The following is a 57671-nucleotide window of genomic DNA, read 5'->3' as shown; positions in this document are numbered from 1 at the left end:
TATTTTAACTCCAGGTGCAGAAGGTATGAAGGGAGCAATCGCTAAGGCAACTGAATTGGCAGCTCAGCCAGGTTACTTTATGCCGATGCAATTTGAGAACTTAGCGAATCCAGCAGTTCATGAAGTGACAACTGGTCCAGAGATTCTAGAAGCTTTTGATGGAAAAGGCCCTGATGCTTTTGTAGCAGGTGTAGGAACAGGTGGTACGTTAACTGGAGTAGGACATGTTTTAAAACAAGCTAATCCAGATGTTCTTATTTATGCAGTAGAGCCGGCAGAATCACCTGTTTTAGCTGGTGGTTCACCAAGTCCACACAAAATTCAAGGAATCGGTGCTGGCTTTATCCCAGAAGTATTAGATCGAACAGTTTATGATGGAATTTTAGAAGTAGCCAGTGAAGAAGCTTTACTAATGGGTCGTGAAGTTGCCGCTAAAGAAGGTATTTTAGTAGGGATTTCATCTGGTGCTGCAATTAAAGCCGCTATTGAGGTAGCTAAGAAACTAGGTAAAGGTAAATCTGTTTTGGCCGTCGTTCCAGATAACGGTGAGCGTTACCTTTCAACAGCGTTGTATCCAACTGTAGAAGGCGAATAAATGAAATGTACTATAAGAAGCTAGAATGAACCTATTCTTAGCTTCTTTTTTATAGAAAAAATTAAAATAATAAGCAAGAATGTTTTCGTAGTTTGTGAAGTATGATATGATACGAGTTGTAAAATTGATAAAATGCTAATTAAAAACAAGTAAAGTAGAACTTTACATATAAATAGAAAAGAGGAACAAATAATATGTGGAAAATTGGAGATGTTGAGATTCCTAATCGAGTAGTAGTTGCTCCAATGGCCGGAATCAGTAATGCAGCTTTTCGAGTGACAGTCAAAGAATTTGGTGCTGGTCTTGTTGTCTGTGAAATGATTAGTGACAAAGGAATTCAAACTCGTAACAAAAAAACTTTAGATATGTTGCATATTGAAGAAAATGAATATCCATTAAGTGTTCAAATTTTTGGTGGAGATAAAGCGAACTTAGTTGAAGCTGCAAAATTTGTTGAAGCCAATACTCAAGCCGCTATTATTGATATTAATATGGGGTGTCCAGTAAACAAAATAATTAAAGCTGAAGCTGGAGCAAAATGGCTATTAGATCCAAACAAAGTTTATGAAATGGTAGCAGCTGTTGCCGATGCTGTTAAGATTCCTGTGACAGTTAAGATGCGTATTGGCTGGGACTCAGATCATGTCTTTGCTGTTGAAAATGCATTGGCAGCTGAACGTGCAGGAGCAGGAGCGGTAGCGATGCATGGAAGAACGCGTGTCCAAATGTACGAAGGTCAAGCAGATTGGGATGTTTTACGACAAGTGAAGCAAGAGTTAACAATTCCTTTTATGGGGAATGGAGATGTTAGAACTCCGATGGATGCCAAAAGAATGTTGGATGAAGTTGGTGCAGATGGCGTGATGATTGGGCGAGCTGCTTTAGGTAATCCGTGGATGATTTATCAAACTAAACACTATTTAGAGACAGGCATTTTATTACCTGAACCATCGGCAAGAGAAAAGATAAAAACAGCTAAATTACATTTAGAACGTTTGGTAAATTTAAAAGGTGAAGTTATCGCAACCAGAGAATTTCGTCAACATGCTGCATACTACCTAAAAGGCATTTCTCGTGCGGCAAAAACTAAAGTTGCCGTTAATCAAGCAACACGTCCAGAAGAAATGGCGCGAATCTTAGATGATTTTGTTGATGCGACCGAAGAACGCGAAATGAAATTAGCGAAATAATTAAAATGTGAGGAATTAATGGAGAAATCCGCTTAATTTCCTTGCTTTTTTTTGATTATATTGGCATTATTAAGAGTAATGAAAGAAAAATGAATCTAACTAAGAAAATTGCGGATAAAGGTTATGTAAAAAATAACTATAAACCCCAGTTCGATAATTAAGTAGAAATGGAGCGGTAAAAATGAGTAACGAAACAAACCAACAAGAAGAATTAAACGATCAATTAAAAGTGCGCCGCGAAAAAATGGAGCAATTACGAGAAAAAAATATTGATCCATTCGGTGAACGCTTTGAAAGAACGCATTTATCAAGCGAATTACATGAGGCTTATGATCGTTTCACTAAAGAAGAGTTAGTGGAACAAAAAGAAACGGCAACAGTTGCAGGTCGGATCATGACAAAGCGTGGCAAAGGTAAAGTTGGATTTGCCCATCTCCAAGATCGTAAAGGCCAAATCCAAATATATGTACGTAAAGATGCAGTTGGTGATGATGCTTATGATATTTTTAAAAATGCTGATTTAGGTGATTTTATTGGTGTAACAGGTGAAGTCATGAAAACTGATACTGGTGAAGTGACAATTAAACCAACATCATTGGTTCAGTTATCAAAAGCCTTACGTCCATTACCAGATAAATATCATGGCTTAACAAACGTTGAACAACGTTACCGTCAACGCTATTTAGATTTAATTAGTAATAAAGAAAGTTTTGATCGTTTTACAAAACGTAGTGAGATTATTCGTGAGGTCCGTAATTACCTAAATGAGCAAGATTATTTAGAAGTTGAAACTCCAACATTGCATAACTTAGCTGGTGGAGCAGCAGCTCGTCCATTTATTACACATCATAATGCATTAGATATGGAATTGTATTTACGCATTGCCTTAGAGTTACATTTAAAACGTCTAATTGTTGGTGGTATGGAGAAAGTCTACGAGATTGGTCGAGTATTCCGTAACGAAGGTGTTGATACAACCCATAATCCTGAATTCACCATGTTAGAAGTCTATACAGCATATACAGACTATAAAGATGTAATGGATTTAACGGAAGGTCTTATTAAAACTGTAGCCAACCGTGTGTTAGGTACTGGTGAAATCACTTATGGTGAAGTAACCGTTGATTTAGATACTAAATGGAAACGTCAGCACATGCTAGATGCAATCAAGGAATATTCAGGTGTTGATTTTTGGCCTGTAATGTCAGATGAAGAAGCTCGTGCTTTAGCAAAAGAGAACAATGTTACTATTACAGAGCATATGCAGTATGGTCATGTAGTTAACGAGTTTTTTGAAACATTTGTTGAAGAAAAATTAATTCAACCAACATTCATTTATGGTCATCCAGTTGAAATTTCTCCATTAGCTAAGAAGAATCCACAAGATGGACGTTTCACAGACCGCTTTGAAGTGTTTATTGTTGGAAATGAATATGGTAATGCCTTTACTGAATTAAATGATCCTATTGATCAAAGAGAACGTTTTGAAGCACAAATGCGTGAACGTGCAGGTGGAAATGACGAAGCGCATCAATTAGATGAAGATTTCTTAGAAGCGCTTGAATATGGAATGCCACCAACTGGCGGTTTAGGAATTGGGATTGATCGATTGGTTATGCTGTTAACAGACGCATCGGCTATTCGTGATGTTTTACTCTTCCCAACAATGCGCAATCACTAAAATAAATAGTTAAAGAATGGAACGTGTTAATCATTTTTGATTAATGGGTTCCATTTTCTTATCTTATATAGAAGAAAGCAGGAAAATATTTTTTATAAAATGAAAAATGCCACTCCTTTTAGTTAGTTTTTAACTAAAAAAGGAATAAAGTAGCTATTTTTGCGGTGCTTTTAATAAAAATGAATATTCACTCTGAAATGCATAAATATTTAAAAGCATACAAAGAGTAATCCCAACTTATTCTTGTTCGGTTTTAAAGGATGTAAGCGTTGTGTAAAATATAAAAAAAACTAGATTTTCAGTTTTAAAAATTAATTTAATTTATTTACCAAAAAGTGTTGACGAAACTTGCTGTAGCTGTTATATTTATACATGTCGCCGGGACGTAACAACGTCTCGACGGAAAACGAAATTAAAAAAAGTTTTAAAAAGTGTTGACAACAAATTAACCATGTGTTAATATTTAGAAGTTGTCAAAACGACAAACGAAACAACTTAGACCTTTGAAAACTGAACAAAGTAAGACGAACCAAATGTGTAGGATGACTCAACAAGGTTGAGTCAAATAAGCAAGAAAGTGAATAATTATTCGCTAGCAAAACTAATGAGCTTCAAGCATCATTTTATATGAGAGTTTGATCCTGGCTCAGGACGAACGCTGGCGGCGTGCCTAATACATGCAAGTCGAACGCACGAAGTTGAAGAGCTTGCTCTTTAACCAAGTGAGTGGCGGACGGGTGAGTAACACGTGGGTAACCTGCCCATTAGAGGGGGATAACATTCGGAAACGGATGCTAATACCGCATAGTTTCAGGGATCGCATGATTCTTGAAGGAAAGGTGGCTTCGGCTACCACTAATGGATGGACCCGCGGCGTATTAGCTAGTTGGTGAGGTAATGGCTCACCAAGGCAATGATACGTAGCCGACCTGAGAGGGTGATCGGCCACACTGGGACTGAGACACGGCCCAGACTCCTACGGGAGGCAGCAGTAGGGAATCTTCCGCAATGGACGAAAGTCTGACGGAGCAACGCCGCGTGAGTGAAGAAGGTTTTCGGATCGTAAAACTCTGTTGTTAAAGAAGAACAAGGATGAGAGTAACTGCTCATCCCCTGACGGTATTTAACCAGAAAGCCACGGCTAACTACGTGCCAGCAGCCGCGGTAATACGTAGGTGGCAAGCGTTGTCCGGATTTATTGGGCGTAAAGCGAGCGCAGGCGGTTCTTTAAGTCTGATGTGAAAGCCCCCGGCTCAACCGGGGAGGGTCATTGGAAACTGGAGAACTTGAGTGCAGAAGAGGAGAGTGGAATTCCACGTGTAGCGGTGAAATGCGTAGATATGTGGAGGAACACCAGTGGCGAAGGCGACTCTCTGGTCTGTAACTGACGCTGAGGCTCGAAAGCGTGGGGAGCAAACAGGATTAGATACCCTGGTAGTCCACGCCGTAAACGATGAGTGCTAAGTGTTGGAGGGTTTCCGCCCTTCAGTGCTGCAGCTAACGCATTAAGCACTCCGCCTGGGGAGTACGGCCGCAAGGCTGAAACTCAAAGGAATTGACGGGGACCCGCACAAGCGGTGGAGCATGTGGTTTAATTCGAAGCAACGCGAAGAACCTTACCAGGTCTTGACATCCTTTGACCACTCTAGAGATAGAGCTTTCCCTTCGGGGACAAAGTGACAGGTGGTGCATGGTTGTCGTCAGCTCGTGTCGTGAGATGTTGGGTTAAGTCCCGCAACGAGCGCAACCCTTATTACTAGTTGCCAGCATTTAGTTGGGCACTCTAGTGAGACTGCCGGTGACAAACCGGAGGAAGGTGGGGATGACGTCAAATCATCATGCCCCTTATGACCTGGGCTACACACGTGCTACAATGGATGGTACAACGAGTCGCAAGGTCGCGAGGCCAAGCTAATCTCTTAAAGCCATTCTCAGTTCGGATTGTAGGCTGCAACTCGCCTACATGAAGCCGGAATCGCTAGTAATCGCGGATCAGAACGCCGCGGTGAATACGTTCCCGGGTCTTGTACACACCGCCCGTCACACCACGAGAGTTTGTAACACCCGAAGCCGGTGAGGTAACCTTTTAGGAGCCAGCCGTCTAAGGTGGGATAGATAATTGGGGTGAAGTCGTAACAAGGTAGCCGTATCGGAAGGTGCGGCTGGATCACCTCCTTTCTAAGGAATATTACGGAAATCCCACACATTCGTTTTTACTTTGTTCAGTTTTGAGAGGTCTAACTCTCAAAACGATTCATCTCTATTCATTAGAGGTCAATCACATTTTGTTCTTTGAAAACTGGATACTGTTTAAAAAGTAATTAAAGTAAGAAACCGAGAAAACACCGCGTTTTAAATGAGTTTTTTAATTAGTTCTTATCGTAAGATAATGAATAAAATCATTGACTAACATCATGAGATTCCTTCGGGAATACCATCGATAAAAATTTTGTGCTAATGCGAAGCAATTCGAGGAAATGAGTGTTTGAGAAACGGAGCGTACTAGCGTACGTGAGTATCACAAAACACGAAATTAACGAAGAAGTGTGAAGTAGTAGTGCCAAAATTAGGTTAAGTTAATAAGGGCGCACGGTGGATGCCTTGGCACTAAGAGCCGATGAAGGACGGGACTAACTCCGATATGCTTTGGGGAGCTGTAAGTAAGCTTTGATCCAAAGATTTCCGAATGGGGGAACCCAGCATTTTTTATAGAATGTTACTGCTAGCTGAATACATAGGCTAGTAGAGGTAGACGCAGAGAACTGAAACATCTAAGTACCTGCAGGAAGAGAAAGAAAATTCGATTCCCTGAGTAGCGGCGAGCGAAACGGGAAGAGCCCAAACTAAAGAGCTTGCTCTTTGGGGTTGTAGGACACGACATTAAGAGTCATAAATGAGTTTTGTAGAAGAAGCGATCTGGAAAGGTCCGCCGAAGAGGGTAAAAGCCCCGTAATCGAAACAAAGTTCACTCTGTTGTGTATCCTGAGTACGGCGGAACACGAGAAATTCCGTCGGAATCCGCGGGGACCATCCCGCAAGGCTAAATACTCCTTAGTGACCGATAGTGAACCAGTACCGTGAGGGAAAGGTGAAAAGAACCCCGGAAGGGGAGTGAAAGAGCTCCTGAAACCGTGTGCTTACAAATAGTTAGAGCCCGTTAATGGGTGATAGCGTGCCTTTTGTAGAATGAACCGGCGAGTTACGATTACATGCGAGGTTAAGTTGATAAGACGGAGCCGTAGCGAAAGCGAGTCTGAATAGGGCGAATGAGTATGTGGTCGTAGACCCGAAACCAAGTGACCTACCCATGTCCAGGTTGAAGGTGCGGTAATACGCACTGGAGGACCGAACCCACGTATGTTGAAAAATGCGGGGATGAGGTGTGGGTAGCGGAGAAATTCCAATCGAACTTGGAGATAGCTGGTTCTCTCCGAAATAGCTTTAGGGCTAGCCTCGGAATTAAGAATCATGGAGGTAGAGCCACTGTTTGGACTAGGGGCCCTTCTAGGGTTACCGAATTCAGATAAACTCCGAATGCCATTGATTTATATCCGGGAGTCAGACTGCGAGTGATAAGATCCGTAGTCGAAAGGGAAACAGCCCAGACCACCAGCTAAGGTCCCAAAGTTACTATTAAGTGGAAAAGGATGTGGGGTTGCTTAGACAACTAGGATGTTGGCTCAGAAGCAGCCATCATTTAAAGAGTGCGTAATAGCTCACTAGTCGAGTGACCCTGCGCCGAAAATTTACCGGGGCTAAATAGTACACCGAAGCTGTGGATAGAACCTTAGGGTTCTATGGTAGGAGAGCGTTCTAAGGGCGTCGAAGCTAGACCGTGAGGACTAGTGGAGCGCTTAGAAGTGAGAATGCCGGTATGAGTAGCGAAAGACGGGTGAGAATCCCGTCCACCGTATGACTAAGGTTTCCTGGGGAAGGCTCGTCCTCCCAGGGTTAGTCGGGACCTAAGCCGAGGCCGATAGGCGTAGGCGATGGACAACAGGTTGATATTCCTGTACCAGTTTCTTTTGTTTGAACAATGGAGGGACGCAGGAGGCTAAGAAATGCGCACTGTTGGATATGTGCGTCTAAGCAATGAGTCTTGAGGTGAGTTAAATGCTTGCTTCTATACGGACAAGTTGTGATGGGGAGGGAAATTACAGTACCGAAGTTTCTGATGTCACACTGCCAAGAAAAGCTTCTAGTTAGAAAGAAATTGCCCGTACCGCAAACCGACACAGGTAGTCGAGGAGAGTATCCTAAGGTGTGCGAGAGAACTCTCGTTAAGGAACTCGGCAAAATGACCCCGTAACTTCGGGAGAAGGGGTGCTGATCGAAAGATCAGCCGCAGTGAATAGGCCCAAGCGACTGTTTATCAAAAACACAGGTCTCTGCAAAATCGAAAGATGACGTATAGGGGCTGACGCCTGCCCGGTGCTGGAAGGTTAAGAGGATTGGTTAGCTTCGGCGAAGCTAAGAATTGAAGCCCCAGTAAACGGCGGCCGTAACTATAACGGTCCTAAGGTAGCGAAATTCCTTGTCGGGTAAGTTCCGACCCGCACGAAAGGCGTAACGATTTGGGCACTGTCTCAACGAGAGACTCGGTGAAATTATAGTACCTGTGAAGATGCAGGTTACCCGCGACAGGACGGAAAGACCCCATGGAGCTTTACTGCAGTTTGATATTGAGTGTTTGTACAGCTTGTACAGGATAGGTAGGAGCCATAGAAGTCAGGACGCCAGTCTTGATGGAGGCATTGGTGGGATACTACCCTTGCTGTATGACCACTCTAACCCTAGCCACTAATCGTGGCTGGAGACAGTGTCAGACGGGCAGTTTGACTGGGGCGGTCGCCTCCTAAAGAGTAACGGAGGCGCCCAAAGGTTCCCTCAGAATGGTTGGAAATCATTCGTAGAGTGTAAAGGCAGAAGGGAGCTTGACTGCGAGACCTACAAGTCGAGCAGGGACGAAAGTCGGGCTTAGTGATCCGGTGGTTCCGCATGGAAGGGCCATCGCTCAACGGATAAAAGCTACCCTGGGGATAACAGGCTTATCTCCCCCAAGAGTCCACATCGACGGGGAGGTTTGGCACCTCGATGTCGGCTCATCGCATCCTGGGGCTGTAGTCGGTCCCAAGGGTTGGGCTGTTCGCCCATTAAAGCGGTACGCGAGCTGGGTTCAGAACGTCGTGAGACAGTTCGGTCCCTATCCGTCGCGGGCGCAGGAAATTTGAGAGGAGCTGTCCTTAGTACGAGAGGACCGGGATGGACACACCGCTGGTGTACCAGTTGTTCTGCCAAGAGCATCGCTGGGTAGCTATGTGTGGAAGGGATAAACGCTGAAAGCATCTAAGCGTGAAGCCCCCCTCGAGATGAGATTTCCCATCACGTAAGTGAGTAAGACCCCTGAGAGATGATCAGGTAGATAGGTTGGAAGTGGAAGTACAGCGATGTATGGAGCGGACCAATACTAATCGGTCGAGGACTTAACCAAGAAATAAACGGTGAAGAACGTTTCCAAACAATTACTTTTTAAACAGTTCCAGTTTTGAGAGATCAAACTCTCTACAATTAAATAATTGAATCGCAGTTTAGTGTCGATGTAACCATCAACCTAAACAAGCATTTTTTAACAAATTGCAAGCTAATCAAGGATGTAACTGAGCGAACCCCGGAATGCACTAGTGTGCATGAGGAGTGGAGTAAAGGAAACAGACGCAGAGTAGCGCCGTAAGTTGTAAAAAAATTGTGTGGTGGCGATAGCGAAAAGGATACACCTGTTCCCATGCCGAACACAGCAGTTAAGCTTTTCAGCGCCGAGAGTAGTTGGGGGTTTCCCCCTGTGAGGGTAGGACGTTGCCACGCAAAAGATTCAATCGAAAAAAAGGACTATTGAAAAATAGTTCTTTTTTTATGCAAAATTTTAAAAATGATCATTATGTAGAATTTCTTATTACTTTTCTCAACTATTCGAATTATGATACAATACTAATTGATAACTATAAGACTATATTTAGTGATTGTAGCAATTTATTTACAAGAAAACTGAGTACTCTGAACACGGCATCCTTACAGCGCTGTTTACCGATTGCTTTGGCTGGCAGCTACATCTGAAAAGCATAAAAACCTTGATTTTTATTGAAACTTAAAGTTTTTTGAAGTAATCAATAGAGTTTGACTTATGGTGATATATGAACAGTTTATTAAATAGGAGAAATTATAGATGGAAAAAAATACAATTATAGAAAAAGTTTGTTACACGGATTTAGTTTTTGAGCGAGTAAATAAAAAGCTTAGTAAGACTATGACACAAAATGAAATAAAATTCTTAGTGCTAGCTACTTTAAATGATAACAGAAGTCAATTTGAAAAAATAGGTAAAAATTACTATGTATCTAATATGCCAAAAGGAATAAAATTAGTCATTAACTCTTCAACGTACCGTTTGATAACTGTAGATAAAATTTAACTAATGAGGAGTACTATAAAATTACATATATAAAGAATGTAAGTGTTAGTTTACTTGTCTTTGCTTTGTTGTTGAGCTGTCAAAAATCTCTAATGGTAGTAGAACCAACTTTGGTTAGTTAACGGTAGAGATCAAATAGGATTACCTAAAATGATTCAGCTAATGTCGGAAGAAAGCACACTACCTTTTTATGGTGCGAGTGGTTTGTTAACTATTTTAACTGAAACTTGTTATGTCATTGAAGCAATTTCACTTACAAAAAATAAAAGACGTTTCAGTTAATATTAACTGAGGCGTCTTTTTATGCGTATTCTAGTATAAGGGCTTGTTTTTGTAATTGACGCAAATAATTTGAAATTGTTCCAGTATAGATATGAGTAAAAATAGCTAATTCTTGTAAATCTTGAGGTGTAACCATATGTGGCTTTTTGCTAAATTCATAAAGACCACTATCTTCTAAAATAGTCGCTATAAATTCGGAACAAAAGAAGGCTCGATTACGTTGATAATCTATATTTACGGCTAAAGTAATTAAACCTAATAAATTATACCGCAAGTCTTCTTTATGTTGATGAAAATAGTTTATTTGTTCTTGAATATGTTTGTATTCATCCAAGGTGATTTCACAAGAATAAATTGAGCAACGAGCACTTAAAAAGAAATCATGTGAAATATCTTCTCGAACAAAACCCCCAATAAACGGGTTATTTAAGTCTTTTCGACCAAAACTAGCTAAATCATTCAAAGAAGGCATCAGAGCAATCGAAGCGTGATTGTAGCTAGCTCTAGTATATAATTTAATCGTTTTTGATAATAAACTACTTGTTGCAGTTAAAACTAGGTATAAATGCATGAATAATGGTCATCTCCTGTTCATTCATTAATTAAATACTACTATTTTTTTATTATACAGTAAAACACAGCATATATATATGGCACTTAGGTCTGATTATTAAAAATTGATGTAAATATGAAAAAATAATGAATGAAAGAAAAAGAATTTTTTAGAGATGAGAATAGCGAAAATAAAGAGTTTTCTTATTTTTTTTGATATATGAAGAAATTTTTGATAAATTAAGATAAAAAAAACACAGCGTTTCATTTCTTTTTATGATATATTTGTGTTATCTTAATGGAATAATTGTTTATTTTATTTGTTTTTAATCCTTTAAAATCAAAGGTAATTTGAAACCGATGGAAAAATCATTATTTTAAAAGTGTTATTTAGTGACCGTAAAACAAAAACAGATAGGAGAAACAATATATGAGCCAAATGCAATTAAAATGTTTTATCGAGATTATGCTTAATTTAATTGAAGAGAATGAATGGGAAGATACCTGTGAAATATTAGGCATTGAGGATCAAGATGAGTTTCGTATTATTAATGAAATGCGTCAGGATCAAATGAATATCTTCACTGAAACAGCATCTGCCTATATGGAAGTGTGCATGAAAAAGCATGACGGAATTGATTACGAAGATGAACATTTTAAAGAAATGACTTTGCATGAATGGCTAATTCACAATCGTCCAGAAGTTCCATTCTTATATATTTAAATTTAAAAGAAAAAGCAGCGCCTAATATGGCCTGCTTTTTTTAATTGTCTTCTTCGAAAAGTGTTCCTTTTTTTATTTGAACTAATTGGGAATGATAGATGCCCAGGTTTCCTGAAAATAAATAGCTAATAACACAAATTAAGAATAAATAAGGCAAACTAGCTGTTCCAAAAAGCTCTAAGCCCATGACAAAACATGCAATGGGAGTGTTTGTTGCTCCAGAAAATACACCGATAAATCCTAAACCTGCTAAGAATGATACTGGAAGAGCTAGGAAAGGTGCTAACGTGCTTCCTAGAGTAGCCCCAATGACAAATAGTGGTGTAACCTCTCCTCCTTGAAAACCTGCTCCAAGGGTCACAGATGTGAAAATTAATTTAATTAGAAAAGATAAAGGTGGAAGGTCGCCATTAAATGATTGTTCTAACATCGGTAAACTCAATCCTAGATAAGCACGACTGCCAATAACGATGACTAAGATGATAATTATGATCCCACCAAAAAAACTTTTAAAAATAGGGTTAGGAAACCATTCACTAAATTTTGTTTTTAGATAAGCCGTTAGTCGACTAAAAAGACGTCCAGTTAAGCCGAATAAAATTGCTGCCAAAATTAATTTTAAGATTAGGAGTGGTGTGCTAGTTGGAATTAGTCCCATTTGATAAATGTGATGAGTGGCGCCAAGAGCTAGTGTAACCCAGTTTGCTACTAAAGCAGACCATAAGCTAGGAAATAGTGCTTCTTCGCGGAAATAGCCTAATACGAGCACTTCCATAGCAAATAAAGTTCCAGCTATAGGTGTGCCAAAAACAGAACTAAATCCTGCACTCATTCCACAGATAATGAGAATGCGTCTCTCTTTAGCATTAATTTTAATGATTCGCCCGACAAAATCTGCAGTAGCACCACCCATTTGTACAGCAGTTCCTTCGCGACCAGCAGAACCACCAAAAAGATGCGTGGCTAAGGTTCCTATCAATGTTAAAGGGATTAGGCGTAAAGGGATTTTTTCTTCCCCACCAATCGCTTGCTCAATGACTAAATTATTGCCTTTATGGGCATTCTTTCCAAAGTCTTTATATAAATAACTAATAAAAGCCCCGGCTAAAGGCAGTAAAAAAAGTAACCAAGAGTAATGTACTTGTAAAGCTGTTACTTTTTCTAAAGATTTTAAGAAAAAGGCAGATAAAGCGCCTGTTAAAGTACCAACAAAACCAGCGTAAATAAACCACTTAATCAGGTAAAAGAGAATTTGAGTAAATTCTAACTGTTTAATTTTATGACAAATTGAGTGCACGATAATTCTCCTTCTTTCCATCTAAGTAAATAGAATGAACAAATTCATCTTATTTTACCACAAATTATTCTATTAGTAAGATAAAGTCAAAAAAGACTATTGAAACTAACCAAATAGTCTTTTTATTAACTGGTGCGTTTTAGAAATGCTGAAGGTGGCAAACCATAATATTTTTTAAATAACTTGCTAAAATAATAGGCATCATTATAGCCGACTAAATTTGCCGCTTCTTTAACTGTGATATCTTTTTCATTTTCCATTAATTCTTTTGCACGATTTAATCGTAATTTAATCAGATAATTGATTGGTGATTCTCCAGTTTCTTCTTTAAAGACTCGAGAAATATACGTTGGGCTGATATACAATGTTTGAGATAAAGAACTTAGGCTAACTTCCTCTGTATGATGATTTTCTAAATAATGAATAATGTCATTGACGATGGTTTGCTTTTCTTGCTCTTCATAGGAAAGTTTTAGAGCATTGATTTCTAATTGACTAGAGTCGGCATCACGTAAAATATAGATAATCAATTTCATCACCAATGCTTTTAACATCAAGTCATATCCCGCTTCACCTTTGGCTTTTTCCATTAAAATTTCTTGGCATACATCAAAAAATTCTGTTTTAAATTTTGTTAAATGAAGAATAGATGTGTTAAAAGGAAAATGATCACGTGAAAATCCTTGAAGTGCGAAATTGCGAAAACCAATGTGTATTTGTGTACTTTCCATTCCTTTTTGATAACGCTCATGATGATAAACACCAGGATTAAACAAGAGTATTGTTTCTTTTTCTAAAAAAACGGTTTCATCATTGATTACATAATCTACGGCACCATCAATAATAATCGACAATTCGAGAAAGTCATGATGGTGGTGTTGTCCTTCTGAAGGACCATTATTGTAACAATCAAAGATATATAAAATTTCTGGGTTAAATGTTTTTGTATTTAGTTGTAACATCCCCTATTCACCTCTTTCAAGCGCTTTCTATTATACGTTAAAAAATGAGGAACCGCAACAGAACTAGTCTATATATCTAGGTAAATAGAAGGTGATATAACTGAATATGTCTCGTTTTTTGATGTGAATAGGCAAGCTAAGTCTCTTAAATTGTCCTCTTTTATTTTAGGCAAGAATAAACAAGTTTATCCATCTTAATTAATAAAAATGACCATTCTTTTTTTGAACTATATCCAGTAATCTATAACAATAATAACGAATATGAAAGGTTAGATTTTAGGCTAGTTTCACTCGCAAGCCATTCTAGAAAAAGACAATTTTCCAAAAAAGTAAAGAGACATTTTTCTGCCATGGTAAAAACTGCGAGTTCAACATATTATAATTAGGAGGAATTTATATGGGAAGCATTAAATGGGTTTGGCAATATGCTAAGGTCTATCGATGGAAGACAATACTCGCAACTACCTTAGTATTGATTACCTCAATTTTAAGTATTGTGTATCCACTTTTGGGTGGAAGGATAGTGGACGAAGTCATAGATCAAGGGAAATCAGAATTATTACTGCCATTATTAGGTGCCATGATTGGTGTCACATTTATTCGAACAGTATTACGTTATAGCTATCAGATTTTATTTGAAAGGATTGGACAAAATTCACTATTTCAAATTCGTGAAGATTTGTATATGAAATTGCAAGAACTAGATTTTAATTTTTTTAATCAGACGCGTGTTGGAGATATTATGGCGCGAATGACTGGCGATACGGATGCGATTCGTCATTTTGTTTCATGGGTATTTTACAATATTTTAGAAAATTTACTATTATTTATTTGTGCCGTTGTAGTGATGGCTAGAATTGACTGGCGCCTTATGTTAGCTTTAGTTGCAATTACTCCTTTAATTGGTTTTTTAACAATGAGAATGTCTCAAAAAGCACAACCTATTTTCTATGAAATCAGAGAAAGTTTTTCACGCTTGAATTCAATGGTGGAAGAAAATATAAGTGGGAATCGTGTTGTTAAAGCATTTACAAGAGAAGAATTTGAAATTGAAAAATTTAATCACCATAATGATGATTTTAAGCAACGAAATATTGATTCAGCAGAAGTATCAAAACAGTATTTACCAATTTTAGATTCATTAGCAAGCAGTTTGACAATAATTACTTTAGTTTTAGGTGGCTACTTTGTTATTATTGGTCAAATGACGTTAGGGGATTTAGTCGCATTTAATGGTTTTTTGTGGATGTTAAATATGCCAATGCGCATGAGTGGTTGGTTAATTAATGATGTCCAACGATTTATCGCATCCTCCTTTAAAATTCGTGAAATGCTAGGTTCTAAATCTCGGATTCCAATTGTCTCTGAAAAACCTGCAACAGCTTTAAAAGGCTATGTTGAATTTGATGATGTGTCCTTTCATTTTGATGATGACCCAGAAACAGAAGTCCTAAGTCATATTTCTTTGAAAGCTGAACCTGGTCAAACGATTGGTATTCTAGGCGAAACAGGTTCAGGAAAATCGACGTTAGTTAATTTGATTGCACGTTTCTATGATCCTACCTCTGGAACTGTTTTAATTGATGGCGTTGATGCAAAGAAATGGCATGTACGTGAACTACGTGACCATATTGCGATCGTAATGCAAGATATATTCTTATTTTCGGATACGATTGAAGAAAATATTTCATTTGGTGTACCAGGCGCAGATAGCCAAGAAATCGAGCGTATGGCTCGCATAGCAGATGCTAACCATTTTATCGAGAAGATGCCTGACGGGTATGAGACGGTTGTTGGTGAACGTGGTGTCGGATTATCTGGCGGACAGAAGCAAAGAATTTCTTTAGCCAGAGCTTTAATGAAAAATCCGGCTATTTTAATTTTAGATGATACAACTTCAGCTGTTGATATGGAGACGGAGACAAAGATTCAAGGAGAACTAGATCAGATTACTGTCGACAAAACAACATTTATTATTGCACATCGAGTATCTTCTGTTAAGGATGCAGATGAAATTTTGATTATGGATCATGGGAAAATTGTAGAACGAGGAACTCATGAATCGCTCTTGGCATATAAGGGCTACTATTATGAAGTGTATAATAAACAACTTGGAAACTTTGATGTAACGGAGGTGGAACCAAATGGCTAGAAATAAATTTGATGTCGATGAAGAATTAGAACAAGAGTTTAATAAAGAACACTATCAACGCTTATTTCAATATGTAAAACCTTATAAAAAACCAATGCTAACTACATTGTTTGTCATTTTAATTGCAAATATTGCGACAATGCTAGGACCTTATTTTACTAAATTAGTTATTGATGATGTAATTCCAAATAAAAATATGACATTGTTAGGTTGGTTAGCTGTTGCTTTTATAGTCTCAGTATTTGTAACTGGTTGGTGTATGCGGTATCGAATCCAATCCATTACGTTAATCGGTCAAGATATGCTTAAAGATATGCGTTCAGATATTTTTGAACATTTACAAAAATTGCCATTCTCTTATTTTGACAGCCGACCACATGGGAAAATCTTGATCCGAGTAGTGAATTATATTAACACATTAAGTGATTTGCTTTCAAATGGATTAATTAATTTAATTTCAGATGTGATTAGTGTGGTCATTACGTTGATTTTTATGTTTGCGATTGACTTTAAATTAACGCTGTATAGCTTGGCTTTGTTACCAGTTTTATTCATTTTTGTAATGATCATTAAAAATAAACAACGAAAAGCCTATCAAGTTTTAAGCAACAAGCAATCGAATCTAAATGCGTATATTCATGAAAGTATTGCTGGAATTAAAGTAACACAATCATTTTCTAGGGAAGATGAGAATTACAAAATTTTTTCAGAGGTTAGCAATGAATATCGCTCTTCTTGGATGCATGCTGTAAAAGTTCAATTTCTTTTATGGCCGGGTGTTCAAAATATCGCTGTGATTACGACCTGTCTAATTTATTTCGTGGGAATCCGAGGCTTAGGTGTCGAGGTTTCAACCGGTACATTAATCGCTTTCATAGGTTATGTAAATAATTTTTGGAATCCAGTCATTAATATTGGGAATTTTTATAATTCATTAATTACAGCAACAGCCTATTTAGAAAGAATTTTTGAAACATTGGATGTAGAACCAGATATTAAAGATGCACCAGACGCATTTGAATTGCCCCCAATTAAGGGTGACGTCCGTTTTCGTCATGTAACCTTCAGATATGAAGAAGGCAAAGATATTTTAAAAGATATTTCATTTCATGTTTTACCGGGTGAGTCAATTGCTTTAGTTGGGCCGACTGGAGCTGGTAAGACGACCGTCATTAATTTGTTAAGCCGCTTTTATGATATCAACGAAGGCGAAATTTTAATTGATGGTGTGGATATCAGACGAGTGACATTACATTCTTTGAGGAAACAAATGGGTGTTATGCTACAAGACACATTTATTTTTTCAGGAACTATTCTAGACAATATTCGTTATGGAAAATTAGATGCAACCGAAGAAGAAGTGATTGCCGCTGCCAAGGTTGTTCGGGCTCATGATTTTATTGTTGATTTAAAAGAAGGATACCACACGGCTGTAAAAGAACGTGGTAGTACATTGTCTGCAGGACAAAGACAATTAATTTCTTTTGCACGAGCTTTGTTAGCTGATCCCAAAATATTAATTTTAGATGAAGCGACTTCAAGTATTGATACAAAAACAGAGACATTGTTACAGGATGGTTTAGATAAGTTGCTAGAAGGCCGAACTTCATTTATTATTGCCCATCGCTTATCTACCATTAAAAATAGCTCAAGAATCTTTTATATTGATCAAGGAACGGTTCAAGAGGCAGGTAGTCATGATGAATTAATGGCAGAGAAAGGCTATTATTATCAGTTATACCAATCTCAATTTGATTTATTAAAAGAAATATAGATACATGCGCAAAAAGGCTAGCAGACCAGATTTTACGCTAGCCTTTTTGTTATCTAGAGCATTCTAAGTTGCTAATTTAATAAAAATAAGTAAACTAAAGATAGAGAGAAAGGGGTTGGAAAAGTTGGAATTAATTGAAGATGAGAATGGTCTCGAGTTAGTGCATAGAAATGGGAATTGGGTACTAAAGAAAGAAGTGGGGTTTTCACCAGTCCAAACAATGGTAGCAAGTGTGGCAGCATGCAGCACATATGTGTATCAAAGTGTTTTAGAAAATTCCAATATTGCGTACCAACTTCATGGAGTTGAATTTGATTATGAAACTGCATCAGAAGGAACTGTTCATCCAGTGACAAAAATAAATATTCAATTTAAGGTGACGATTGATGAAGGAGCAAGAGAGCGAGCAACTCGCGGTTTGAAATTAATCGCCAAACATTGCACAGTCATCCAATCCTTGTCTGATTCTGTTGTTGTTGAAGAAATTTTAGTTTTTAGTTAAAAAAAAGACAATAAATGAGTTATTTAGTCGATTTTAAAAAGAATTTGTAAAATAATGAAAGAATAGTAGAGTATTGTTTGCATATTTAAGAAATCCATGTTATAGTTAGTTTATTGATTTTTGTATCGGATTATTTTGGTTTTTGTTGTTTTATGAACTTCTTCCAAGTGCCATTCAAGAACTATAAAAAATTTAGCAACATCACAAGGAGGAAACATATTATGACAAAAGGTAACGTAAAATGGTTTAACGCAGAAAAAGGATTCGGTTTTATTGAAAGTGAAGACGGCGGAGACGTATTCGTACACTTTTCAGCTATCCAAGGAGACGGATTCAAATCTTTAGACGAAGGTCAAGCTGTTGAGTTTGATACTGAAGAAGGCAACCGTGGACCACAAGCTGTAAACGTAACTAAAGCTTAATTTTAATTAATTATGTTTATTCAAAACTTAGACAGAAATGTCTAAGTTTTTTTTATTTGAATTGAACTAAAAAGCTTCACACCTTTTGTAAAAATGGGTGTGAAGCTTTTTTTATTAAATTTGATCAATTAAAGGAATGCCTGTCTCTTTTGCATAAAGTGTCATGACTTTTGTCCAGTTTGTTCCTAATGGGTCACCAGATTCCTTAAATAATAATTTCATCTTGTCATTCTGAGCTTGGCTAATTTGCTGATCAATAGCTAATCCAGATTCAGTAAGGTAAATTTTTTTGCTGCGTTTATCGGTTTCATGAGATTTTTTCTCAATCCATCCTAATTCGGTTAGTTCTTGCATTGGACGATTCAATGCTTGTTTGGATATATCTAATACAATTAAAAGCTCTTTAATTGTTAATCCTGGAAAACGATGAACAAAAAATAAAATTCGACGGTGTACTTTTGTAATGCCGTATTTTCCGACTAATTCATCAGAAGTTTTACTAAATGCTCGATAGGCAAAATAAAAAAGTGCCAAATTTTTATCAAAATTAATATCTTCTTGCTCCATTGAAATTCCCCCTATGGCTTTAAAAGTAAAACCGATTATTCATGATGTTAGTATAGCACAATTATTGTTATAAAAAAATAAATAGGTCAATCTTGTTGACTTATTTTCTTGAGAGGTTTATACTACAAAACGTAAAGCAGATAAAGTGAGTTTCAAGGATACAAAATTAGTAGTAGGAGGATTTTTATGTACACTGTTGGAAATTATTTGTTAGACCGATTGACTGAATTAGGAATTAGAGATATTTTTGGAGTTCCTGGGGATTATAATTTGAAATTTTTAGATCATGTAATGACTCATAAAGAACTTAATTGGATCGGAAATGCCAATGAGCTAAATGCGGCTTATGCAGCAGATGGATACGCTCGAACAAAAGGAATAGCAGCGTTAGTGACAACATTTGGAGTTGGCGAATTAAGTGCAGCTAATGGAACAGCAGGGAGTTATGCTGAAAAAGTTCCTGTAGTTCAAATTGTTGGAACTCCTACAACGGCTGTTCAAAATAGTCATAAATTAGTTCATCATACCTTAGGGGATGGTCGTTTTGATCACTTTGAAAAAATGCAGACAGAAATTAATGGAGCGATTGCTCACTTAACAGCTGATAATGCCCTAGCTGAAATTGATCGAGTTTTGCGGATTGCAGTTACTGAAAGATGCCCAGTTTATATTAATTTAGCAATTGATGTAGCTGAGGTAGTAGCTGAAAAACCACTTAAACCTTTAATGGAAGAATCCAAAAAAGTGGAAGAGGAAACAACTTTAGTCTTAAATAAAATTGAAAAAGCGTTACAAGATTCTAAAAATCCAGTAGTTTTAATTGGAAATGAAATTGCAAGTTTTCATCTAGAGAGCGCATTGGCCGATTTTGTCAAAAAATTTAATTTACCTGTGACTGTTTTGCCTTTTGGCAAAGGTGGTTTTGATGAAGAAGATGCGCATTTCATTGGCGTTTATACAGGTGCACCTACGGCTGAAAGCATTAAAGAACGCGTTGAAAAAGCCGATTTAATTTTAATTATAGGAGCGAAATTAACAGATTCAGCTACAGCTGGTTTTAGCTATGATTTTGAAGATAGACAAGTGATTTCTGTGGGCAGCGATGAAGTTTCTTTTTATGGTGAAATAATGAAGCCTGTTGCCTTTGCTCAATTTGTGAATGGGTTAAATTCTTTGAATTATCTAGGTTATACAGGTGAAATTAAGCAAGTTGAAAGAGTAGCGGATATAGAAGCAAAAGCTTCAAATTTAACTCAAAATAATTTTTGGAAATTCGTCGAAAAATATTTAAGCAATGGGGATACTTTAGTTGCAGAACAAGGAACCTCTTTTTTTGGAGCATCATTAGTTCCTTTAAAATCTAAAATGAAATTTATTGGTCAACCATTGTGGGGATCGATAGGATATACTTTCCCTGCTATGTTAGGTAGCCAAATTGCCAATCCTGCAAGTCGTCATTTATTGTTTATTGGGGATGGTTCCTTGCAACTGACAATTCAAGAGTTAGGTATGACATTTAGAGAAAAATTAACTCCAATTGTATTTGTAATCAATAATGATGGTTATACAGTTGAACGAGAAATTCATGGTCCTAATGAGCTTTATAATGATATTCCTATGTGGGATTATCAAAATTTACCTTATGTATTTGGTGGAAATAAAGGAAATGTTGCGACCTATAAAGTCACTACTGAAGAAGAATTAGTGGCAGCTATGAGCCAAGCTCGTCAAGATACAACTCGATTACAATGGATTGAAGTTGTTATGGGAAAACAAGATTCACCTGATTTATTAGTTCAGTTAGGGAAAGTCTTTGCTAAACAAAATTCATAATTGGATAAACTATTAAAAAATCAAAAAGTAGCTCGCATTTATGACGAGGTGCTTTTTGATTTTTTATCTATATAGAGTTCAATATCGGCTTGGCGATAAAGCTCATCGATAGTTTGTGAGGGTTTCGATGAACTGCTACCAATTGAAGTTGAAATTCGAAGAACAAATTGATTATCTAATTGGATAGTTAGTTGGCTAATTTGCTGCTTAATTTTAGCTTTTGTTTCTATGGTAGCTTTATTTGAAAGTGCTGATGGGATAACAAGTACAAATTCATCTCCGCCAATGCGATAAACTTTATGTTGAGGAAAGGAAGCGTTAAGTAAAGAACTAGATACTTTTTTTAAGATAAGATCGCCAATGTCATGTCCATAAGTATCATTAAAATGTTTAAAATTATTAATGTCTAAAAGAAATATCGTAACTAATTTTTCTTGTTTAAAAAGAGCAGTTAAATCTTTATCAAATGAGTAGCGATTGAATACACTAGTTAAATAATCATATTTTGAAACAGATTCATAATGCAAAAAGGCTTCTTTCTCTGTTTCGATATCTTTTGAAAATTGATAACTAATAAGCATTCCTAATAAATTGTATATAATAAAGACTAGGGTAATCGGAGTATTATTCTGGTAAGGTGAGTGAATAAGAAAATTAAGGATAACTAAAACAATGCTACTAGTAAAAATAAATGTGAGACGTAAATAAACTTTTTTATCCTGTACCCAGGAGCTAATAAAATATTGGCTTAACCCGATTAAACAGTAAGTGAGACAGATTCCAATAATCGGTGGTGAAAGTCCATAAAAAAGACGTGAGATTCCAATAATAACTCCAGCAATCAGGGGTGTTACGCCACCGTATGAAAAACTAGCCATTACAAGTGGAACTAAACGGATATCAATTAAGAAACTATCTTGGTAAGAGATTGAAAAATTCATTAGAATGATTCCTGTAATCCCACTCCCAAGTCCCATAACTAATTTATGTATCAAAGGTGATTGATGAGTTAAAAGAGTTTTTGAAATTTTAGATAATAAGTACGCGCTGCTGATTAAGATGGAGAGATTGGCAAGGACTTCTTTAACCATTTGTAACATGTAGATCCTCCTTAATTGATTAACAATGATTTAATAGTAACATAACGATGGTAGTTATTTAAAGCTTGGATGGAACTTATTTTAAAAGGAACTAAAAAAAGTATTAAATTAGAGAGTAAAAGGCTCTTTTTCGTCAGAATTGTGATACTCTTAAGAGAGCTTAAAATTATGAAAAGAGGTTACTAGTATGAGTGGTTTAATTTACGAACAAAAACATAGAATTAAGTATTACGAGTGTGATGCGACTAAAAAAATTAGTGTACCAATGCTATTAAATATTATGCTCTATGTTTCAGGAAAACAAGGTAAACTGTTAAATGTTGGTGATGACGTGGTTGCGCAACATGGTTTATCCTGGATTATTTTGCAGACAGAGATTAATGTAGAGCGTTTGCCAAAGGCTAATGAAGAAATTACTGTGGTCACTCAGCCTCAATCTTACAATAAGTTTTTTACCTATCGTGAATTTAAAGTTTATGATGAAGCGGGAGAGTTATGTGTAACAACTCATTGTACCTTTGCTATGATGGATTTTAATAAACGAAAAATGGTTCGAATTGTAGACGAATTAGTTGCCCCTTATGAGGTAGAAGCAACGAAAAAATTGGTTCGCACGCCGAAGCCAGAAATTGTAGATCAAGAAGCGGCTAAAACAATTGATTATCGCGTACGATATTTAGATATTGATGCGAATCAGCACGTTAATAATGCGAAGTATTTAGATTGGTTCTTAGATTCACTGGGGCTTGAGTTTATTAAAAATCATGAGCTAAAAAGTATTAATGTTAAATATGAAAAAGAAGTGTCTTATGGAAATTGGGTTCAATGTGAAGTGAGTCAAAAAGTACAAGAAGATGGTCGGATTTTGACTGCTCATCAAATTAATAATGATGGAATTCCGTCATGTGAGGCGAGTATGACTTGGCTTCCTCTTTAAGTAGTGGGTTTTTTCTAAAAATATAAAAGGTGCTGACAATCAATGGTTACAATAAATGATATTGCACGATTGGCTGGGGTAGCTAAGAGTACAGTTTCCCGTTATTTGAATGGTGGATCTGTTAGTGCAAAAACAAAGGCTAAGATTGATAAAATTGTAGCAGAGACTGGGTATAAACCAAATACATTTGCTCAAAGCCTCAAAGCTAAGAATACTGCCATGATAGGAACTATTGTTCCTCGTTTAGATTCCTATGCTACGACCCAAGGCTTAAAAGGGATTGATGAACAATTACGTGCTGTAGATTATCAGTTGTTGATTACAAATAGCAATCAAGATATCCAAAGGGAAATTGAAGCTATTTATGCTTACGCAAAGCAAAAAGTAGCGGGAATAATTTTATTTGCAACAGTTATTACAGATGAGCACCGCAAAGCGATTGATTCTAGCAAAGTTCCAGTCATTATCTTAGGTCAACAAGCTGATGGGTATCACAGTATTGTTCATGATGATTATCAAGCAGGTTATATGCTAGGGAAATACGCAGTTAGTTTAGGTCACCGGATTTTTACCTATTTTGGGGTATTTGAAGATGATATTGCTGTTGGACAAAAACGTAAGCAAGGGATCTTAGATGGGATTAAACCTAATGGGAAAATAAAGATTATTGAAACAACCTTTGCAATTGAGGCCGCATACCAAAAAGCGTTACAAATTCTTCCTAAGATGGAATCTAGCTATGTAATATGCGCAACAGATAATATTGCACTAGGTGTTTTAAAAGCGGCACATGAATTGAAAATGGTCATACCAGATCAATTTTCGTTATCTGGTTTCGGAGATTATGATGTAACGACAGCGGTTTTCCCAATGATTACAACGATTAAATTTCCGTACTATCAATCAGGTGTAATAGCTGCAGAAAATCTTTATCAACTTATTGAAGGGGAAAAGATTCCAGAAATCATTAAATTAGATAATCAATTAGTTGAACGTGAATCAACAAAAAGACTTAAATAATCCAAAATAGGCTAATTAGGCGGGGCCTCCTAATTAGTCTATTTTGGGTTGAAACAATTAAGAAGAAAAAAATTCTTGACAATGTAAACGAAATCATTTATTCTAAAAATAGAAACCGGTTCCAAATCCAACGTTGATTTGGTTAGGTTAAAAAATTTTTAGAACGAAAAGGAACCGGTTCCTTTAAAATTAAAAGGAGGTATTTAAAGTGAATTATAAAGAAATTGCGCAAGATCTTTTAGTTAATCTAGGTGGAAAAGAAAATATTGTAGCAGCAACCCATTGTGCTACCAGATTACGTTTAGTGTTACAGGACGAAACAAAAATAAATCAGATAGAAATTGAGAATAACGCTAGTGTTAAAGGGACTTTTTCCACAGGTGGCCAGTATCAAATTATTTTAGGCAGTGGAGTTGTGGACGAAGTTTATAAGGAGTTTGTGCAGCTAGCGAATATTGAGTCAATGTCTACTCAAGACGTAAAAAACTTAGGAACAAAAAAATTAAACCCAATCCAACAATTTGTTAAAGTGTTATCAGATATTTTTATTCCAATTATTCCAGCGATTGTTGCTTGTGGATTAATGATGGGAATCAATAATGTACTTACAGCTGAAGATTTATTTATCAGTGGCAACTCTTTAATTGGAGCTTATCCACAAATGGCAGGTTTAGCTAGTATGATTAATACATTTTCCAATGCGGCCTATGTCTTTTTGCCCGTTTTAATTGGTTTTTCTGCAGCTCAGAAGTTTGGCGGAAATGCTTATTTAGGAGCAGTGCTAGGAATGTTAATGGTACATCCCGATTTATTAACAGCTTTTAGTTATCCACAAGCGGTAGCAGAAAATAGTGTCCCTTATTGGAATGTATTTGGATTACACATTGCTCAAGTGGGCTATCAAAATACAGTCCTCCCGATTTTAGTTGCAACGTATATTTTGGCAAAAATAGAAAAATTATGTCATAAAGTAATTCCAACAGTTTTAGATAATTTACTAACGCCATTATTCACTTTATTTATAACAGCCTTTTTAACTTTTACAATTGTGGGTCCAATTACTCGAACAGCTGGAGATATGCTAACTAATGGATTAGTCTGGTTATATGATTCAACAGGTTTTATTGGAGGCGGAATCATCGGGCTATTTTATGCACCGCTTGTGATTACTGGAATGCATCATAGTTTTATTGCAGTAGAAACACAATTATTAGCTGATATTGCAAAAACTGGCGGAACATTTATCTTTCCAATAGCATCCATGTCAAATGTAGCGCAAGGGGCAGCCTGTTTAGCAATGATCTTTATTACTAAAAATAGTAAAACAAAAAGTTTGGCAACAGCTTCCTCTATTTCAGCGTATCTAGGCATTACAGAACCTGCTATGTTTGGTGTGAATTTGAAATTAAGGTATCCCTTTTATGCAGCTATGATCGGTTCTGCTGTTGGTAGTGCATATGTAACTTTCTTTAAAGTTAAGGCAGTTGCTTTAGGCGCTACAGGGTTACCAGGTATTATCGCCATTACACCTGGCTATATGACTTATTTCATTATAGGGATTATAATGACAACAATTTTAACGTTTGTCCTAACGTATATTTTTAGTATACGTGGAGCCAAATTAACTATAAATCAATCAGAGTAGATAAATAGGAGAAGATAAATGAAGGAATGGACACGAAAAGAAAGATACCGAAAAATTGAAGAAGTATCGCCAGAATATTTGGTAAATTTGGCTAATCAAGTTGAGAAGTCAGTTTATAGGCAGACGTATCATATTCAACCACCAACAGGTTTATTAAATGATCCAAATGGCTTTAGTTACTTTAATGGTCAATGGCATTTATTTTATCAATGGTTTCCTTTAGGTCCTGTTCATGGGTTAAAGTATTGGTATCATGTTGTTTCAGACGATTTAGTTCACTGGGAAAATTGTGGTGTTGGAATTAGTCCTAGCACTAAGTATGATTCTCATGGTGCGTACTCAGGAAGTGGTTTGGTTGACAAAAACCAGTTACACTTAATGTATACAGGAAATACACGATCTAAGAACTGGAGCCGGACACCGCACCAATTAATGGCAATTATGGATAAGAGTGGACAAATAAAAAAAATCAAAGAGCCTGTCATTGAAGGAATTCCAGAGGGTTATACAGATAATTTTAGAGATCCTAAAATGTGGAAACACGAGGGGTATTATTATGCCATTATCGGTGCAGAAAGAAAGAATCATACTGGGACTGCACTTGTGTATCAATCAGAAAATTTAACAGATTGGGTGTTGCTAGGTGAGTTTAATCCTCAGGTCCAAGATTTTGGCTTTATGTGGGAATGTCCAGATTTTTTTGAATTAGATGGTAGTCCTTGTTTTTTATTTTCTCCACAGGGTATAGAGCCTACTGGGGATTTCTATCAAAATATCTATCAAACTGGATATTTTCTGGGGACAAAATTTAATTATGAAACATTGCGACTAGAACATAATGGATTTCATGAACTCGACTTAGGTTTTGATTTCTATGCTGCTCAAACAACAATTGCACCTGATGGGCGTCGTATTTTGATTGCGTGGATGGGATTACCTGAAATTAAGTATCCTAGTGATCAAGATGGTTGGGCACACTGCTTAACGATTCCACGGGAGTTGTCCGTTCTGGAAGGACAATTAATTCAAAGACCAATTACAGAGCTAACCGCACTAAGAGGAGCACATGTAAAACACCAAGACTCACAATACGGAAGAGTACATTTAGGAAATCTATTAGGAACAAGCTACGAAGTGAAAATAAAGCTACGTGTGGAAGAAAAAACAAAATTTGGGCTTTGTTTATTTGAAGATCCGATAACAAATAAAGGGTTGTATTTAGAAGTTGATTTAAATAAAGGGAAATTTAAAGTAGAGCGGAAAGATTGTGGGATTCCTTTTGCTACAGAATACGGAACATCGCGACAAATGAAGTATAATAAAAAAGAAATTAGTCTGCATATATTTGTAGATACAACATCTGCTGAGATTTTTGTGAATGATGGATTAGCTGTATTTACTACAAGAGTATTTCCAGAAAAACAACAAAGTGGAATTGGGTTATTTGTTGAAAAAGGCCTAATGGAATATGAATTAGAAGGATGGAAATTAAATAAAATGGATATAAAAAGTACGGAGAAATAAAACTCCGTACTTTTTCGTTTTTTTTTAGTAAAAGTAGCGTTTCAATTCATCATGCTCATTGGTACTATTTAAGGCGACTAATAATTTAATTCGAGCTTTTGGCCCAGTTAAACCATTAGTAAAAATTACGCCCATCTCTCTCAAACGTTTTCCGCCACCTTCATAATCATAGACATCTTGTGCAACACCGTTGAAACAGCGGGAAACTAAGACGATTGGGATATTACGTGCAACGAGTTTTGATAAGCCCGAAAGAGTTGCTGGAGGTAAATTACCAGCTCCAAGAGCTTCAACGACCAGTCCATCAGTTGTAGGATTATCAAGTGCATCAAAAATCGTACTTTCCATTCCTGCATAAGCTTTTAATAAATAAACGTTTTTATCAACAGAAGTTAAATCAAATTTTTCTTCCTCAATTAATTCTTGGAAAAACAAGACTTTATTTTTAGCAATCAAGCCAATTGGGCCAAAAGTTGGTGTGCGAAAAGTAGCAACATTGGTTGTATGAGTTTTGGTTACATAGCGTGCTGTATGAATTTCATCATTCATTACGACTAAGACACCCTTATCTTTAGCCTCATCAGAGGTGGCCACCCAAACTGCACTCTGGAAGTTATAAAGGCCATCTGACCCAATCTCATTGCTAGAACGCATAGCTCCAGTCATAACGATAGGAATATGTTGTTCCAAGGTAATATCTAGGAAATATGCTGTTTCTTCTAACGTATCTGTCCCATGAGTAATGATGACACCATCAATTGCTTCAGAAAGAACCGCCTGTTCAATTCTATTTTTTAACTGTAGCATTTCTGTCGGAGTCATATGTGGAGAAGGACGTTGGAAGATATCTTCAACAATTAAATGAGCTTCCTTTTCAAATAAATGACCTTGAGTTAATAAAGGATTTTCAGAATTTGGAGCAACTTTCCCTGTTGTTTGATCCTCGCTCATTGCGATGGTTCCACCAGTGTGTAAAACTAAAATATTCTTCAAGAAAGTACCTCCTAATAATAAAAAGTTCGTTGAGCTGTTTAGGCCTGGCAGAAAAATAGGGAATTCCAAGAAAAGTGTTAATTTACTTTTTTGGGAATTCGTCTTTTTTCCGAAGGACTAGCTCAAAAGAACTAGCCTAGATAAAAAGTTCGTTGAGTCGGCTAAATACTCAATCATCTCGATACTATTTTATCACAAATTAAGGAAGGAATCTCACTTTGAAAAAATATAGTTAGTTAGTTTAGTTTCTTAGTTCGTATGAATTCCATCCAATTTTTAAACAAATTTTTTCCATGCTCATTCCAAGTATTGATAGGCGTATTTAAAGGGTTATTTCCTGGGAAATAATATAAGGGTAAAATTGGTTTAGTTAAAATTTGTACATCACGTAGGTATTCTTTTTCTAAGGTTTCTGTAGCATATTCAGGATGACCAAAAACATAAGTTTCTAAGCCATTATAATTTGTAGCTAAATAGAGACCTGCAGCATCGGATTGAGCTACAGGAATCAATTCAGGATGCTGGCTAACTAGACAGGAATCAACAGTTGTGTTGCGGGAGTGAGGTGCATGAAAATCAGTTTTAGTAGTATTTGCTAACCAGTGTTCAGTTACACAAAAACGATGCTGAAAAATGCCGACTAATTTAGTGGGTAAGTGAATTTTTGGTATTTGATAATACTCATATAAGGCGGCTTGAGCTCCCCAACAAATAAAGAGAGAGTGAGTGTGAGTCGCTTTTAAATAAGTAAAAATAGTCTTCAATTCAAGCCAGTAATCAACGTGTTCAAAAGGCAATTGTTCAACGGGAGCACCAGTAATAATAAAGCCATCAAATAGTTGGTCCCGGACATCATCAAAAGTAAGGTAATTTTCTTGTAAGTCATCGGGAATAGCTTTAGCTTGATAGTGTGTTTTAGGGTAAAGCAAAGTAATTTCAACTTTAAATAGGTTGTTTTGACTTAATAAGGATGCCAATTGAGTAGCTGTTGCTTCTTTAGTTGGCATTAAGTTTAAAATAGCAATGGAAAGAATTGGTTTAGAACTCATATAAATTCCTCCTTAATAAAAAGCTCGTTGAGCCGGTTAGCTCCGGTAAGAAAATAGGAAAAATTGATAGGACGTTTTTTGTCCTCTCAAATTTTTATCTTTTTCTCGAGGAGTTGACTCAAAAGGGCTGGCCTTAATTAGTTAATGAACAGTCTGAAATGCCTGAGCTAAATCCTGAATAATATCATGTGTGTCTTCAATTCCAACCGATAATCGAATTAAATCTTCTGTTACTCCACTTTCAAGTAATTGTTCCGAATTTAATTGGCGATGAGTCGAACTTTCTGGATGTAAAATGGAGGTACGAATATCAGCACAATGAATGACTAATTGAATGAAGTTAAGGTGATTAATAAATTGCTTAGCAGCCGAGGCGCCACCTTTAATTCCGAATGTAACCATCCCACTAGCGCCATTTGGCAAGTACTTTTGTGCTAATGGATAATGGGAATCTGTTTCTAATCCAGGATAGCGAACAAATGAAACGTCTTTTTGTTTTTGAAGCCACTTAGCAACTGCTAGTGCATTTTCTGAATGTTTTTTGGAGCGTAAGACCAAGGTTTCAGAACCAAGATTGCTCAAATAAGCATTGAAAGGACTTTGAATATTTCCTAAGTCGCGTACTAACTGAACTCTGAGCTTTGTTGCATAAGCTGCTTGCCCAAAATCAGCCACATAGCGTACACCGTGATAGCTATCATCAGGTAAAATTAACTCGTCAAATTTACCATTATCCCAATTGAAATTCCCACCATCAATGACAATTCCTCCCAGTGCAGTAGCATGTCCGTCAATGTATTTCGTTGTAGAATGAACCACAATATTTGCACCATGCTTTAAAGGATTACATAAAGCGGGTCCAGTTAAAGAACTATCGATGATTAATGGCAAATCAAGTATTTTGCAAATGGAATGAAATTTTTCAAAATCAAAAACATTTAAGCCCGGATTAGCAATCGTTTCACCAAAAACTAATTTTGTATTCTGATCAGCTAAAGCAATAATCTCTTCAGGAGACGCATCCTGATCGAAAAAGCGAGTAGTAATCCCAAATTTTGGTAACGTAACAGCAAATAAATTGGTTGTTCCACCATAAATTGTTTTGGAGCTTAAGATATTATCACCAGCTTTAGCGATATTTAGAATGCTGTTAAAAATTGCAGCCATGCCAGAAGAAGTAGCGACAGCTGCAACACCATCCTCTAGTAAAGCAATTTTTTCTTCAAAAACAGCAACAGTTGGATTACTGATACGAGAATATAGATGTCCTTCAGCAGATAAATCAAAAAGAGCAGCGACATCCTCAGCCTGTTCATAAGCAAATGTTGTACTTTGATAAAGTGGTAAAACTCGAGGTTCCCCATTCTTTGGTTGATAAGTCCCTTGTACAGCCAATGTTCCTTTTCCGTATGCTTGTCTTGCTTTTGTCATGTGTAATTCCTCCTTTATGAAATAAAAAGTTTGTTGAGTTGTTTAGCTCCGACAGAAAAAGTAGCAAAAAAAGCACTCGCCCTTTACCAAATCCCAATTAAGGGATTGATAAAGGACGAGCTCGATAGATATCGAGTCGTGTTACCACCTTTTATTTGTTTATTTTTCACAAAATAAACCTCTTCAAGTACCGTGCTTAAGTTAGCAAGAGACTCTATCGCTATAACAGGCGAACCCTGTAGGATTTGAAGACAAAACTAGTCGTTCAATCACTAAAACTCCGAGGCCATGTTCATTAATTTGTGAATTGCCTTTTTACACCAAAACAAGGCTCTCTAAGAATTCATCCATTAATTACTTTTCTCATCACGGTTTTATATTTTCTTTGATTGTTCCTATCATAAATGATAAAAAATAAAAATGCAAGAATTAAATGAAAAAAAACTCATCTAAATTAAATCTAATTCTCATAATAAGGGTTAAGAGGACTAAATTGTTATTTTTATAGTTAAATCAAACTATCAAGGCAGTTATCATGCTATAATGAAGGAATCAAAGAACTGGAAGAGGTTATTATGGGAAAAAAAGAATTTGCAGATTATGGCATTGGCGAAGATGTACTAAAAGCTTTAAATGGTTTAGGTTATTTTCAACCAACAAAAGTTCAAGAGGAAGTAATTCCTGTGGCTTTGGCAGATATGGATGTGATTGTAACTTCACAGACTGGGAGTGGTAAAACGGCTAGTTTTGGTATTCCATTATGTGAAAAAATCCTTTGGGAAGAAAATCGACCACAAGCATTGGTTTTAGTTCCAACGCGTGAATTGGCTTTGCAAGTAAATGAAGATATTGCAAATATTGGACGTTTTCGTCGTATAAAAGCGACATCTGTTTTTGGTAAAGCATCTTTTGAGCGTCAAAAATCAGAGTTAAAACAAAAAAGTCATATTGTTGTAGGAACACCTGGGCGTGTTTTAGATCATTTGAAAAAAGGAACGTTTCCTGTGGATAAACTCGAATATTTAATTCTAGATGAAGCAGATGAAATGTTAAATATGGGCTTTATTGACCAAGTCGAAGAAATAATTGGCTTCTTACCAAAAGAGCGTCAAACCTTACTATTTTCGGCAACTATGCCAGTAGAGGTGGAACGTTTAGCCAGTCACTATATGAAGGACGAAGCAGTATCAATTAAGATTGAAACCACAGAAGATTCAAAACCTAAAATTTTAAAATCATTTTTAATGGTATCTGGGGATAAAAAAATGCCAACCTTGTTAGACTTATTAACAGTGGAAAACCCAGATAGTTGTATTGTTTTCTGTAATCGTCAAGAAACAGTGAATAATGTCTATGAATACCTAAATAAAGCTGGTTTACCTGTGGATAAACTTCATGGAGGTATGATTCAAGAAGATCGTTTTGATGTAATGGACGATTTTAGAAAAGGAAAATTCCGTTATTTAGTGGCTACGGATGTTGCTGCTCGCGGAATTGATGTGGATAACATTACTCATGTAGTCAACTACGATGTACCTGTGGAAAAAGAAAGTTTTGTTCACCGAATTGGTCGAACAGGTCGAGCTGGAAAAACCGGCGTAGCTTTAACTTTAGTTGAGCCTTATGAAAAAGAGCGTTGGGCTGAAATTAAAAGGTACAGTGCTTCAGATGTTAGCGAAATTACGGCGCCAAGTGCACGTTTTGTTTTACGTCATAAACCAGCCTTTGAAAAGAAAATTGCTGAACGTCCGCGTTTAAAAAAAGATAAAGGCACAGTTTTAAGCCAAGATATTACGAAGCTGTATTTTAATGGTGGAAAGAAGAAAAAAATTCGGGCGATTGATTTCGTTGGGACAATTTCTAAAATACCTGGCATTCAGGTTGATGATATTGGGATTATTACAATCGGAGACCAAGGTAGTTATGTTGAAATTTTAAATGGCAAAGGGCCTTTGGTTTTAAACGCAATGAAAACGAAAAATGTTAAGGGGAAAACTCTTAAAGTAAATATCGCACGTCGCAAATAAGTTATATCCAAATAAAAAAGTGTGGTTTCAAGTTCGTAAACTTGAAACCACACTTTTTAAATTAGTTTGCGTATAATTTTGCTACTTGTTCTTGAACGTTTTTATCTTCCAAGAAATCATCGTAAGTTGTATCAGCACGATCTACTACACCATTAGGTGAAACTTCGATAATGCGATTTGCAATTGTTTGGATAAACTGATGATCATGAGAACCAAATAGTAAAGCACCTTTGAAAGCAATCAAGCCATCATTTAAAGCTGTAATTGACTCTAAGTCTAAATGGTTTGTTGGATCATCAAGAACCAAAACATTTGATTTACTTAACATCATTTTAGAAAGCATACAACGAACTTTTTCTCCACCTGAAAGGACAGATACTTTTTTCATCACATCTTCACCAGAGAATAACATACGACCTAAGAAACTACGTAAGAAAGTATTGTCACTTTCTTCTTTTGAAGCAAATTGGCGTAACCAATCAACAACGGTTAAGTCGCCTTTTTCAAATTCAGCCGTATTATCTTTTGGTAAATAAGATTGAGTAGTAGTGACACCCCACTTAACGCTACCAGAATCAGGTTCCATTTCGCCCATGATAATTTTAAACAATGTTGTAATCGCAATATCATGTTGGCTGATAAATGCTGTTTTATCTTCACGGTTTAATGAGAAGCTGATATTGTCTAAAATTTTCACGCCATCAATTGTTTTAGAAACATTTTCCACACGAATTAAATCATTTCCAATTTCACGGTCAGGTGTAAATCCAACGAATGGATAACGACGAGAAGATGGTTGAATATCATCAAGTGTAATTTTTTCAAGCATTTTTTTACGAGACGTTGCTTGTTTTGATTTAGAGGCATTTGCACTAAATCGCGCAATAAAGTCTTGTAATTCTTTAATTTGTTCTTCTTTTTTAGAATTAGAGTCATTTGCTAAACGTGAAGCTAATTGACTTGATTCTAACCAGAAGTCGTAGTTCCCAACGTAAAGTTTGATCTTACCAAAATCAACATCGGCCATATGCGTACACACTTTGTTTAAGAAATGACGGTCATGGGAAACAACAATAACAGTATTAGAGAAATTAATTAAAAATTCTTCTAACCATTCAATTGATTGTTTATCCAATCCATTGGTAGGCTCATCTAGTAGTAATACATCAGGTTTACCGAATAAAGCTTGAGCTAAAAGCACCTTAACTTTTTGACCACCAGTTAATTCGCTCATTGTTTTTTGTTGAAGACTTTCATCAATGCCAAGACCTTGTAGTAAAACAGCCGCTTCTGGTTCAGCTTCCCAACCATCTAATTCAGCAAATTCGCCTTCAAGTTCAGCAGCGCGAATACCATCTTCATCAGTAAATTCTTCTTTCATGTAGATAGCATCTTTTTCTTTCATGATATCGTATAAACGTTTATGGCCCATAATAACCGTTTCTAAAACGCCAAATTCTTCATAATCAAAATGGTTTTGTTTTAAGAAGGTTAAACGCTCACCAGATGACATTGAAATATCACCGGTAGTTGGTTGGATGTCGCCAGATAAAATTTTAAGGAACGTTGATTTACCTGCGCCATTTGCGCCGATAAGTCCATAACAGTTGCCAGGAGTGAATTTGATATTTACATCTTCAAATAAATTTCTATCTGAAAATAACAGACTTACATTACTAACTGTAATCATTTGATTTTTTACCTCTATTCTATAGTATATCTAAATCATTTTAACATAAATTCGGGTTAAATGCGATGTTATAAGTCTTTTTCTGAAAAGAATGTGAGAAAATTGTGGCACTCAGGATAAAGAAAGTAATTGGCAAGATAACGGATTTGGTTGTGTAAGGTTGATTATAAGGTAACAGTACTATCTTTTATTGTTACGGATTGAAGTATTTAAAATAAGTTGCGTACTTTCAATTAAGTTACAAATTTCTAATTTGAGCATTAAACCAACAATAAGTTAACAAAAAGTAATTTTTGTTCGGTTATTTACCTCTATTTTACATAAATAACGTTGTAAACAAGATGTTATTCTATTATACTAGAATAAGACACATAAAAAAACTTGGAGGGTACTTAAAATGAAATTTGTTAAAAATGGTTTTTTGCTTGTTTTGGGAGTGGTTTTAGTCGTAAGTTTAGCAGCATGTGGAGCGAAAAAAGAGTCTGGAGCGAAAGAAGAGAGCTATACTCCAAAAGAATTAACCGTTCAATTTGTTCCAACTATTGAGGCAAACACGATTGAAGCGAAAGCTAAACCGTTAGAAAAGTTGTTATCAGATGAACTCGGAATACCTGTGAAAGTAACTGTATCAACAGATTATAATACAATTATAGAAGCAATGGCTTCAAAACAAACGGATGTAGGGATTATGCCGCCGAATGCATATGTTTTAGGTCATGAGCAAGAAGCAGCTGATGCGATTTTACAAGCGCAACGCTTTGCTATTAAACAACCTGGTGGCGAAACGTCAACAGAATTAGCTGATGGCTATCGAGCAATGATTGTTGTGAAAAAGGGTAGCCCGATTAAGAACTTAAAAGATTTAAAAGGGAAGAAAATTGCAGCTCAAGATGTTGTTTCGGCTAGTGGGTATGTTTTTCCTGTAGCTGAAATGCAAAAAGCTGGAATCAATGTTGATAAAGAGATTCAATTTGCAACAGTTAAGGGAATTGATGCTGGCTTAATGGCTGTTTTAGATGGTAGCGTGGATGCAGCATTTAGTTTTGAGGATGGGCGTAATTTATTGAAGAAGGATTTACCAGATGTATTTGATAAATTAGATGCGATGTATTTTACAGAGGCTAAAATACCAAATGATGCGATTGCAGTACGCCCAGATTTGAGTGATAAGTGGAAAACAAAAGTTCAAGATGCTTTTGTAGCCATTGGGAAATCTGATAAAGGCCGTGAATTAATCAGTTCGTTATATGCTCATGAAGGGTATGTACCTGCTGACGATAGTAGTTTTGATATTGTTCGTGAATATGCAAAAGAGGTTGGACAATAATAAATAAAGGAATTAAGAGAGGCTGAGACCGAGGTCTTAGTCTTTCTCATTTTAGAATGAAAAGGTGACGATATGGAAGTAACTTTACTGGTAACAAGTGATATTCATGGCTATATTCGGGGTACAAATGAATTGACTGGAGAAGCAACAGCCGATGGTTTTGCTCGTGTTGCAACCTATATAAAGAAGCGCAAAAAAATAGATCCAAACCTAATTCTAATTGAAAATGGCGATTTTTTAGAAGGATCTATGTTAGCTAATACTTTAGCAACGCATCAAGATAAATGGAGTATCCATCCTTTCATCCAGCTAGTGAATCAACTCAACTATGACAGTGTTGTACCTGGAAATCATGAATTTAACTATGGAATAAATTATTTGAAAAAGGCTTTAAAGGGATTAAATGCACCTTATTTAGCTGCAAATATTGTTTTAGAGAATGGCGAAACTTGTTGGGAAGCCTATCAAATTGTGGAACGCAAAGGGATTCGAATCGCTATAGTTGGACTAGTAACTTCTTATGTAACCAGATGGGAAAAGGTTGAAAATATTAACGGATTGCGCTTTTTAGATCCAATTTTAACAGCCAAAAAATGGGTCCCTTTTATTCAAGAGACAGAACAGCCAGACTTAATTGTGCTAGCCTATCATGGAGGATTAGAACGTGATTTAGTGACAGGTGAAGCGACAGAATATATGACTGGAGAAAATGTTGGGTACCGATTAGCTACTGAAATTCCTGGAATAAACGGAGTCATTACTGGGCATCAGCACCGGACCTTAGCCGGAGCAGTAAATGGGGTTCCTTTACTTCAACCTGGGACACGCGGAGCAAGTATTGGCGAAATGAGTTTTGAGCTTCAACAAAAAGAGCAGAAATGGCATGTGAAAAGTGCTAAAGCCCAAACAATTTCGTTGGCTTCTGAAAAAGAAGATACCGCTGTCTTAAAAGAGATTGAAGAATGGGAGCATTTAAGTGCTAATGATCGAAAAAAACCAATTATAAAAGGGTTAGATTCGGTTGAACCAGATGCTTATCAGTTTTTGCACAAAGTTCAAAAAGTTGCCTCAAGACGTAAAATATCAGTTGTCTCCCTTGTGAAAAGTTCAGTTGGTTCAACGGCTTTAACAATGGAGATGATTCTTCAAAATTATACATTTCCTTGTACATTTGCGATTCTCCGTTTTACAGGACAGGAATTAAAACATTTGCTAATTAAAGGAAGAGACTATTACCAATTGAACCAAGCGGGCCGATTATCCCCTTATAAATTAGGGCGAGATGAGCAAACAGAAAATGAATTGATTGATGGATTAACCTATCGTTTCTATTTTGATTCAAAATCGGATTCCTATTTAGTCGAATTAGTTGATGTAGCAGATGATGAGCTGATTGAGTTAAGCTTTAACCATTATTTGGGTGCTCTGAATGGAGAACGTGTGATTGGAATGGAAAAAATCATACAAGAAATAATGATTTATATGCCTGATTTAATTCGTGAGTATCAATTAGAAGAGTGTGTAGCGATTCCGGTCCATGGTCAAGGATTTTATCCGGAGATTAGCTAAATAGACATGAAAAAAGAACGAACTGACTATCCATCCATGATAGTCAGTTCGTTCTTTTTTTTAGACTTAGTGAATCAACTCTGTAAACAAATAAAGTATACAGGCATTATTTGTTAAGACATGTAGTTGATTTCGGTAATATAAGGTTCGATCATAAACGCGCCATTTAGTAAAATCCATCTTTATTTGTAAAATAGGTTGGTCATTTAATTGAGCAGTTAATTTGTGATGCTTTTCTTTTATATAAATTGTATTTAACGAAAAAGGCGGTTGTTGATTAAGCTCAGACAAGGCTGCCTTGACAGTTAATGATTTCGAGCGATACTGCTTTTCTTTTTTTAATTGACGATTTAAAGGATTAAAAGAAAATAAGAGCCCTTCATCAATTAACGGTTTTGTCATTTCTAAAGATAAGGGTAATTCTTCAATGGAAACATGTTCTTTGTAGGTTAATTCATTGGCCGCCTGAACTTTTTCCAAAATAATTTGTTTTTCATGCAAATGAAAGAAACAGATATAGTCAGCTTTTTCCAGATGTGCACCGAATTGAATCAGATCGTTACGACTCCATTCTGAACGGCTAGCATACTGATTTGTTAATTGATAAATAGATGGAGCGACTTCATCTGCTGTATGGTCAGTAAACCGTTTGGTATTATCGTATTCATAAAGACCATTAGCTCCACAAGCTAGTGCCATACGTCCGTTTTTAGCAATATTAATTTGGAGCACAGGCAGATCCCATAATTTTTTTTTAGTGGCTTTTAATTGTGCTAGTGAATAACTGTAAAAGCCGGTTGAATCAGAAAAATAGAGTTGGTGATTAAAGATAGCAGTGTCTATTGGAGCTTCTTCGAAAGCCAAACTCCTTTCTAAATAAGGGGTAAGATCCTTTAAGTCAAACTGCATAGCCTCAGAAGGACGAGGTTCAAAATAGACAGGACGTTCAATTTCATTCAAGGCAAGCATCCAGTTGTTCCAATTATAAATAGCTAGCTGATTGGTTTCTAACCATAAATAAAGTTTTCCACTATATAATTGTGAGTCATAAAAGGTACCATTAATTGTTATTTTAGTTGTAAGTATGTGCTCTTTTTCCATAAGTGTCACCCTTTCCCCACTAAACTTGTTCTTTCCTCTATTTTAGCATTGAATACGTTAAAAGTGGGCTTTTTTATTGTAAAAGAATAAAAAAGGTAGAACTTTTCTAAACTAGACAAATCTGTTCTAAATTAGCATTGAAAGCGCTTTTTATCATGCTATACTGATTTTATTATGAAAGAGGAGGAGTTAAAATGAAAAAGTTTGTCAGTTTAATGGTTGTATTAACAGTTGCTCTAGTAGGATTATCCGCTTGTGGGAGCGGTGAGAAGACAAAAGGAACAAATAAAAAAGAAGAAAATACATTAATTGTCTATTCGCCAAATAGTGAGGATATCGTCAATACATTAATTCCAATGTTTGAAAAAGAAACGGGAATTAAAGTTGAATTGGTTTCAGCAGGTACTGGAGAGTTATTGAAACGAATTTCTTCTGAGAAGGAAAACCCGTATGCTGATGTGATGTTTGGGGGCTTAAATAAATCTAAATTAACTAATGAAGATTTATTTGAAAAATATACGTCTAAAAATGACAAAGATATGATCGAAGGTCATCAAAATATTGCTGGAGTATTAACACCTTATATTACTGATGGCAGTAATATTTTAATTAATACTGATTTAATTGGGGATATAAAAATTGAAGGTTATGAAGATTTATTAAATGCGCAACTTAAAGGCAAGATTGCAGCTGCCGATCCAGCCAGTTCTAGTTCTGGTTTTGCACAATTGACGAATATGCTTTTGGCAATGGGTGGCGATTATGAATCAGATAAAGGCTGGGATTATGTGGGTAGTTTAATTAAGAATTTGGATGGAAAAGTTGCAAATGGATCTGGTGCTGTGCACAAAGGAGTTGCAGATGGTGAATTTGTTGTTGGATTAACTTATGAAGATCCATCAGCTAGCTATATCCGTGATGGTGCTCCAGTTAAGATTGTCTATCCTAAAGAAGGTGCTGTTTATCTAGATGCTGCTTTAGCGATTATTAAAGATGCAAAACACAAAGAAAATGCCGAAAAATTTATTGATTTTATGACATCAAAAGAAGCTCAAGATATTTTTGGCGAGGAATTGACAAATCGTCCGTTACGAAAAGATGCGGCATTAGGGAATCATATGGTCCCAATGAAAGACATTAAAATCCTTACAGAAGATGAAGATTATGTGCAAAAAAACAAAGATAAAATCGTAAACCAATATACAGATTTATTTACAGAATTACAATAAGAAAATTGTAGGAGGCGAGATGGACAAATGAGTACAACAATTAAAATTAAAAATGTTCTTAAAAAATATGGAGAAAGCGTTGTGATTCCCGATTTATCTGTTGAAATTAAACCCAGTGAATTTTTTACTTTACTGGGTCCATCTGGGTGCGGGAAAACAACTTTATTGCGGATGGTGGCAGGTTTTAACAGTATTGAAGGAGGCGATATTTGTTTTAATGAAACGAAAATTAATCATGTAACTCCACAAAATCGGAATATTGGCATGGTTTTCCAGAATTATGCTATTTTTCCGCATTTAACAGTGAAACAAAATATCGCTTTTGGTTTGCAAAATAGAAAAATAAAAATAGCCAAAGATGAGATTGAGAAGAAAGTTGAAAAAATGATGGATGTCGTTCAAATCCAAAAATTTAAAGACCGCTTACCTGAAAATTTATCAGGAGGTCAACAACAAAGAATTGCATTAGCACGAGCAATTGTTATTGAACCTAGTGTTCTTTTAATGGATGAACCGTTATCGAATTTAGATGCTAAGTTGCGAGTTGATATGCGAAATGCGATTCGAAATATTCAAAAAGAAGTTGGTATCACAACTATTTACGTGACTCATGATCAAGAAGAAGCGATGGCTGTTTCTGATCGAATTGCGGTGATGAATTTAGGGAGTATTCAACATGTTGGAACACCGCAAAATATTTATCATCGTCCGGCCAATGTATTTGTGGCTAATTTTATTGGTCGAACCAATATTATTGAACGTGAACTGAATATGGAAGGAACAGTAGGATGTTTACATTTAGATCAGGACAATAGTGTACAGATAATGAACTTAGCGGATCCAAAAAATAGACAATCTGGTAAGGTGAAAGTTTCGATTAGACCCGAAGAGTTTGTAATTGTCGAAGATGGCTTGGGAATTCGGGCTAAGGTCTTAAATAATATGTTTTTAGGTTTAAATACCCACTATAATGTGGAATTAGCTAGTGGTGAACAAGTTGAAATTATTCAGGAATCAACACTTGAAAAAGTCATTGAACCTGGAACTTGGATTGGTTTACACATTAAAAAAGATAAAATTAACCTTTTTGATAGTCAAACGGAAGTGAATTTGACAAAAGGAGTGGTAAATGATGTTTGGTAAAGGGCAAAAAAAAGATGTTTGGACGTATATTACTATTGGCATCTTCTTACTTTATTTAATTTTATTGGTTCTGCCATTATTTACCTTATTAAAAGCAGGCTTTACAAATCCTGATGGGACCGGATTTTCCGTTGCTTATTTTACTAAATTTTTTGGTAAAAACTATTATTACGATGCTTTATTTAACAGTTTAAAAGTCACGATTTCAGTTACGCTATTAGCCGTGGTTTTAGCAACACCGTTAGCTTATATTATGACAACGGTGAAAATTAAAGGCAAAGTATTTTTGCAAATTCTAATCTTGATTTCTTCAATGGCTCCGCCTTTTATTGGTGCTTACTCTTGGATTTTATTATTAGGCCGAAATGGTGCAATTACAAAATTTATTTCAAGTATGTTTGGTGTGAAGGTCCCTGATATTTATGGGTTTACAGGAATTGTAATTGTGTTAACTCTACAATTAGTTCCATTAATCTATATGTATTTGATGGGAGCTCTAAAGAGCATTGATAATTCTATTATTGAAGCGGCTGAAAGCATGGGTTGTACAGGAATTAAAAAAATGGTGAAAGTTATTTTCCCATTAATTATGCCAACTCTTTTAGCCGGGGCGTTATTAGTCTTTATGCGTGCTCTAGCTGATTTTGGAACACCGATGTTAATTGGGGAAGGCTATCGTACAGTGCCAGTTTTAATATTTAATGAGTTTATTAGCGAAATGGGTGGCGATGATGGTTTTGCAGCAGCAATTAGTGTAATTGTCATTGTTTTTGCGATTGCGGTCTTCTTGATTCAAAAATATATTAGCAATCGTAAATCCTTTTCAATGAACGCTTTGCATCCGATGGAAGCTAAAAAAGCAAAAGGAATCCGAAATATTCTTGCTCATACCTATATTTATGGCTTTATTGTGGCGGCGATTGCTCCGCAATTGTATGTGATTTATACAGCTTTTTTGAAAACTTCCGGACGAATATTTATCAAAGGTTATTCGCTAGATAGCTTTAGGTTAGCCTTTGATCGTTCTGGTGACGCGATTAAGAATACTTTTTCATTGGCGATTGCTTCGATTGTGATTGTCGTGTTCTTAGCTATTTTAATTGCGTATGTAACCGTTAGAAGAAAAAATACCTTAACAAATGGGCTCGATATTGTTACAATGATTCCCTACATCGTTCCAGGTTCTGTGATGGGAATTGCTTTGTTATTGACTTTTAATAAACCACCTTTATTATTAAGTGGGACAGCATTGATTTTAATTGTATCGTATGTAATCAGACGTTTGCCTTATACGATTCGTTCAAGCGCTGCGATTGTGCATCAAATTAGCCCTAGTATTGAAGAAGCTTCTGTCAGTTTAGGAGCATCCAATTTAAAAACATTCTTTAGGGTGACTTTTCCAATGATGCTTCCAGGTGTTATTTCAGGTGCTATTTTAAGTTGGGTAACCATTATCACAGAGTTAAGCACAACGATTATTTTGTATACAGCTAAAACACGGACGATGTCTGTGGCTATTTATACAGAAGTTATTCGTGGGAATTATGGAACTGCAGCCGCGTTGTCAACGATTTTAACACTAATTACAGTTAGTTCGTTATTACTATTCTTCAAGTTAACGGGTAAAAAAGAAATTTCAATTTAAATATAGATAATGAGGGATTGATGATGGATAAGAAACAACATAAATTCAAAGAAAAAACCCGACTTCTTTTTTTGAAGTATACGTTTATTCCGATTGTTTTCTTATTCGTTATTTTTGGGATTAGCATATTCTCTTATGCTAGTTGGAAAGTTCGTAATGATACGGTAAAGGCTAGCCAGGAAACAATGCTAGCTTTTAATCGTGTCTTAGCTACATATGAAAAAGAAATGATACGCATGGCGAACAATGAATATGTTTTAGATTATTTAACCCAACAGAAAAAGAGTAATTTAGTTTTTGAAGAGTTTTACGGATTTAATTTGCAACAAGAAGTTAAAAGTATTTTCCATCTTGTTGATATGAAAGGGTTTTCTCTAACGTCATCTTCATCTGAGGATTACCTTGCGAATGAAATTCCAAGTTATCGTTTAAAGCGTTGGAAAAATCCGAAGCAGATGGTAATTGATGTTCAAACAAATTATTTTTCTTATAATAAAGTCACTGGATTAACCTTAATCCAACCTGTCGGAAAAGATGGGGAAATTGTTGGTTATTTAATTTATCGTTTATATGATGAGGATTTTCAAAAACTATTATTTGGAAAGAATGTTGATATTGTTGTAATAGCGGATCAATATGAACGCATTATTGCTACAACGAGTAACCGTGTCAAAGGACTGATGGGCAAATTCAGTGTAGACGAAAGGGAAGGCAATGAGATCTTGCTTGATAGTAAAAAGTATATTCTGGCAGAAAATCAGGACTCTCTCTATGGAGTTCAGGTGAAAACCTTAATCCAGAAACCGAATTATCAAGAAGTACTTGTTTCTTATTTATTGCTGACGACTATTAGTAGCTTAGTTCTTTATTTTCTAGTCAATTATTTAGCTAAAAAAATGTCAGAGCGCAATAGTCAGTCGGTGAGTGTTTTAATGTCGGGTTTAGATAGTTTAAAAACAGGTGAGTTAACTAATTTTGTTGAAATCAAGACAGGTGATGAATTTGAAGAATTAGCGGATCACTATAATAAAATGCTTAAAAACTTAAATCAATTGTTATTACGAAATGAAGAGCTCACCTATGTTTTACAGCGTGATGAAATTAAATTTTTACAAAGCCAATTTAATCCTCATTTTTTATTTAATATGCTAGAAACGATTCGCTATACGATGGTTTCTGATCAAGATAAGGCACAACGCATCATTTTAACTTTAGCCCGTTTGTTGCGTTATAGTATTCACCAAGGTCAAAATTGGGAAATTTTGCAAAAGGATATGGACTATATTTCTGATTATTTAGCTTTGCATCAATACCGTTATAACAATCGATTAACCTATCAAATTGACCTCGATCCAAGTTTGACGAAAGTTGAAATTCCTAAGCTGCTATTACAGCCAATTGTAGAAAATTCGATTAAATATGGGTACCAAAATCAAACTAATTTAACAATTAAAATATCTGTTCAAGCGCAACAAGACAAAATTTGGATTACAGTAGAAGATGATGGACCAGGTATTGCTACTAAACAATTATCCGAAATCGAAGCTAATTTGCGCCAAGAAATAATCAACTTAAGTAGTATAGGGTTATACAATACAGACCGGAAAATTAAACTGATTTATGGCGAAAAATATGGACTGAAAATTAAGAGCACATTGGGTTTGGGCACAATTGTCCAAATTGAATTGCCGTTAATAAAGGATGATGGGGATGTTTAAAGTATTGATTATTGAAGATGAGGATATTATCCGAGAAGGCTTGAAATTTAGTTTAGACTGGGGAAAAGAAAACTGTCAGATTGTCGGAGAAGCTGCTAATGGAGTAGAAGCACTGGAAAAAATAACTAAATTGAAACCCGATATTTTATTACTAGATTTAAATATGCCGTTAAAAAATGGCTTGATGGTTCTAAAAGAAAGCTATCAAACAGCGTTATACAGCACGATTATTATCTCAGGATATGATGATTTTGAAAAAGCGAAGGAGGCAATTAAGTACGGGGTTACAGAGTATTTATTGAAGCCAGTAGATCATGAAGAACTGATTGTTGCATTGAGAAAAGCGCGAGAAGCAATTGAGTTAAAGCAACAATATCAATTTTTACAAGAGAAATTAAATGGAGTAGAAGATTTAGACATTCTTGATTTTAAGCGAATTACAAATCGTCATAAATTATCAAAAGAAGTTGCACGCTTAATCAGTTTTATTGAAGAAGAGTACAGCCAAAAAATTCGATTACAAGACTTAGTTTTTGAGTTGAATCGTAGTAAAACTTATTTAAATCAAAAGTTTAAGTTAGAAACAGGCTATACATTCAATGAGTATTTAAATCGTTATCGAGTGTATCAAGCTATTTATCTTCTGAAAAATAGTGATGAGAAAATTAGTAGCATCGCGCTTGAGGTAGGTTTTAGCAATTATCGCTATTTTATTGATATATTCAAAAAATATACACAAGTATTGCCTAGCGATTTTGCAAGTTATTCAAAAGGCTATGTGCCAGAAGCATAAAAAAGGAGTCAAAACATGCCAAATAATGACAATGTTTTGACTCTTTTTATTCATTCATTAAGCTTTTTTAGCGACTTCTTTTTTAGCAATCGCTGGTAAAATCATACCTAGTGCAATAAAAATAATCGGTGTGATGATGTTTAAAGTAAATTGGAAAACCCATGCTTTTGGATCTGCAGCATAATCGATTTTCGGCACCATACCTAAGATACAAGCAAAGGCGGTAAAGAGGAAACACCAAGCGCCAATGACATATCCAATTTTATGATTTTTTACAAATTTGTACTCAGAAGAGAAATTTTTATGCAATTTGTTTAACATCATATAGGCAAAGAATACCCATAAATAACGAAGTGGCATCACAACAGCATTTAAATTCAGCAACCATTTATATAAATCATTCATACTACCAATCCCAATAGCAGGCACAATAATTAGAATACTAACTAAAATTCCGGTCATAGCGTAGCCATTGACTGGCGTACCTTTGCTATTTAATTTAGCTAATTTGCGTGGAATATATTCTTCATCAGCATCGCCAAGTAAGATTTTTAGCGGAGCATCGATTGAGAAGGCTAAGGCTGATATTTGAGCCATTGTATTGGCAATCGCATATAAAATCATAAAGAAGTTTCCAACTCCATAATAAGCACCTAATCGTTGAAAGGCGTCATATGCACCATTAGCCATTAAATCATCAGGAATGTTGTTACTATCAAATAGCATCCCCATTGCAAATGAACCCAATAAGGCACAAACAGCAACCATCGCTGCTAAAGCTAACATCCCTTTAGGAAATTCTTTAGATGGATTTTTTGTGTTGTTTACGTAAGGTGAAATTTTTTCAGCTCCACCAACTGCAAAGACTAACATTGATATTGTTGTGAAATAAGCAAAATTAAAAGTCGGTAAATAGGTTTTTATATCGCCCATATTTGGTGTGGCAAAAGATGCACCACGAAGAGCAGGAGCGGTTACAGCTAATAAAATAAATAATAAAGACATGACAAACATTGCCATTCCTGCAATACTACCAATTCTTTTTAAAGTGGTTAAACCCTTTGATGAAACCCATAGAAAGATTAAGAAAATGACTAAACTAATTAGAGATACAGTTAGGGCTGGTGTATCATTCACTAGATTTCCATTTTGTTTAAATGCCCAACCAAGAGCGATTAAAATTCCTTGTGGTTTTTGTGCTAAATAAGGAATATGCACCACCCAGTATGTCCAAGCAGCGTAATAAGCCAGCTTCTTAGTGGTTGTTTCTTTAATCCAGGTACTAACTCCCCCATTGCCATCTTTAAAAGTCGAACCTAGTTGACCGACAATTAATGCATATGGAACAAAGTATAAAAGCATAATTAAAATCCATGATGTAATAACTGAAATTCCTTGAGTTGCATAGTTGTTTACAACATTTCCTAGGCCCCAAACCGAAACAAAGGCAATTAAGGCCACGTTATACCAACGTAACTTTTTCTCTTCTTTCATTCAATGAATCGTCCTCTCTGTTTACAATTAAAATGAATCATATAAGTTCAAAGGATATCAAAAGATACCGTTTTTATCATAAACCGATTTATATAAGGAAACAACTATTTTCTTTGGTTTCTAACAGTTTGATTAGTCTTTGATTAAGGGATTGTTATTTAATGAACATGAATATTAATTAAACAAAATGAGGGTGTTTCTCTTTCGTATTGGGGTTATAAGTGGGATAATGAGAATAAAGCAAAAATAAGCTAGTTTTTCAGAATATTTTATAGAGGGTAAATAGGAATTTGGGGAGATAAAATCAATTAATATCGTTTTATCTATCACTATTCTTAATAAAAAGCGCTGATTAGTGTATAGGCTAGCCTTTGTAATTAGAGCTAACCGGCTCAACAAACTTTTTATTTAAGGAGGAAATTATGAAGAATAAAGGAATATGGTTACTTCAAGAAACAACTCCAGAACAATTGCAACGAGTGAAGGATTTAGCGCCGGATTATGAGGTTATTGATGGGTTTTCAGACTCAACTTTAAATTTTCCTGCAGCTGATATCGAAATAGTTTATGGCTGGAGTTCAGCAAAATCTGATTTTTTATTAGAAAATAAGGATAGTCACTTAAAATGGATTCAAGCAAAATCTGCAGGTGTGGATACCATGAATCTGTCTTTACTAAACGAAAAAAATATTATTTTGACGAATGCTAGCGGAATTCATGGTGTTCCTATCGCTGAGTCAGTTTTTGGTATGCTGTTAGCTGATACTAGAGGGATTAAAAAGGCTATCAATCAACAAACAAATAAAGTCTGGTCACAAACAGAAAGTTTAGTAGAGCTAAAGGGCAAAACTATGATGATTATTGGAATGGGCCAGGTTGGAAAAGAAGTTGCTCGTCTAGCGCAGGCTTTTGGATTAAATGTGATTGGTGTTAATCGAAGTGGAAATCCTGTAACAGAAGTCTCTGAAATTATTAAGCAAGATCAAATTCCAAAACATATTAAAAGAGCCGATTTTGTTGTTAATATTTTACCGTTAACTTCAGAAACAACCAATTACTATGATGATTCTTTTTTTACAAGCATGAAAAAAGGTGCTGGTTTTATTAATGTTGGAAGAGGGCCGTCTGTAGATACAGATGCTTTAATTCGCCAGATAAAAAATGGGCAGATTGGTTTTGCCGGTTTAGATGTTTTTAAAGAAGAACCTTTGGCAAAAGATAGTCCATTATGGGATTTACCAGAAGTCTTGATTACGCCCCATATTAGTGGAGTAGCTGAACATTTCAAGAAACGTTTATTTGCTATATTTGAAGAAAATCTTACGGCATATGTTGCCGGAGAAGAGTTGCCCCGGAATGTCATTGATTATAAACACAATTATTGAAAAAGCGGTAGTAAAGTAGAACAGAAACTCGTTTTCTGTTCTACTTTTTTATCATGGTTCTTGTTGCTTTAGCAACTTAGAACCATGATACGCATCCATCGAAGATGGACTGTGATCCTAAAATGTTGGTTTACTGAGGTTCTTGTTGCTTTAGCAACTTAGAACCATGATACGCATCCATCAAAGATGGACTGTGGTCCTAAAATGTTGGTTTACAGAGGTTCTTGTTGCTTTAGCAACTTAGAACCATGATACGCATCCATCAAAGATGGACTGTGGTCCTAAAATGTTGGTTTACAGAGGTTCTTGTTGCTTTAGCAACTTAGAACCATGATACACATCCATCAAAGATGGACTGTGATCCTAAAATGTTGGTTTACTGGGGTTCTTGTTGCTTTAGCAACTTAGAACCATGATACGCATCCATCAAAGATGGACTGTGGTCCTAAAATGTTGGTTTACTGAGGTTCTTGTTGCTTTAGCAACTTAGAACCATGATACGCATCCATCAAAGATGGACTGTGGTCCTAAAATGTTGGTTTACTGAGGTTCTTGTTGCTTTAGCAACTTAGAACCATGATACGCATCCATCAAAGATGGACTGTGATCCTAAAATGTTGGTTTATTTAAATAAATACAATATTGTACATGGATTCGTGAAGCGTAATGCTTTTAAATAAGGGTTTTAAAGAAATATGCTTCTACTTCATTTGTATTTTTTATCCAGATATAGAGGTTAAATTGACACAGATTTTTTTCGCTGTTATATTTCTAAAAGAGTCTTACTTAATACAACGCAAGGAATGTGTCTAATAGAAAGATAATGAGAAGGAGCAAATAAATAATGAAGAAAAAGAGTAGTTGGTTAGTGATTAGTTTTATTGCATTAAGTTTAGTTGTGGCAGGATGTACTGGAGGAAATAGTGATAAAGCCAGTAGTGCTGATAAGAAAGAAAAAAATGGTTGGGAGCAAATCAAAGAAAAAGGTGTGTTAACTGTAGCAACATCAGGAACCCTATTCCCTACTTCTTATTATGCAAAAGATGAAAAGGAATTAACTGGTTATGAAGTTGAAATCGTTAAGGAAATTGCCAAACGCTTAGATGTAAAAGTTAAATTTGTTGAAATGGGTTTTGATGGCATGTTGTCAGCTATTAATAGTGGGCAGGTGGATACAGCAGCGAATAATATTGATTTATCAGATAAGCGTAAAGAGAAATTTGCTTTTTCTGAGCCTTATAAATATTCATTTGCCAGTATGGTTGTACGTAAATCAGATCAATCTGGGATTCATTCTCTAGAAGATTTGAAAGGTAAAAAATCTGCGGGAGCAGCAACAACCACTTATATGAAAATTGCTGAAAAATTTGGAGCAGAGAGTGTCGTGTATGACAATGTAACTAACGATCAATATTTATTAGATGTAGCAAATGGTCGGACAGATGTCATCTTAAATGATTATTACTTGCAAAAAATGGCGACAGAAGCACTTCCAGAAATTCCAGTCGAAATTAACCCAGGATTATTTTATAATCCTAGTCAAGCTGGCTTAGTAATGAAAAAAGAAAATACTGAACTGAAAACTAAAGTGGATGATGCAATTACTGAAATGAAAAAAGATGGCACTCTAAAAAAATTATCTGAACAGTTTTTTGGTGGAGCAGATGTGTCAAAAGAAGCAGATGTGAAAATTACTAAAGTAGTCGAGGTAGAATAGGAGTCGAGAATATGAGCGGAATTCAATGGCAGTATATCTTTAATCCGAGTTTAGCGCTAGAAAGCTTACCGTTTATTTTACAAGGTTTGGGTTATACGCTTTGGATTTCAGTAGTAAGTATGACTTTTGGAACAATTTTAGGATTCTTTTTAGCACTATTTAGATTATCTAAATTTAAAGTATTAAACTTGTTAAGTCGTATATATATTTCCTTTATGCGAGGAACGCCTATGTTGGTTTTCTTATTTATTCTTTATTTTGGCTTTCCTTTTATTGGAATCAAGTTTGACGCTGTTACTGCAGCTGTGCTTGGCTTTAGTTTGCATAGTAGCGCCTATATCGCAGAGATATTACGTGCTTGTTTAAACTCGATTGATAAAGGGCAATGGGAGGCATCATATGCATTAGGTATGCCGTATTTTTTCATCATGCGCAAAATCATCTTACCGCAAGCTTTGCGGACTGCAATTGGACCCTTAAGTAATGTTTTGCTAGATTTGATTAAAGGAACTTCTTTAGCGGCAATGATTACAGTTCCTGAAATATTTCAACAAGCAAAGATTGTTGGTGGTCGAGAATTCGATTATATGACAATGTATATACTAGTGGCCTTGGTCTACTGGGGAATTTGTAGTCTATTCACCATTTTACAAACTATTTTGGAGAAAAAATTTTCTCTTTATACAAACTGACTAGCTGTTAAAAAGAGTAATTAGTAAAGGTAGCTAAAAGAAAGGACTATGAATTGTTTTTTCATAGTCCTTTCTTCTATTATCTAGTGGTTTTACGTTTAATTAAATCAAATTCTAAAGGCAATAAAGGTAGGTTTTTATATAATAGTTGATTAAAGATGATTGTAAAGGCATTTTGAGCTTGTTTAGCAATTGGGTAATCAATCGTGGTGATATCCAATAAACGTGAAATTTCAATATTATCAAAACCAACGACTGAAAAATCCGTTGGAATGTTGTAGCCTCGTCGACGAGCTTCTGCGACTAATCCTGCAGCAACAGCATCTGAACTAGTTGCAAAGCCATCTGGTTTGTCAGATTGTTCTGCATACCAATCAAGAATCGCTTCCCCGTCTTCGATGGAGTTTAAGCCTTTAAACTGTTGTTCAAGTTTTGGATCTAATTTATATTTTTGACAAAAGTCAGCGTAAGCTTGCATGCGGCTCTTGGTATTTAATCCTCGTGTACTGCCATATAAATTGGCAATGTTACGGCAACCAGAAGCATAAAGATGTTCTAAACCTAACATGTACCCTTGGTAATGGTTCATAAAGACAGAAGGAATGTGCTTTGAATCAACTCGTTGCCAAGTAACAATCGGGCCATATTTTGTGAAAGGTTCAAGTTGATCCCAATCATTTAAACGAATCACTAAAACTAAACCATCTAATTGTTTATGGCGCAGCATTTCAAAGGCATCTAATTCTTTTTGCTTGTCGCCACCAGTAATAAATAAAGTGACGTTATAGCCTTCTTTCTGAGCGGCTAACGTAAAGCTTCTTAGAAACACAGTCAAAGAGTCTGAAAAATCAGGTGCGATAATGCCTAACATTTTAGTCGTACCTGTTTTTAAAAATACAGCATTGCGATTAGGTACATAATCTAATTTTTTGATAACAGCTTCAACTTTAGCTCGAGTGTCATCGCTGACATAACCGTTGCGATTAATTACACGAGAAACAGTTGCTGAAGAAACACCAGCAATTTTAGCAATCTCATTAATATTAGCCATTTTTCACCCATCCCTTCAAACTATCTCTAGTATAGCAAAAAGCGAGCTTCAAATGTAGGGAGTTAGGCAGAATATATGGGAATAAGCCTTTAAATTGTGACAACTTTTTATGAATCTTTCATATAATAATAAAAAATTCTTGCCACAACAAAATAAAACAGCTATCATCTAATAGATATAGTAAAAAGTTAAAGGAGTGCTTTATGGATAAACGTTTGTCATTATCATCTTATATATTTATTGGATCAATGTTATTTGGACTTTTTTTTGGAGCTGGAAATTTAATTTTTCCCGTACATATGGGACAGGAAGCAGGCACAAATATTTTGCCAGCTACACTAGGTTTTCTTGTGACTGGCATTGGTTTACCTTTTTTAGGGGTTGTTGCGATTGGTGTTTCTAAAAGTGACGGGCTGTTTGATTTAGCCAGTCGTGTTCATCCAATCTATGGTATTTTTATGACTGTTGCCCTTTATATGACGATTGGACCATTCTTTGCTTTGCCAAGAACGGGAACTGTTTCGTATGAAATTGGAATCGCACCTTATTTACCAAGCCAATACCAAACAATAGGTTTACTGCTATTTACAGTGATTTTCTTTGCGATTGCGTTAGCTTTTTCAATGAAACCGACTAAAATTTTAATTTGGGTTGGGAAAATTTTGAATCCTCTTTTTCTTGTTTTTCTAGCTATTTTGATTGTTACTGCTTTTCTAAAACCAATGGGCGTAATTTCTGAAGCAGCGGTACATGGCAATTATGTTACCGAGCCATTTATTACAGGATTCACCCAAGGGTATAATACAATGGATGCATTAGCATCATTGGCTTTTGGGATTATTGTTGTTCAAACAATCAAGGGTCTAGGTGTTCGAAATCCTTCTAATATTGCGATTGATACGATTAAATCTGGAATTGTCAGTGTCATTTTAATGGCAGTTATCTACGGTAGTTTAGCTTATATTGGAGCGACTAGTGTAGGTCAATTTGAAGTATCTGAAAATGGTGGAATAGCGTTGGCACAAATTGCCCAACATTATTTTGGTTCGTTTGGTAGCGTATTGTTGGCTATTATTGTAACAGTCGCCTGTTTAAAAACTGCGATTGGACTAATCACCGCTTGTTCAGAAACATTTTGCGAAATGTTTCCCAATTCATTTAGCTACCGGACTTATGTCATTTTATTTACACTGTTAGCTTGTGGAATTGCAAATGTGGGCTTAACTAAGATTATTTCGTTATCAATACCTGTTTTAATGTTCTTATATCCTTTAGCAATTACCTTGATTTTCTTGGCACTATTGTCCCCATTATTTAAAAACCGCCAAGTTGTTTATGTAACGACAACGATATTCACTATTTTTGTCAGTATTGCTGATGGCTTAAATGCTTTGCCAGCTGGTATTAAATCAATTAGTTTTATCGATAATATTCTAGCATTCTACAGTCGCTATTTGCCTTTATTTGATATCGGTATGGGCTGGGTTTTCCCAGCAATTCTTGGTTTAATTATAGGTTGGATTATTAGCTTAGTAAAAAAACAAGAGCTACGTTTTTAATTAGTAAATCAACGTATGGAGTCTACATTTGAGAAAATGGCCTCCATACGTTTTTGATTTTATCCATTTTAATATAAAAAGTCCTTGAGCTTTACGTAACGTATAGGTGTAAGATAAGTTTTATCAGGAGGTGTTGGAGTTGGAATATACAGTTAAAAAATTAAGTGAACTAGCTGGAATCAGTGGTCGGACATTACGCTTTTATGATCAAATTGATTTATTAAAACCCAATAGAATCAATTCATCAGGTTACCGGATTTACGGTGGCAAAGAAGTCGATCGTTTGCAGCAAATTCTTTTTTATCGTAACTTAGGGTTGCCACTTGAAGAAATTAAAGAAGTATTGGATGCACCAAATTTCGATAGTGAAACAGCTTTAACCGCGCATTACCAACAGTTACTAGAACAACAACAGCAACTGAATAAATTAATTGCAACGGTTGAAAAAACGTTACAAGTGAAAAGAGGAATGAGTAGTATGACAGATAAAGAAAAATTTGAAGGCTTTAAAAAAGAGTTGATTGAGAAAAATGAGACGCAATATGGTGATGAAATTCGCGAAAAATATGGCAATAAAGCTGTAGAAGAATCAAATCAAAAAATGGCAAGTATGAGTAAAGAAAAATACGAAGCTTTTGAAAAATTGGGAAATGAATTGTTAGAAGAGCTTGAAGTTGCAATGAACGACCAGAATCCTCAGGGTACAGCAGGACAAAGAGTTGCTGCCTTACACAAGGAATGGTTAAGCTTTACTTGGGGAAGTTATTCTAAAGAAGCACATCGCGGTTTGGCCGAAATGTATGTTTCAGATCCACGATTTACGGCTTACTATGATGAAAAGGCTGGAGACGGCGCGGCTAGTTATTTACGTGATGCAATTGTAGCCTACACGAAATAAAAAAAACAGAGTAGAAAATCTACTCTGTTTTTTTGACTAGATATACCTAAGTCCTTGTGATTACTTTTAAATTAGTTAGAATTTTTATTGATGAAAGCTACAAATGAATCTGCAATAGTTTGTAGGAAGCCAACTGATGCAGGTACTACTTTTCCATCTTCGCCAATTGCTTTAGATGCATCAATATAAAGTTCAGGTTGAGCCATAACTGGACTATCGCCAAACACTAATGATTGACGGATTTGGTGGTTGGCTAATGCACCAGAAATACCTGCTGGAGAAACTGAACCAACAAGAACTGGTTTACCTGGCCAAACACTTTCGCCCCAAGGACGAGAACCAACGTCGATAGCATTTTTCAATGATGCTGGCATACCGCGGTTATATTCTGGAGTTATAAATATATATGCATCTTGCTCTTTCATTTCTTTACGGAAACGATTATAGCTTTCGACACCATCTATTTCTAAATCTTCATTGTATACTGGTAAATCACCAATTTCAATAAAAGATACTGTGTAATCAGCTGGGAATAATTCAGCTAATTGTTTTGCTACAATTTTGTTTAAAGAATCTTTACGTAAACTTCCTACTAAAATCCCGATTTTTTTTGTCATAATTAATTACCTCCGAATAAATTATTTTTTTTATCTTGTAAATGAATTATACCTCCTTTACTTACTTTTTACAAGTAAAATGTTTTAATTTTTTTTCTCTGGGAATTTCAGACTGATTTAGCGCCTATTTTCTCAAGTTGAGCTTATGTTAGTTGAACTGTCAAAAATTAAAAGAGAACATAAAAATAATCATTAAATGGATGGTTTATTTACAGATGATGAAACAAAAGCTTCTTTTCTAAGATATTAAATCATGCTAATATCATTATTTTTTGTATTGGTAGATGAATTATAATGTCATTTTAGATTGATGGGCGAGTAAAGTTGGTAGAAAGAAGTCCATAAAGAGTTACTTTTTATTTGTTGAAATTCTATACTTTTAAATATAAAATTGGTAAATAGAGGTGATAGTTTTGGTAAATAAATTTAAGTATACGCTTATATGTTTATCTATAGGAGTACTCATTTCGTTATTATTTGTATTTAAGATTGATGAAAAAGGATTTTTAATATCTGTTACAAATGTTTTATCGTTATTGATTTTTAAAACGGATTCTTTGTATAATCTGGTTTTTAGTCAATCAATAGCTGTACAGAATATGATTTATGGAGTGACCAACGTACTCTCTGTAATGATCTTTGGCCTATTAATAGATTTTTTTAGAGACGTAAAAAAAAGATAGAAAAAAGTGGTGAAAATCAATTATCGATTTTCACCACTTTTTTTCTTTTTAATAGGAGCAAATCGCTACATGAGAAGTTCCATTTAAGGATACATTATATAACGCGATGATAATAATATACCCTTCTTGATTGCGAAACAAATCGCAAGCGTATTTCATCAGTTTTAGTTATTATTATCAACACATATATTAATTATATTGTTAGGAGTATTTTTTATAATTCAGATTGAACCTAATTTAGAATGTATTTTATTTGATTAAATGCTCGATCATTGTATAAAAAATAAAAGGCATGCAATGATATCAACTATCAAGCATACCTTTTTCGTGTTTAGATGGTTTAAATCGCTTACCAGTGCCCTGTATTGCCAAATGTAGAAATAGATGGTGGATTAAGAATCAAATCGTCGATATTCATAATATTACCCTCCTTTTTAAATAAAAAAACATTTCTCTTTCCTAATAATAAAACATAAGCTACAATTAGGCAAGGAGATATAAAGAATAAGGGGGAAAAAAATTGAAAAGTTTAGGGGAAGCTATTAAAGCAGGTCGATTGAAAAAAAACATGACGCAACAAGAATTAGCTGAAGGTATTTGTACGCAGGCAACAATCAGTAATATAGAAAAGGCTGGTAAGATTCCAGCAATTACCTTACTTTTAGCGATTGCAGATCGTTTGGATATTGATATTGATGAGCTTTATTATTTAATGGGCGAAAATACAACGAAAAATGGCAAAATAATGAAGAAAGTTAAAGTTTTATGTAGTCAATCAAATCACAAAGAAGCAGCAGCTTTACTTAAAGAAATTAATGAAGCAGAATTAGAAACAATAAATGAAAAAAAGGAATATTACTACTATAAAGGTATTACTAGTTTAGTGGCATTTCATAATTTCTCAGATGCACTTTTTTACTTTAACTTGTCTAATGATACTCAAGGAGAAGGCTACATATCTATTTATGATGTCTTGGGATTGAGTGGCGTTTCAATTGCTTACTCGATGAATGACGAAGATGAAAAAGCCTTGGTATACACAGAAAGAACCTTGAATACTCTTGATGAGTTTGTAGCTGAAGGCTATGAAAAAAGTGATACAAATGATATCGTTAGAACCTATTTTAACTCTGCAAAAATATATTCCAAAATGAAAAACTATGAAAAAGCTGTGAGTTTAAGTTCAATGGGAATTGCTTTGCAGCAATTGGATGATAGTATGAATGGGCTGGAATACTTAATGTATGAGAAGGCTTATAATCTACAACAATTAGAACAAGTTACTGAAGCTGAAAAGTTCTATTTCTTTGCAGCGGCAATGGCTATGATGAATAAAAATAATGAAGTGATAGAAACAGTTAAAAGTGATATAAAACTTTACAATGTCTCCCACTTTATGTACTAGTTTCACTTGTATAATTGTATCGATCATGTACACAAATATATATTGATAGAAACGCTAAAAACACTCCAATTATATCGGCACGTAATTGGAGTGTTTTTTAGTATGCGATTATGTTTGTTATAGATAGGTTTAACTGCTAGCAATAATAATATTGATCCCCAGGATAGCCAAATAAAAATAAGCATGAAATCCATTTTTTAAACTGATGATTTCATGCTATTATTATTTCTATGAAAATTTTTTCCACTTTAAGATGGAGTCTTACTCTGGGCTTATTTTCCTTTATTCAAACTCAATAGATAATGTTTTATATTAATGATGAAATCTAAAAGCTACCAATATAGTCAGGTGTTTGGGTAAAATAGTTACCTAATGATCTTGGGGCAACTAATCCAACTTTAACTGGAGGTTGAGGAACAATAGGCGAGCCCCCAGTACCATAGGCATAAGCTTGATATACTAATTTTGAACAATAGGTTGGGCTAGGCGCTTGTAAATTTTTTGAGCCCTCTATAATAGAATAATCAATTGATCTATTTCGAACTGTTAAACTACCATTACTGTTAAAAGTAGTAGAAAGAGCATACCAACCTGCCATCATATTAACACTTCCTAGTGAAAGTCTCTTTGGTCGATACAGTCGTGAGTTTCCAAATCCATATTTATTCGTAAATTGCTTTATTGTCATAATAACAGTTGCTTGACCTGAACTAGTCCCACCAGGAGAATGAAGTATACTATCCGGACCAACTACAATTCCATTATGGCCAACTAAACCTCCAGCGGAACTTTCCCCTGGAACAATTATATAATCTCCAGACTGTAATGGACTGGCTCTAAGATTTGTATTAATAGGCATGGGAGGATCAACAGGTGCATCTAAACCTTCTTTTAAAGCGATTTCCCAATCGTTGAAGCTTATACCTTGTAATTCTCCAATTTGTATATAGTAGTTATAGGCACTTGTTAAATCTTCATTAGTTAACGAAGATAAGTTTATTTCACCAGAAACTAATTTAGGAACAATGTCTTGTGGAGTAGAAGGGGAATTAGCATAAACGTTCAGGGGGACCATAAAAAACAACAAAAAAGCAAAACCGACAACAATTTTTTTCATTTTAAAAACTCCTTCAAATTTATTTTTGTGTTATACTTATATTATACAAGTATCGAGGAGTTATTACTATGAAAAATAAGATATTAATTTTATTAGCTGTTGTTTTTTGCATT

Annotated in this window: 44 protein-coding genes, 3 rRNA genes and 1 other annotated feature (2 of these 48 only partly in view); of the genes, 33 read left to right on the top strand and 14 right to left on the bottom strand. The window is 35.5% G+C overall.

The features are described from left to right. The 8 genes from cysK to BR77_RS19445 all read left to right on the top strand — a co-directional run. Window positions 1-595: the 3' portion of a cysteine synthase A gene (gene cysK, locus BR77_RS08815; RefSeq protein WP_010054025.1), read on the top strand. It extends 341 nt beyond the left edge of the window; 595 of the gene's 936 nt are visible here — the last part of the coding sequence; its start codon lies off the left edge, out of view; it ends in the stop codon at window positions 593-595. A gap of 194 nt (window positions 596-789) precedes the next feature. Further along, window positions 790-1785 carry a tRNA dihydrouridine synthase DusB gene (gene dusB / locus BR77_RS08810; protein ID WP_010054026.1) on the top strand — a complete coding sequence of 332 codons (996 nt, stop codon included), beginning with the start codon at window positions 790-792 and terminating at the stop codon, window positions 1783-1785. Between the two features lie 181 nt (window positions 1786-1966). After that, on the top strand, window positions 1967-3466 hold the full coding sequence (gene lysS / locus BR77_RS08805) for a lysine--tRNA ligase (protein ID WP_010054027.1): 1500 nt from the start codon (window positions 1967-1969) through the stop codon (window positions 3464-3466). A 623-nt stretch (window positions 3467-4089) separates the two neighbouring features. Further along, a 16S ribosomal RNA gene (locus BR77_RS08800) occupies window positions 4090-5644 on the top strand. A 391-nt stretch (window positions 5645-6035) separates the two neighbouring features. Next, a 23S ribosomal RNA gene (locus BR77_RS08795) occupies window positions 6036-8957 on the top strand. Window positions 8958-9212: 255 nt separating this feature from the next. Then, window positions 9213-9328: ribosomal RNA gene (gene rrf / locus BR77_RS08790) — 5S ribosomal RNA — on the top strand. Together the 16S, 23S and 5S rRNA genes form the textbook arrangement of a ribosomal RNA operon. Before the next feature lie 358 nt (window positions 9329-9686). Continuing rightward, on the top strand, window positions 9687-9932 hold the full coding sequence (locus BR77_RS08785; RefSeq protein WP_015075462.1) for a DUF3781 domain-containing protein: 246 nt from the start codon (window positions 9687-9689) through the stop codon (window positions 9930-9932). Between the two features lie 150 nt (window positions 9933-10082). Continuing rightward, window positions 10083-10214 (top strand): hypothetical protein, encoded by a 132-nt coding sequence (locus BR77_RS19445; protein WP_015075463.1) that lies wholly within the window; start codon window positions 10083-10085, stop codon window positions 10212-10214. Between the two features lie 19 nt (window positions 10215-10233). On the opposite strand, the gene BR77_RS08780 is transcribed toward BR77_RS19445, so the two are convergent. Next, window positions 10234-10785, bottom strand: a complete 552-nt coding sequence (locus BR77_RS08780; RefSeq protein ID WP_010050197.1) for a hypothetical protein — start codon at window positions 10783-10785, stop codon at window positions 10234-10236. 411 nt (window positions 10786-11196) lie between these two features. On the opposite strand from BR77_RS08780, the gene BR77_RS08775 reads away from it, so the two are divergent. Beyond that, window positions 11197-11490 carry a hypothetical protein gene (locus BR77_RS08775; RefSeq protein ID WP_010050198.1) on the top strand — a complete coding sequence of 98 codons (294 nt, stop codon included), beginning with the start codon at window positions 11197-11199 and terminating at the stop codon, window positions 11488-11490. 40 nt (window positions 11491-11530) lie between these two features. On the opposite strand, the gene BR77_RS08770 is transcribed toward BR77_RS08775, so the two are convergent. Continuing rightward, window positions 11531-12787 (bottom strand): chloride channel protein, encoded by a 1257-nt coding sequence (locus BR77_RS08770; protein WP_080732542.1) that lies wholly within the window; start codon window positions 12785-12787, stop codon window positions 11531-11533. A 125-nt stretch (window positions 12788-12912) separates the two neighbouring features. Then, window positions 12913-13749: a helix-turn-helix domain-containing protein gene (locus BR77_RS08765; RefSeq protein WP_010050201.1), complete on the bottom strand. Its 837-nt coding sequence runs from the start codon at window positions 13747-13749 to the stop codon at window positions 12913-12915. A 397-nt stretch (window positions 13750-14146) separates the two neighbouring features. Between BR77_RS08765 and BR77_RS08760 the strand changes: the two genes are divergently transcribed. The 4 genes from BR77_RS08760 (at window position 14147) to BR77_RS08745 (ending at window position 18599) form a co-directional block, all read left to right on the top strand. Then, window positions 14147-15901 carry an ABC transporter ATP-binding protein gene (locus tag BR77_RS08760; protein WP_010050203.1) on the top strand — a complete coding sequence of 585 codons (1755 nt, stop codon included), beginning with the start codon at window positions 14147-14149 and terminating at the stop codon, window positions 15899-15901. Then, a complete protein-coding gene (locus BR77_RS08755) occupies window positions 15894-17675 on the top strand; it encodes an ABC transporter ATP-binding protein (RefSeq protein ID WP_010050204.1) in 1782 nt (593 codons plus the stop codon). Before BR77_RS08760 ends, BR77_RS08755 begins: the two co-directional genes overlap by 8 nt. 124 nt (window positions 17676-17799) lie before the next feature. Beyond that, window positions 17800-18177 (top strand): OsmC family protein, encoded by a 378-nt coding sequence (locus BR77_RS08750; RefSeq protein WP_015075465.1) that lies wholly within the window; start codon window positions 17800-17802, stop codon window positions 18175-18177. A gap of 221 nt (window positions 18178-18398) precedes the next feature. Next, a complete protein-coding gene (locus tag BR77_RS08745) occupies window positions 18399-18599 on the top strand; it encodes a cold-shock protein (RefSeq protein ID WP_010050206.1) in 201 nt (66 codons plus the stop codon). A 114-nt stretch (window positions 18600-18713) separates the two neighbouring features. On the opposite strand, the gene BR77_RS08740 is transcribed toward BR77_RS08745, so the two are convergent. Continuing rightward, entirely contained in the window at window positions 18714-19166 is a 453-nt protein-coding gene (locus BR77_RS08740; RefSeq protein WP_010050049.1) for a MarR family winged helix-turn-helix transcriptional regulator, read from the bottom strand. A gap of 186 nt (window positions 19167-19352) precedes the next feature. Between BR77_RS08740 and BR77_RS08735 the strand changes: the two genes are divergently transcribed. Next, window positions 19353-20999 (top strand): alpha-keto acid decarboxylase family protein, encoded by a 1647-nt coding sequence (locus BR77_RS08735; protein ID WP_015075468.1) that lies wholly within the window; start codon window positions 19353-19355, stop codon window positions 20997-20999. 38 nt (window positions 21000-21037) lie between these two features. On the opposite strand, the gene BR77_RS08730 is transcribed toward BR77_RS08735, so the two are convergent. Continuing rightward, complete coding sequence (locus BR77_RS08730; RefSeq protein ID WP_015075469.1) at window positions 21038-22099, bottom strand: GGDEF domain-containing protein; 1062 nt, start codon at window positions 22097-22099, stop codon at window positions 21038-21040. Between the two features lie 187 nt (window positions 22100-22286). On the opposite strand from BR77_RS08730, the gene BR77_RS08725 reads away from it, so the two are divergent. The 4 genes from BR77_RS08725 (at window position 22287) to BR77_RS08710 (ending at window position 27225) form a co-directional block, all read left to right on the top strand. Next, window positions 22287-23036: an acyl-[acyl-carrier-protein] thioesterase gene (locus BR77_RS08725; RefSeq protein ID WP_010050053.1), complete on the top strand. Its 750-nt coding sequence runs from the start codon at window positions 22287-22289 to the stop codon at window positions 23034-23036. A gap of 42 nt (window positions 23037-23078) precedes the next feature. Further along, window positions 23079-24056, top strand: a complete 978-nt coding sequence (locus BR77_RS08720) for a LacI family DNA-binding transcriptional regulator (RefSeq protein ID WP_010050056.1) — start codon at window positions 23079-23081, stop codon at window positions 24054-24056. 208 nt (window positions 24057-24264) lie between these two features. After that, window positions 24265-25701, top strand: coding sequence for a sucrose-specific PTS transporter subunit IIBC (locus BR77_RS08715; protein ID WP_015075472.1), 1437 nt, complete (start codon window positions 24265-24267; stop codon window positions 25699-25701). A gap of 18 nt (window positions 25702-25719) precedes the next feature. Next, a complete protein-coding gene (locus BR77_RS08710; protein WP_035064624.1) occupies window positions 25720-27225 on the top strand; it encodes a glycoside hydrolase family 32 protein in 1506 nt (501 codons plus the stop codon). Between the two features lie 24 nt (window positions 27226-27249). On the opposite strand, the gene BR77_RS08705 is transcribed toward BR77_RS08710, so the two are convergent. From BR77_RS08705 to BR77_RS08695, 3 genes are all read right to left on the bottom strand, one after another. After that, window positions 27250-28218, bottom strand: a complete 969-nt coding sequence (locus tag BR77_RS08705; protein WP_015075475.1) for an asparaginase — start codon at window positions 28216-28218, stop codon at window positions 27250-27252. Between the two features lie 236 nt (window positions 28219-28454). After that, window positions 28455-29267, bottom strand: a complete 813-nt coding sequence (locus BR77_RS08700; protein WP_015075476.1) for a homoserine O-acetyltransferase/O-succinyltransferase family protein — start codon at window positions 29265-29267, stop codon at window positions 28455-28457. A gap of 141 nt (window positions 29268-29408) precedes the next feature. After that, on the bottom strand, window positions 29409-30698 hold the full coding sequence (locus BR77_RS08695; protein WP_035064621.1) for an O-acetylhomoserine aminocarboxypropyltransferase/cysteine synthase family protein: 1290 nt from the start codon (window positions 30696-30698) through the stop codon (window positions 29409-29411). A 108-nt stretch (window positions 30699-30806) separates the two neighbouring features. Continuing rightward, window positions 30807-31077: a binding site (T-box leader), on the bottom strand. 196 nt (window positions 31078-31273) lie between these two features. Between BR77_RS08695 and BR77_RS08690 the strand changes: the two genes are divergently transcribed. Continuing rightward, window positions 31274-32725: a DEAD/DEAH box helicase gene (locus BR77_RS08690; RefSeq protein WP_015075479.1), complete on the top strand. Its 1452-nt coding sequence runs from the start codon at window positions 31274-31276 to the stop codon at window positions 32723-32725. A 61-nt stretch (window positions 32726-32786) separates the two neighbouring features. Here BR77_RS08690 and BR77_RS08685 read toward each other — a convergent pair whose 3' ends face one another. Then, window positions 32787-34415, bottom strand: coding sequence for an ABC-F family ATP-binding cassette domain-containing protein (locus BR77_RS08685; RefSeq protein WP_010050066.1), 1629 nt, complete (start codon window positions 34413-34415; stop codon window positions 32787-32789). A 397-nt stretch (window positions 34416-34812) separates the two neighbouring features. Between BR77_RS08685 and BR77_RS08680 the strand changes: the two genes are divergently transcribed. Beyond that, window positions 34813-35742 carry a phosphate/phosphite/phosphonate ABC transporter substrate-binding protein gene (locus BR77_RS08680; RefSeq protein ID WP_015075480.1) on the top strand — a complete coding sequence of 310 codons (930 nt, stop codon included), beginning with the start codon at window positions 34813-34815 and terminating at the stop codon, window positions 35740-35742. A gap of 72 nt (window positions 35743-35814) precedes the next feature. Next, the gene (locus BR77_RS08675; protein ID WP_035064618.1) at window positions 35815-37311 is read left to right on the top strand and encodes a metallophosphoesterase; all 1497 of its coding nucleotides are present in this window, start codon (window positions 35815-35817) and stop codon (window positions 37309-37311) included. A 66-nt stretch (window positions 37312-37377) separates the two neighbouring features. Here BR77_RS08675 and BR77_RS08670 read toward each other — a convergent pair whose 3' ends face one another. Further along, window positions 37378-38412 carry a hypothetical protein gene (locus BR77_RS08670; protein WP_035064615.1) on the bottom strand — a complete coding sequence of 345 codons (1035 nt, stop codon included), beginning with the start codon at window positions 38410-38412 and terminating at the stop codon, window positions 37378-37380. 194 nt (window positions 38413-38606) lie between these two features. On the opposite strand from BR77_RS08670, the gene BR77_RS08665 reads away from it, so the two are divergent. From BR77_RS08665 to BR77_RS08645, 5 genes are read left to right on the top strand one after another with little or no spacing between them, the layout of a single operon-like run. Further along, window positions 38607-39641: an extracellular solute-binding protein gene (locus BR77_RS08665; protein WP_015075485.1), complete on the top strand. Its 1035-nt coding sequence runs from the start codon at window positions 38607-38609 to the stop codon at window positions 39639-39641. Between the two features lie 27 nt (window positions 39642-39668). Beyond that, complete coding sequence (locus BR77_RS08660; RefSeq protein WP_015075486.1) at window positions 39669-40784, top strand: ABC transporter ATP-binding protein; 1116 nt, start codon at window positions 39669-39671, stop codon at window positions 40782-40784. Next, complete coding sequence (locus tag BR77_RS08655) at window positions 40774-42429, top strand: ABC transporter permease (protein WP_015075487.1); 1656 nt, start codon at window positions 40774-40776, stop codon at window positions 42427-42429. The genes BR77_RS08660 and BR77_RS08655 overlap by 11 nt, the downstream gene beginning before the upstream one ends. 23 nt (window positions 42430-42452) lie before the next feature. Continuing rightward, on the top strand, window positions 42453-44147 hold the full coding sequence (locus BR77_RS08650; protein ID WP_144060821.1) for a sensor histidine kinase: 1695 nt from the start codon (window positions 42453-42455) through the stop codon (window positions 44145-44147). Continuing rightward, on the top strand, window positions 44140-44940 hold the full coding sequence (locus tag BR77_RS08645; protein WP_015075489.1) for a response regulator transcription factor: 801 nt from the start codon (window positions 44140-44142) through the stop codon (window positions 44938-44940). The genes BR77_RS08650 and BR77_RS08645 overlap by 8 nt, the downstream gene beginning before the upstream one ends. A gap of 57 nt (window positions 44941-44997) precedes the next feature. On the opposite strand, the gene BR77_RS08640 is transcribed toward BR77_RS08645, so the two are convergent. Beyond that, window positions 44998-46434 (bottom strand): amino acid permease, encoded by a 1437-nt coding sequence (locus BR77_RS08640; RefSeq protein ID WP_015075490.1) that lies wholly within the window; start codon window positions 46432-46434, stop codon window positions 44998-45000. 422 nt (window positions 46435-46856) lie between these two features. Between BR77_RS08640 and BR77_RS08635 the strand changes: the two genes are divergently transcribed. The 3 genes from BR77_RS08635 (at window position 46857) to BR77_RS08625 (ending at window position 50228) form a co-directional block, all read left to right on the top strand. Further along, complete coding sequence (locus tag BR77_RS08635; protein ID WP_015075491.1) at window positions 46857-47819, top strand: phosphoglycerate dehydrogenase; 963 nt, start codon at window positions 46857-46859, stop codon at window positions 47817-47819. 844 nt (window positions 47820-48663) lie between these two features. Then, window positions 48664-49536, top strand: coding sequence for a transporter substrate-binding domain-containing protein (locus tag BR77_RS08630; protein ID WP_015075492.1), 873 nt, complete (start codon window positions 48664-48666; stop codon window positions 49534-49536). A gap of 11 nt (window positions 49537-49547) precedes the next feature. Next, window positions 49548-50228 carry an amino acid ABC transporter permease gene (locus tag BR77_RS08625; RefSeq protein WP_035064610.1) on the top strand — a complete coding sequence of 227 codons (681 nt, stop codon included), beginning with the start codon at window positions 49548-49550 and terminating at the stop codon, window positions 50226-50228. 79 nt (window positions 50229-50307) lie between these two features. Here the strand turns inward: BR77_RS08625 and BR77_RS08620 are convergent, their stop codons facing one another. Continuing rightward, complete coding sequence (locus tag BR77_RS08620; RefSeq protein WP_015075494.1) at window positions 50308-51279, bottom strand: LacI family DNA-binding transcriptional regulator; 972 nt, start codon at window positions 51277-51279, stop codon at window positions 50308-50310. A 203-nt stretch (window positions 51280-51482) separates the two neighbouring features. Here BR77_RS08620 and brnQ point away from each other — a divergent pair, with 203 nt between their 5' ends. Together brnQ and BR77_RS08610 are read left to right on the top strand one after the other, a co-directional pair. Further along, complete coding sequence (gene brnQ / locus BR77_RS08615; protein WP_035064607.1) at window positions 51483-52838, top strand: branched-chain amino acid transport system II carrier protein; 1356 nt, start codon at window positions 51483-51485, stop codon at window positions 52836-52838. A gap of 139 nt (window positions 52839-52977) precedes the next feature. Further along, entirely contained in the window at window positions 52978-53736 is a 759-nt protein-coding gene (locus tag BR77_RS08610) for a MerR family transcriptional regulator (protein WP_015075496.1), read from the top strand. A gap of 71 nt (window positions 53737-53807) precedes the next feature. Here the strand turns inward: BR77_RS08610 and BR77_RS08605 are convergent, their stop codons facing one another. Next, window positions 53808-54353, bottom strand: coding sequence for an NADPH-dependent FMN reductase (locus tag BR77_RS08605; protein WP_010054427.1), 546 nt, complete (start codon window positions 54351-54353; stop codon window positions 53808-53810). Between the two features lie 1203 nt (window positions 54354-55556). Here BR77_RS08605 and BR77_RS08595 point away from each other — a divergent pair. Then, window positions 55557-56441: a helix-turn-helix domain-containing protein gene (locus BR77_RS08595; RefSeq protein WP_035064599.1), complete on the top strand. Its 885-nt coding sequence runs from the start codon at window positions 55557-55559 to the stop codon at window positions 56439-56441. A 325-nt stretch (window positions 56442-56766) separates the two neighbouring features. Here the strand turns inward: BR77_RS08595 and BR77_RS08590 are convergent, their stop codons facing one another. Further along, a complete protein-coding gene (locus BR77_RS08590; protein WP_015075498.1) occupies window positions 56767-57558 on the bottom strand; it encodes a hypothetical protein in 792 nt (263 codons plus the stop codon). Between the two features lie 68 nt (window positions 57559-57626). Here BR77_RS08590 and BR77_RS08585 point away from each other — a divergent pair, with 68 nt between their 5' ends. Next, window positions 57627-57671, top strand: partial view of a DUF3139 domain-containing protein gene (locus BR77_RS08585; protein ID WP_015075499.1) — the start only. Its footprint extends 315 nt past the window's final position; 45 of the gene's 360 nt are visible here — the first part of the coding sequence; it begins with the start codon at window positions 57627-57629; its stop codon lies off the right edge, out of view.

Source organism: Carnobacterium maltaromaticum DSM 20342 (genome assembly GCF_000744945.1).
Taxonomy (GTDB): Bacteria; Bacillota; Bacilli; order Lactobacillales; family Carnobacteriaceae; genus Carnobacterium; species Carnobacterium maltaromaticum.
The sequence above is the reverse complement of the archived record's forward strand: the minus strand, read 5'-3'. Positions and strand labels throughout refer to the sequence as shown.

Coding starts and splice junctions, on each gene's coding strand:
- BR77_RS19445 (WP_015075463.1), top strand. CDS start 10,083: ATGATTCAGCTAATGTCGGAAGAAAGCACACTACCTTTTTATGGTGCG.
- BR77_RS08675 (WP_035064618.1), top strand. CDS start 35,815: ATGGAAGTAACTTTACTGGTAACAAGTGATATTCATGGCTATATTCGG.
- BR77_RS08780 (WP_010050197.1), bottom strand. CDS start 10,785: ATGCATTTATACCTAGTTTTAACTGCAACAAGTAGTTTATTATCAAAA.
- BR77_RS08655 (WP_015075487.1), top strand. CDS start 40,774: ATGTTTGGTAAAGGGCAAAAAAAAGATGTTTGGACGTATATTACTATT.
- BR77_RS08630 (WP_015075492.1), top strand. CDS start 48,664: ATGAAGAAAAAGAGTAGTTGGTTAGTGATTAGTTTTATTGCATTAAGT.
- BR77_RS08680 (WP_015075480.1), top strand. CDS start 34,813: ATGAAATTTGTTAAAAATGGTTTTTTGCTTGTTTTGGGAGTGGTTTTA.
- lysS (WP_010054027.1), top strand. CDS start 1,967: ATGAGTAACGAAACAAACCAACAAGAAGAATTAAACGATCAATTAAAA.
- brnQ (WP_035064607.1), top strand. CDS start 51,483: ATGGATAAACGTTTGTCATTATCATCTTATATATTTATTGGATCAATG.
- BR77_RS08765 (WP_010050201.1), bottom strand. CDS start 13,749: ATGTTACAACTAAATACAAAAACATTTAACCCAGAAATTTTATATATC.
- BR77_RS08650 (WP_144060821.1), top strand. CDS start 42,453: ATGGATAAGAAACAACATAAATTCAAAGAAAAAACCCGACTTCTTTTT.
- BR77_RS08735 (WP_015075468.1), top strand. CDS start 19,353: ATGTACACTGTTGGAAATTATTTGTTAGACCGATTGACTGAATTAGGA.
- BR77_RS08710 (WP_035064624.1), top strand. CDS start 25,720: ATGAAGGAATGGACACGAAAAGAAAGATACCGAAAAATTGAAGAAGTA.
- BR77_RS08665 (WP_015075485.1), top strand. CDS start 38,607: ATGAAAAAGTTTGTCAGTTTAATGGTTGTATTAACAGTTGCTCTAGTA.
- BR77_RS08775 (WP_010050198.1), top strand. CDS start 11,197: ATGAGCCAAATGCAATTAAAATGTTTTATCGAGATTATGCTTAATTTA.
- BR77_RS08625 (WP_035064610.1), top strand. CDS start 49,548: ATGAGCGGAATTCAATGGCAGTATATCTTTAATCCGAGTTTAGCGCTA.
- BR77_RS08660 (WP_015075486.1), top strand. CDS start 39,669: ATGAGTACAACAATTAAAATTAAAAATGTTCTTAAAAAATATGGAGAA.
- BR77_RS08745 (WP_010050206.1), top strand. CDS start 18,399: ATGACAAAAGGTAACGTAAAATGGTTTAACGCAGAAAAAGGATTCGGT.
- BR77_RS08590 (WP_015075498.1), bottom strand. CDS start 57,558: ATGAAAAAAATTGTTGTCGGTTTTGCTTTTTTGTTGTTTTTTATGGTC.
- BR77_RS08730 (WP_015075469.1), bottom strand. CDS start 22,099: ATGTTACAAATGGTTAAAGAAGTCCTTGCCAATCTCTCCATCTTAATC.
- BR77_RS08620 (WP_015075494.1), bottom strand. CDS start 51,279: ATGGCTAATATTAATGAGATTGCTAAAATTGCTGGTGTTTCTTCAGCA.
- BR77_RS08760 (WP_010050203.1), top strand. CDS start 14,147: ATGGGAAGCATTAAATGGGTTTGGCAATATGCTAAGGTCTATCGATGG.
- BR77_RS08720 (WP_010050056.1), top strand. CDS start 23,079: ATGGTTACAATAAATGATATTGCACGATTGGCTGGGGTAGCTAAGAGT.
- BR77_RS08640 (WP_015075490.1), bottom strand. CDS start 46,434: ATGAAAGAAGAGAAAAAGTTACGTTGGTATAACGTGGCCTTAATTGCC.
- BR77_RS08685 (WP_010050066.1), bottom strand. CDS start 34,415: ATGATTACAGTTAGTAATGTAAGTCTGTTATTTTCAGATAGAAATTTA.
- BR77_RS08725 (WP_010050053.1), top strand. CDS start 22,287: ATGAGTGGTTTAATTTACGAACAAAAACATAGAATTAAGTATTACGAG.
- BR77_RS08755 (WP_010050204.1), top strand. CDS start 15,894: ATGGCTAGAAATAAATTTGATGTCGATGAAGAATTAGAACAAGAGTTT.
- BR77_RS08700 (WP_015075476.1), bottom strand. CDS start 29,267: ATGAGTTCTAAACCAATTCTTTCCATTGCTATTTTAAACTTAATGCCA.
- BR77_RS08605 (WP_010054427.1), bottom strand. CDS start 54,353: ATGACAAAAAAAATCGGGATTTTAGTAGGAAGTTTACGTAAAGATTCT.
- BR77_RS08785 (WP_015075462.1), top strand. CDS start 9,687: ATGGAAAAAAATACAATTATAGAAAAAGTTTGTTACACGGATTTAGTT.
- BR77_RS08645 (WP_015075489.1), top strand. CDS start 44,140: ATGTTTAAAGTATTGATTATTGAAGATGAGGATATTATCCGAGAAGGC.
- BR77_RS08670 (WP_035064615.1), bottom strand. CDS start 38,412: ATGGAAAAAGAGCACATACTTACAACTAAAATAACAATTAATGGTACC.
- BR77_RS08690 (WP_015075479.1), top strand. CDS start 31,274: ATGGGAAAAAAAGAATTTGCAGATTATGGCATTGGCGAAGATGTACTA.
- BR77_RS08635 (WP_015075491.1), top strand. CDS start 46,857: ATGAAGAATAAAGGAATATGGTTACTTCAAGAAACAACTCCAGAACAA.
- BR77_RS08695 (WP_035064621.1), bottom strand. CDS start 30,698: ATGACAAAAGCAAGACAAGCATACGGAAAAGGAACATTGGCTGTACAA.
- dusB (WP_010054026.1), top strand. CDS start 790: ATGTGGAAAATTGGAGATGTTGAGATTCCTAATCGAGTAGTAGTTGCT.
- BR77_RS08740 (WP_010050049.1), bottom strand. CDS start 19,166: ATGGAGCAAGAAGATATTAATTTTGATAAAAATTTGGCACTTTTTTAT.